40 protein-coding genes, 1 tRNA gene and 2 pseudogenes are annotated in these 44,189 nt (G+C 65.1%); 31 read left to right on the plus strand and 12 right to left on the minus strand.

Annotation, left to right across the window (positions count from 1 at the left end):
• Window positions 1-317: 317 nt before the first annotated feature.
• The 4 genes from VFB18_RS14805 to VFB18_RS14820 are packed head-to-tail and all read left to right on the plus strand — an operon-like array spanning window position 318 to window position 3,171.
• Complete coding sequence (locus VFB18_RS14805) at window positions 318-773, plus strand: GNAT family N-acetyltransferase (RefSeq protein ID WP_324976989.1); 456 nt, start codon at window positions 318-320, stop codon at window positions 771-773.
• Window positions 774-794: 21 nt separating this feature from the next.
• Entirely contained in the window at window positions 795-1,262 is a 468-nt protein-coding gene (gene bcp, locus VFB18_RS14810) for a thioredoxin-dependent thiol peroxidase (protein WP_324976991.1), read from the plus strand.
• A gap of 17 nt (window positions 1,263-1,279) precedes the next feature.
• Window positions 1,280-1,723, plus strand: coding sequence for a hypothetical protein (locus VFB18_RS14815; protein ID WP_324976993.1), 444 nt, complete (start codon window positions 1,280-1,282; stop codon window positions 1,721-1,723).
• Window positions 1,723-3,171 carry a serine hydrolase gene (locus VFB18_RS14820; protein WP_324976995.1) on the plus strand — a complete coding sequence of 483 codons (1,449 nt, stop codon included), beginning with the start codon at window positions 1,723-1,725 and terminating at the stop codon, window positions 3,169-3,171. The genes VFB18_RS14815 and VFB18_RS14820 overlap by 1 nt, the downstream gene beginning before the upstream one ends.
• 79 nt (window positions 3,172-3,250) lie before the next feature.
• Here VFB18_RS14820 and VFB18_RS14825 read toward each other — a convergent pair whose 3' ends face one another.
• The gene (locus VFB18_RS14825) at window positions 3,251-3,430 is read right to left on the minus strand and encodes a hypothetical protein (RefSeq protein WP_324976998.1); all 180 of its coding nucleotides are present in this window, start codon (window positions 3,428-3,430) and stop codon (window positions 3,251-3,253) included.
• A gap of 240 nt (window positions 3,431-3,670) precedes the next feature.
• Here VFB18_RS14825 and VFB18_RS14830 point away from each other — a divergent pair, with 240 nt between their 5' ends.
• The 6 genes and pseudogenes from VFB18_RS14830 to VFB18_RS14855 all read left to right on the plus strand — a co-directional run bounded on the left by VFB18_RS14830 (window position 3,671) and on the right by VFB18_RS14855 (window position 6,178).
• Window positions 3,671-3,994: a metalloregulator ArsR/SmtB family transcription factor gene (locus VFB18_RS14830; protein ID WP_324977001.1), complete on the plus strand. Its 324-nt coding sequence runs from the start codon at window positions 3,671-3,673 to the stop codon at window positions 3,992-3,994.
• Window positions 3,991-4,410: pseudogene (locus tag VFB18_RS14835) on the plus strand (SRPBCC family protein); the annotation flags it as partial. The gene VFB18_RS14830 and the pseudogene VFB18_RS14835, both read left to right, overlap by 4 nt.
• Before the next feature lie 58 nt (window positions 4,411-4,468).
• On the plus strand, window positions 4,469-4,696 hold the full coding sequence (locus VFB18_RS14840; protein ID WP_324977088.1) for a hypothetical protein: 228 nt from the start codon (window positions 4,469-4,471) through the stop codon (window positions 4,694-4,696).
• A gap of 5 nt (window positions 4,697-4,701) precedes the next feature.
• Window positions 4,702-5,172 carry a DUF1801 domain-containing protein gene (locus tag VFB18_RS14845; RefSeq protein WP_324977091.1) on the plus strand — a complete coding sequence of 157 codons (471 nt, stop codon included), beginning with the start codon at window positions 4,702-4,704 and terminating at the stop codon, window positions 5,170-5,172.
• A 120-nt stretch (window positions 5,173-5,292) separates the two neighbouring features.
• Complete coding sequence (locus VFB18_RS14850; RefSeq protein ID WP_324977004.1) at window positions 5,293-5,736, plus strand: SRPBCC family protein; 444 nt, start codon at window positions 5,293-5,295, stop codon at window positions 5,734-5,736.
• 13 nt (window positions 5,737-5,749) lie between these two features.
• Window positions 5,750-6,178, plus strand: a complete 429-nt coding sequence (locus VFB18_RS14855) for a DUF1801 domain-containing protein (protein ID WP_324977007.1) — start codon at window positions 5,750-5,752, stop codon at window positions 6,176-6,178.
• A 25-nt stretch (window positions 6,179-6,203) separates the two neighbouring features.
• Here the strand turns inward: VFB18_RS14855 and VFB18_RS14860 are convergent, their stop codons facing one another.
• The 3 genes from VFB18_RS14860 to VFB18_RS14870 form a co-directional block, all read right to left on the minus strand.
• Window positions 6,204-8,024 (minus strand): ABC-F family ATP-binding cassette domain-containing protein, encoded by a 1,821-nt coding sequence (locus VFB18_RS14860; RefSeq protein WP_324977010.1) that lies wholly within the window; start codon window positions 8,022-8,024, stop codon window positions 6,204-6,206.
• A 31-nt stretch (window positions 8,025-8,055) separates the two neighbouring features.
• Window positions 8,056-8,250 carry an SHOCT domain-containing protein gene (locus VFB18_RS14865; RefSeq protein ID WP_324977013.1) on the minus strand — a complete coding sequence of 65 codons (195 nt, stop codon included), beginning with the start codon at window positions 8,248-8,250 and terminating at the stop codon, window positions 8,056-8,058.
• Window positions 8,251-8,403: 153 nt separating this feature from the next.
• On the minus strand, window positions 8,404-8,877 hold the full coding sequence (locus VFB18_RS14870; protein WP_324977016.1) for a CreA family protein: 474 nt from the start codon (window positions 8,875-8,877) through the stop codon (window positions 8,404-8,406).
• Between the two features lie 168 nt (window positions 8,878-9,045).
• Between VFB18_RS14870 and VFB18_RS14875 the strand changes: the two are divergent.
• Window positions 9,046-9,339, plus strand: a pseudogene (locus VFB18_RS14875) (ArsR/SmtB family transcription factor); the annotation flags it as partial.
• 639 nt (window positions 9,340-9,978) lie between these two features.
• Here the strand turns inward: VFB18_RS14875 and VFB18_RS14880 are convergent.
• Entirely contained in the window at window positions 9,979-10,224 is a 246-nt protein-coding gene (locus VFB18_RS14880) for a hypothetical protein (RefSeq protein ID WP_324977018.1), read from the minus strand.
• Window positions 10,225-10,319: 95 nt separating this feature from the next.
• Window positions 10,320-10,396, minus strand: a tRNA-Arg gene (locus VFB18_RS14885).
• 213 nt (window positions 10,397-10,609) lie between these two features.
• Here VFB18_RS14885 and VFB18_RS14890 point away from each other — a divergent pair.
• The 5 genes from VFB18_RS14890 to VFB18_RS14910 all read left to right on the plus strand — a co-directional run bounded on the left by VFB18_RS14890 (window position 10,610) and on the right by VFB18_RS14910 (window position 17,646).
• Window positions 10,610-11,668 (plus strand): acyltransferase family protein, encoded by a 1,059-nt coding sequence (locus VFB18_RS14890; RefSeq protein WP_324977020.1) that lies wholly within the window; start codon window positions 10,610-10,612, stop codon window positions 11,666-11,668.
• A 192-nt stretch (window positions 11,669-11,860) separates the two neighbouring features.
• Complete coding sequence (locus VFB18_RS14895) at window positions 11,861-13,522, plus strand: FAD-dependent oxidoreductase (RefSeq protein WP_324977022.1); 1,662 nt, start codon at window positions 11,861-11,863, stop codon at window positions 13,520-13,522.
• A gap of 229 nt (window positions 13,523-13,751) precedes the next feature.
• Window positions 13,752-16,709, plus strand: a complete 2,958-nt coding sequence (gene polA, locus VFB18_RS14900) for a DNA polymerase I (protein WP_324977024.1) — start codon at window positions 13,752-13,754, stop codon at window positions 16,707-16,709.
• Between the two features lie 96 nt (window positions 16,710-16,805).
• Window positions 16,806-17,039, plus strand: a complete 234-nt coding sequence (locus VFB18_RS14905) for a hypothetical protein (RefSeq protein WP_324977026.1) — start codon at window positions 16,806-16,808, stop codon at window positions 17,037-17,039.
• Between the two features lie 115 nt (window positions 17,040-17,154).
• Window positions 17,155-17,646 (plus strand): hypothetical protein, encoded by a 492-nt coding sequence (locus tag VFB18_RS14910; RefSeq protein ID WP_324977028.1) that lies wholly within the window; start codon window positions 17,155-17,157, stop codon window positions 17,644-17,646.
• On the opposite strand, the gene VFB18_RS14915 is transcribed toward VFB18_RS14910, so the two are convergent.
• From VFB18_RS14915 to VFB18_RS14935, 5 genes are all read right to left on the minus strand, one after another.
• Window positions 17,643-18,338 (minus strand): glutamine amidotransferase, encoded by a 696-nt coding sequence (locus tag VFB18_RS14915; protein ID WP_324977031.1) that lies wholly within the window; start codon window positions 18,336-18,338, stop codon window positions 17,643-17,645. The genes VFB18_RS14910 and VFB18_RS14915 overlap by 4 nt on opposite strands.
• A 109-nt stretch (window positions 18,339-18,447) precedes the next feature.
• Complete coding sequence (locus VFB18_RS14920; protein WP_324977034.1) at window positions 18,448-19,971, minus strand: gamma-glutamyltransferase family protein; 1,524 nt, start codon at window positions 19,969-19,971, stop codon at window positions 18,448-18,450.
• A gap of 138 nt (window positions 19,972-20,109) precedes the next feature.
• Window positions 20,110-21,948, minus strand: a complete 1,839-nt coding sequence (locus tag VFB18_RS14925) for a phosphoenolpyruvate carboxykinase (GTP) (RefSeq protein ID WP_324977037.1) — start codon at window positions 21,946-21,948, stop codon at window positions 20,110-20,112.
• Window positions 21,949-22,062: 114 nt separating this feature from the next.
• Window positions 22,063-24,117 carry a M13 family metallopeptidase gene (locus VFB18_RS14930; protein ID WP_324977040.1) on the minus strand — a complete coding sequence of 685 codons (2,055 nt, stop codon included), beginning with the start codon at window positions 24,115-24,117 and terminating at the stop codon, window positions 22,063-22,065.
• A 4-nt stretch (window positions 24,118-24,121) separates the two neighbouring features.
• The gene (locus VFB18_RS14935; protein ID WP_324977043.1) at window positions 24,122-24,847 is read right to left on the minus strand and encodes a HugZ family protein; all 726 of its coding nucleotides are present in this window, start codon (window positions 24,845-24,847) and stop codon (window positions 24,122-24,124) included.
• Window positions 24,848-24,998: 151 nt separating this feature from the next.
• On the opposite strand from VFB18_RS14935, the gene VFB18_RS14940 reads away from it, so the two are divergent.
• From VFB18_RS14940 to VFB18_RS15815, 6 genes are all read left to right on the plus strand, one after another.
• A complete protein-coding gene (locus VFB18_RS14940; protein WP_324977046.1) occupies window positions 24,999-25,697 on the plus strand; it encodes a response regulator transcription factor in 699 nt (232 codons plus the stop codon).
• A 12-nt stretch (window positions 25,698-25,709) separates the two neighbouring features.
• Entirely contained in the window at window positions 25,710-27,527 is a 1,818-nt protein-coding gene (locus VFB18_RS14945) for a sensor histidine kinase (RefSeq protein ID WP_324977050.1), read from the plus strand.
• Window positions 27,528-27,530: 3 nt separating this feature from the next.
• Complete coding sequence (locus VFB18_RS14950; RefSeq protein ID WP_324977053.1) at window positions 27,531-27,995, plus strand: HPr kinase/phosphatase C-terminal domain-containing protein; 465 nt, start codon at window positions 27,531-27,533, stop codon at window positions 27,993-27,995.
• An 84-nt stretch (window positions 27,996-28,079) separates the two neighbouring features.
• Window positions 28,080-28,481, plus strand: a complete 402-nt coding sequence (locus tag VFB18_RS14955) for a PTS sugar transporter subunit IIA (protein ID WP_324977055.1) — start codon at window positions 28,080-28,082, stop codon at window positions 28,479-28,481.
• Between the two features lies 1 nt (window position 28,482).
• Window positions 28,483-28,794, plus strand: coding sequence for an HPr family phosphocarrier protein (locus tag VFB18_RS14960; protein ID WP_324977057.1), 312 nt, complete (start codon window positions 28,483-28,485; stop codon window positions 28,792-28,794).
• A 179-nt stretch (window positions 28,795-28,973) separates the two neighbouring features.
• On the plus strand, window positions 28,974-29,363 hold the full coding sequence (locus VFB18_RS15815) for a twin transmembrane helix small protein (protein ID WP_414675795.1): 390 nt from the start codon (window positions 28,974-28,976) through the stop codon (window positions 29,361-29,363).
• A 54-nt stretch (window positions 29,364-29,417) separates the two neighbouring features.
• On the opposite strand, the gene VFB18_RS14970 is transcribed toward VFB18_RS15815, so the two are convergent.
• The gene (locus tag VFB18_RS14970; protein ID WP_324977060.1) at window positions 29,418-29,996 is read right to left on the minus strand and encodes a cytochrome b/b6 domain-containing protein; all 579 of its coding nucleotides are present in this window, start codon (window positions 29,994-29,996) and stop codon (window positions 29,418-29,420) included.
• Window positions 29,997-30,186: 190 nt separating this feature from the next.
• Here VFB18_RS14970 and ahcY point away from each other — a divergent pair, with 190 nt between their 5' ends.
• The 9 genes from ahcY to VFB18_RS15015 all read left to right on the plus strand — a co-directional run.
• Window positions 30,187-31,578: an adenosylhomocysteinase gene (gene ahcY, locus VFB18_RS14975; RefSeq protein WP_324977062.1), complete on the plus strand. Its 1,392-nt coding sequence runs from the start codon at window positions 30,187-30,189 to the stop codon at window positions 31,576-31,578.
• 78 nt (window positions 31,579-31,656) lie between these two features.
• Window positions 31,657-32,109: a CopD family protein gene (locus tag VFB18_RS14980; RefSeq protein WP_324977064.1), complete on the plus strand. Its 453-nt coding sequence runs from the start codon at window positions 31,657-31,659 to the stop codon at window positions 32,107-32,109.
• A gap of 194 nt (window positions 32,110-32,303) precedes the next feature.
• Window positions 32,304-34,580, plus strand: coding sequence for a sensor histidine kinase (locus tag VFB18_RS14985; RefSeq protein WP_324977067.1), 2,277 nt, complete (start codon window positions 32,304-32,306; stop codon window positions 34,578-34,580).
• Complete coding sequence (gene tsaE, locus VFB18_RS14990; RefSeq protein ID WP_324977070.1) at window positions 34,577-36,100, plus strand: tRNA (adenosine(37)-N6)-threonylcarbamoyltransferase complex ATPase subunit type 1 TsaE; 1,524 nt, start codon at window positions 34,577-34,579, stop codon at window positions 36,098-36,100. The genes VFB18_RS14985 and tsaE overlap by 4 nt, the downstream gene beginning before the upstream one ends.
• A gap of 14 nt (window positions 36,101-36,114) precedes the next feature.
• Window positions 36,115-36,855: a nucleotidyltransferase family protein gene (locus VFB18_RS14995; protein ID WP_324977073.1), complete on the plus strand. Its 741-nt coding sequence runs from the start codon at window positions 36,115-36,117 to the stop codon at window positions 36,853-36,855.
• Window positions 36,848-39,937: a double-strand break repair protein AddB gene (gene addB / locus VFB18_RS15000; protein WP_324977076.1), complete on the plus strand. Its 3,090-nt coding sequence runs from the start codon at window positions 36,848-36,850 to the stop codon at window positions 39,935-39,937. Before VFB18_RS14995 ends, addB begins: the two co-directional genes overlap by 8 nt.
• Window positions 39,934-43,452: a double-strand break repair helicase AddA gene (gene addA / locus VFB18_RS15005; RefSeq protein WP_324977079.1), complete on the plus strand. Its 3,519-nt coding sequence runs from the start codon at window positions 39,934-39,936 to the stop codon at window positions 43,450-43,452. Before addB ends, addA begins: the two co-directional genes overlap by 4 nt.
• Before the next feature lie 84 nt (window positions 43,453-43,536).
• Window positions 43,537-43,863: a thioredoxin gene (gene trxA, locus VFB18_RS15010; RefSeq protein WP_324977082.1), complete on the plus strand. Its 327-nt coding sequence runs from the start codon at window positions 43,537-43,539 to the stop codon at window positions 43,861-43,863.
• 102 nt (window positions 43,864-43,965) lie between these two features.
• On the plus strand, window positions 43,966-44,189 hold a 224-nt coding region (locus VFB18_RS15015; protein ID WP_324977085.1), incomplete at its 3' end, for a hypothetical protein.

The raw sequence follows: 44,189 nt of genomic DNA on the forward strand, positions 1-44,189 counted from the left end.
CCTTGCGTTCCTCTGGGACAGAGGCGCACCGGGAATGCTTTTCTTCCGTTTGGGCGGTGCTTGAACCATGATCCAAGTCCATCCCCAATTGGAAGAGGGCGTCACTGGACATGGCGTCCTCCCTCCAACCAGCAGATGTGCAAGTACAAACGAGGCGCTATTTACACCCGCGTTCACGCGATGCAAGAGGTTTTTGCCTCTCTGAGGCAGAATGACACCGAAAAAGTTTCCAAGAGCCTTCCAGCGAATGCTCCGCGACGCGCCACATGCGCGAGCCGAGTGGCACTGAGCGACCGACGAGTGCCGAGCCAAGAAGCATGAGCGCAGACGAGCAGGACTTGATCAGGATCGTCGAGGCGCCTTACGGCTCGGACCTCTACCGGCAGTCGGTCCTCCTCCGCGAGGAGGTGCTCCGGATTCCGCTCGGGCTCACGCTGAGCGAGGAGGAGCTAAAGGACGATGTCCAACGCCGGCATTTCTGTGCGCTCTCCCACGGCGCCGTGGTGGGCTCGGTCTCGCTCAGGCCGCTCGACGCGAAGACCGTTCAGCTCCGCCAGATGGCGGTCGCCGAGGACCGGCGGCGGGAGAAGATCGGGGCCGAGCTGCTCAAGCGCGCCGAGGCGTTCGTGCGCAAGGAAGGCTTCAGGCGCATGGTGCTGAACGCGAGGCTCGGGGCCGAGGGCTTCTATGCGCGGTTCGGCTACGTTGCCTCCGGCGATCCCTTCGACGAAAAGACCATTCCCCATATCCGGATGAGCAAAGACTTGGCCTAGCGGCCGGGAAGGAGAGCGACGATGGACCTCAAGGTCGGAGACAAGGCGCCCGATTTCACGCTTCCGTCGGACGGAGGCGGAGATGTTTCCTTGCAGGCGCTCAGGGGAAAGACGGTCGTGCTCTACTTCTACCCCAAGGACGACACCTCAGGCTGTACGGCAGAGGCCTGCGCCTTCCGCGACGCCCTCCCCGACTTCGCCAAGGTCAAGGCGACGGTCATCGGCATCTCGCGCGATTCGGTCGCAAGTCATGACAGGTTCAAGACGAAGTACGGCCTTCCCTTCCCGCTCGCCTCCGACGAGGACGGCAAAGTGTGCGAGGCTTACGGCACCTGGGTGGAGAAGAGCATGTACGGCCGCAAATATATGGGGATCGAGCGGGCGACCTTCCTCATCGACGGCAATGGCGTCATCCGCGGCATCTGGCGCAAGGTGAAGGTGCCGGGACATGCGGCAGAGGTTCTGGAAGCGGCATCGGCCCTGGGCTAGCGCGGAGGAGGTCCACGATGAGAGGCATTGGGTTGGTCGTTGCGATCCTCGCAGGTCTCGTTGGGGCGCCGCTCGCGCTCGCCGAGGAGGGCTACGTGCCGGGGCTCGGCGACATCATGACCACGATCCAGATGCGCCACATCAAGCTCTGGTTTGCCGGGAAGTCCAAGAACTGGGAGCTTGCGAGCTACGAGCTCGAGCGGATCAGACAGAGCCTCGAGGACGCGGCCACCCTCTATTCGGGCATCCCCGCCGAATATGTCGGGGCGACCGTCGGCCCGATCCAGGACATCGACGCCGCGGTGAAGGACAAGAACGGCACGGAGTTCGTCAAGGCCTACGGCGCGCTCACCGGGGCCTGCAACGCCTGTCACCAAGCCATCGGCCGGGGCTTCATCGCCATCCAAACGCCAAGCGCTTCGCCCTTCACCGATCAGTCCTTCACGCCGCCGAAGCGGTGATGGACGGTCATCAAATCAGGGGAGGGCTTTTTGGGCTGTCGCGGGGCATTTGGTTCTGCCTCCTCCTCGTGCTTCTGACCACGATCGGAGCGGTCGGGGGCCCGCGCATCTACGCCACCGCGGTCGTCGGCTCGGGCTTCATGGCGCAGACCCTGTGCGAAGGGGTGTTCATATCGGGCCGTGAGCCGCAATCGCTGTTCGCCGAGGAGATGGCCGGCAAGGGCTACGAACTGCTCGTCTTCTTCCAGGCCGAGATCGACCGGGAGAAGAAGCAGGTCAGCGCCTCGGCGTTCGGCATCGGCGGTCAGACCGCGATCTTCCGTGAGGGCCTGGGCTGCACACTGCTCGATGGACGCTCGGAGTCCGATCTCGATGCGCAAGCCGCCGGACTTTTCCCTGCATCCGCCCCGGCGCATAGCGATGCCTCCTGGCCCGAGGGCGACAGGGTCGAGCTCGGCGCGCTGCCGGAGGGTATCGATGGGCAAGCGCTCAACCGGGCCATCGACGGCATCTTCGCCGAACCCGATCCTTCGCATCTGCGGCGCACGCGAGCCCTCGTTGTCGTGCATCGCAGTCGCATCGTGGCCGAGCGCTACGCGCCCGGCTTCACCGCCGCCATGCCGCTGATCGGTTGGTCGGTCGGCAAGGGGCTCACCAACGCACTGATCGGCCTTCGCGTGAAGGACGGCAGACTCGCGCTCTCCGACACCGGGCTGATGCCCGAGTGGCGCGGCAAGAACGACCCGCGCCGGGCCATCACCTTGGATCAGCTGATGCGGATGACGAGCGGACTCGCCTTCGACGAGAGCTACGGCGATACCGACAGCGACGTGGTGCGGATGCTGTTCGCGGAGGGCGACAAGGCGGCGTTCGCAGCGGACAAGCCGCTCCTCTTTCCGCCCGGCACGCATTTCGCCTATTCCAGCGGTACGACGACGATTCTGGCCGGCATCCTGCGCCAGACCTTTGCCGAAGAGACTGACTATCTCGCCTACCCGAGGCTCCGGCTATTCGACCCGCTCGGCATGAGAAGCGCGGTGCTCGAGCCCGATGCGTCAGGCACGTTTGCCGCGTCGTCCTTCTTCTTCGCCACGGCGCGGGACTTCGCGCGGCTCGGTCTCCTGTTCCTGCATGACGGCGTTTGGCAGGGCACGCGCATCCTGCCCGAGGGCTGGGTCGCATACAGCCTCACGCCCACTGCCATCTCGCCCGAGGCTGAGTACGGCGCGCATATGTGGCTGAAGCTTCCCGAATCGGCGGGAGGCGGAGAGCCGCCGATGCCGGGCGATGCTTATTACATGCTCGGTCACGACGAGCAGATCGTGGCCGTTGTGCCGTCGCGCGATCTCGTCATCGTGAGGATCGGGCTGACGCGCGAGGGCGGCGACTGGGACACGGCCCGGGAGCTTGCCCCGATCGTGGCCGCATTCCCGGCGGAAGGACCATGAACGAGGCGACCCCGGCCGCTTGGCGCAGGAAGGCGCGAAACGGCCGGGCCGGATTGCTAGGGCTGTTCGCCCTCAATGACTACTGTTGAGCCGGCGGCGGATTCTGGGCCGGCGGCGTCTCTGCGGGCGGCGTCTCAGGCGGCGTCGAGGGAGCGGCGGCCGGAGGCGTCGACTCCTCCTTTTTCTCGCCGCAGCTGTTGGCCGACAGGCCGACGAGCGCGATCGCGGCAATCGCTGTCGCGAAAAGAACTCTTCTCATGGTCATCTCCTCTTCTGGGCTCAGCTTCCGCCAGGCGCGAATGCGAGGCCTGCATCTTACGCGAAACTAAAGGCCTCTACCTCATCTACGAGGCTTGTGCACGCCCTTGATGACGATGTGCCGGGAACTATCCCCATGTGCATTAACTCTCCGCGGCGCAGTTTGGTTCGCTCACGCGACTTCGGCGTTGCTGCAAATGGGGTTTGACAGACGCATAACTATACGGTTATATGTTATGTTATGTCCTTGCAGCAAAACGATATTTTCTCGGCCCTGGCCGACCCGACACGGCGATCCCTGTTCGAGAGGCTGGCCCGCGAGGGCGAACTCACCGTCAGCGCGTTGACCGACAAGGCCGGCGTTTCGCAACCGGCCGTCTCGAAACATCTTGGCCAGCTCAAGCTCGCCGGCCTCGTCAAAGACCGGCGCGAGGGCAAGCAGACGCACTACCGCGTCGAGCCTAAGGGCCTCGCACCCCTGATCGACTGGATGAGCGTCTATGCCGCGTTCTGGCGCGACCGCTTCGACCAACTCGAAGATCTGCTGAAGAGGATGGAGCAATGAACGCAACGCAGGCCAAGGCGCTCTCGGTCGTTGTCGAACGCGAGCTTCCTCATCCGCCGGAGAAGGTCTGGCGCGCGCTCACTCAACCGCACCTGATCGAGGAATGGCTCATGAAGAACGACTTCGAACCGGCGGTGGGCCATCGCTTCAATCTGCGCGGAGACTGGGGCGGCACGGTGAACTGCGAGGTCCTCGAAGTCGTGCCCAACAGCACGCTGTCCTACACGTGGAATTTTGCGCATGAGGACGCGGCCTACAATTTGACGAGCGTGGTGACCTTCACGCTTACTCCCACGAGCGCGGGAACTTTGCTGCGCATGGAGCAGTCGGGGTTCAGGCCGGAGCAGAAGCAGGCCTATGGCGGCGCCAAGCAGGGATGGCGGCAGTTCTTTGCGAAGCTAGAACAGTTGTTGGCCGACCGGAGTGAGGGGCGCTGGCGCGGGCTGGGTTACCGTGTCTTGAGAGGGAGGTCCCATGAATTGGAACAACTGGGTTCGGCAGGTTCACCGCTGGCTGTCCGTCGCCTTTACGGCAACGGTAGCCGCCAACTTCGTCGCCATGGGACTGGGGGAGCCTCCCCTGTGGGTCGTCTACTCGCCGCTGCTCCCGCTGTTCCTGCTCATGTTCACCGGTCTGTACATGTTCGTGCTGCCTTACGCCGCCAAATGGCGTTGCATGCGAGGCGCAGTCGGACAGGGGTGAGCACAATGGCGACCAGACCCAAGACGGCCACGAGGGTTGCTAGGAAGAGCGCCTCGAAGGGGATCGCTGCGAAGCCCACCCTCCTCTCTGGCGGCAACCCGCAAATCCCGAAAGGCTCCGGCGACGGCCCCGTGCAGGCCTACATCGCGGCCATGCCGGGCTGGAAGCGCGAGCTCGGACGGCGCATCGATGAGATTATCGTCCGCTCAGTCCCCGGCGTGCGCAAGGCGGTCAAATGGAACTCGCCCTTCTACGGCGCCGGAGACGAAGGCCAAGGCTGGTTCCTGAGCTTTCATTGCTTCACGAACTACGTGAAGGTGGCCTTTTTCCGCGGAGCGTCGCTCAAACCTGTTCCACCCGGCGCATCCAAGCATAAGGACGTACGCTACCTGGACATCTACGAGGACAAACTCGACGAAGCGCAATTCGCGGATTGGGTGAAGCAGGCGAGCCAGTTGTCCGGGGAGAGAACGTGAGGGGACCCGTCTCGACCATTGAGCGCGGTTGGGGGGAAGCCGCCGACCACGAAATTGACACCAGGAGATCGATTACTGGCACGGTCGATGAGATGCGAAGCGTACCCAGAAGGACCAGCCATGCCCAATACCGTGCGACTGCACCGCGTTCTGGCCACGAAACCCGATAAAGTCTATCGCGCCTTCATCGAGGCCGACGCCTTGGCCAAATGGCTTCCGCCGAACGGCTTTACCTGCACGGTGCATCACCTCGATGCGAAGGCCGGCGGCAGCTTCAAGATGTCGTTCCGCAATTTCACCACGGGCCTAAGCCATTCGTTCGGCGGACAATATGTGGAGCTCGTGCCCGGCGAGCGCCTGCGCTACACGGATAAGTTCGACGATCCCAATTTGCCGGGCGAAATGCACGTGACAGTCGAACTCAAGCAGGTCTCCGTCGGCACCGAGATCAGCATCGTGCAGGACGGCATCCCCGACGCCATTCCCGTGGAAGCGTGCTACCTCGGCTGGCAGGAGTCGTTGCGAAATCTCGCGCGGCTGGTCGAGCCTGAGATCAATCAATAGAAGCGGCGTCGACATGAAGAAGAGTGGGACCGGCGCGAAGGAACGAACAGAACAAGACATTCCAGCTCGGCTGATCGATGCGAGAATCGAACAGCTCGGCGATTGGCGGGGCGAGACGCTTGCCCGGGTTCGAACTCTCATCAGAGAGGCCGATCCAGACGTGGTCGAAGACGTGAAATGGAGAAAGCCGTCGAACGCGATGCTGGGGGTTCCAGTTTGGGAGCACGACGGCATCATCTGCACCGGCGAGACCTACAAGGACAAGGTCAAGCTGACCTTCGCCAAGGGGGCCTCGCTCGAGGACCCTTCGCGCCTGTTCAACGCCAGCCTCGACGGCAACGTGCGGCGCGCTATCGATTTCCGTGAGGGCGACACAATCGACGAAAAGGCGTTGAAGGCGCTCGTTCGCGCCGCTGTGGCGCTGAACACTTCCAAGGCCTAAAGCTCTTCCATGGAGCGCCAGATCGCTAGGCTCCTTCGATCTCCTCGCGCAGAAGCTCGAGCCTGAGCCACTCCTCCTCGGCGGCGGCGAGTTCGGCTTGCGCCTTGGTCAGAGCGCTTCCGGCCGCGGTAAAGGCTTCGCGGTCGCGGCCATAGAGGTTCGGGTCGGCGAGCAGCTTCTCGAGCCTGGCAATCTCTGCCGCAAGGGCCGCGATCCGCGCCGACGACGTTTTCAAGACATGCTGCTCGGTGGGATTCAGGCGCTTTTTCGGCTGGGCCGTGCGCGGCTCGCGCAGCGGCGGTTTTGCGGCCCTTTTTGCCGCCTGCTTCTCGCGCTTCGGAGCGCCGAGGCCATGGCCGCGCTGCGCCACCATGTCGGAATAGCCTCCGGCATATTCGATCCACCGGCCGTCGCCTTCCGAGGCGATCACCGAGGTCACGGTGCGGTCGAGGAAATCGCGATCATGGCTTACGAGGATCAGCGTGCCTTGATATGACGCGAGCATCTCCTGCAACAGATCGAGCGTCTCGAGATCGAGATCATTGGTCGGCTCGTCGAGCACCATGAGGTTCGAGGGCTTGGCGAGCGCGCGGGCGAGCAGGAGCCGCCCGCGCTCGCCGCCGGAGAGCGACTTGACCGGGCTCTGCGCCTGCTCGGGCTTGAACAGGAAATCCTTCATGTAGCCGATGACGTGCCGCGGCTCGCCGTTGATGATGACTTGATCGCCGCGCCCGCCGGTCAGGGCGGCCGCGACCGAAGTTTCCGGATCGAGGCTCTCGCGCCGCTGGTCGAGGGTCGCAATCTCGAGATTGGTGCCGAGCTTGACCTGGCCTTCGTCGGGCGGAAGGGCGCCGATCAGCATGTTGACGAGAGTGGTCTTGCCCGCGCCGTTCGGGCCGACGATGCCGACCTTGTCGCCGCGCGCGATCTTGGTGCTGAAGTCGCGCACGACGCCCAAGCCGCCATAGTTCTTGGCGATGTGCCGCGCCTCGATCACCTTGCGGCCGGCCTCGCCGGCTTCTTGCAGAGTGAGCTTCACTTCCTGCGGCGTGGCCGCTGACTTCTCGCGCCGCCGTTGGTCGCGGAGCGCAGTCAGCGCATCGAGCCGGCGCACGTTGCGCTTCCGCCGCGCGCTCACCCCGTAGCGGAGCCAGTGCTCCTCCTGAACGATGCGCCGCTCGAGCTTGTGGCGCGCGGTCTCCTCTTCATCGAGGATCTGATCGCGCCACGGCTCGAAGGCGGCGAAACCCTTGTCGAGGCGCCGCGTCGCGCCGCGGTCGAGCCAGACCGTGGCTTGCGACAGGTTCTCGAGAAAGCGCCGGTCGTGGCTGATGATGACGATGGCCGAGCGCGAAGCCCTGAGCTGAGCTTCCAGGCTTTCGATGGCGGCGATATCGAGATGATTGGTGGGCTCATCGAGCAGGAGGATGTCCGGCTCGGGCGCAAGCACACGGGCGAGTGCTGCACGCCGGCTCTCGCCGCCAGAAAGTCGCGCGGGCTCCTCCTCGCCCGAGAGCCCGAGACTTTGCAGAAGATATCGCGCGCGGTTCGGATCGTCGCCGGGCGCAAGACCCGCGGCGACGAAGGCGCCGGTGGAGGCGAAGCCGGCAAAGTCAGGCTCCTGCGGCAGATAGCGGATGGTGGCCTGCGGCTGGACGAAGCGGCTGCCGCGGTCCGGCTCGACCAATCCTGCTGCGATCTTGAGCAGCGTCGACTTGCCCGAGCCGTTTCGCCCTACGAGGCAAAGCCGCTCGCCGGGCGAGATCGAAAGCTCGGCGCCGTCGAGCAGCGGCGCGCTGCCGAAGGTGAGATGGATGTCTTTGAGCAGGAGGAGAGGCGGGGCCATGGCTCGGTGATAGCGAGCCCGCGCCTGCGCCTCAACCGGCGATGTCGCGCTTCTTCTCGAGATACTCCTCGCGGCTGATTTCGCCGCGGGCATAGCGCTGCTCCAAGACGTCGAGGCCACCCGACCGGCGCTCACCGCCCGCAAGAGACTGCGACCGCGAAACCCACACCACAACGGCAATGATGACTGCGAGGATGAGGAGCCAGAAGATCAAGCCAAAGCCCATGCCTGCACCTCCCATCCCCCAACCGTGATCCCACATCGCTCGACTCCCGATAGGCTAACCCGCTTACCAGCATCAGAAGCCGAGGCGGCATGACCCCGCATTGATACGGGTCAAGCCGAGGCTCCCGGCAAGGCGCAAGCAGTCCCCCGCAGCTTATTTCGGCCACGGCATGATCGGCACCACGCTGATGGCGTTGGCCGGCGAGCCGTTGATCAGTTTCGAGCTGACGGCGAGATAGATGATCGTGTTCCGCTTCACGTCGGGGATGCGATAGATGCGCGTCCGCTTGAAGAAGATGCTGGTCTTCTCGGTGAAGGCCTCCTCCTTCGTGGGCAGCTTGGAAATGTCGGCGGTGATCGGGCCGAGCTGACGGCAGGACACTGAGAAGTTCGACGGATCCTCGTTGAGGCCGAAGGGCTGACCCCAGCCGCCCTTGCGCGCCTGCGAGATGAAGCAGGTGACGCCGGGCACTTCCGGATCGTCGAAGTCGCTGATGCAGACCTTGTCGTTCGGCGACAGCAGGTTGAAGGTCGTGCTGACGCAAGGGAAGTCGTCGGCCCGCGCCGCGCTCGAAGCCGCGCCCAGCACCGCAAGGAAGGCGCAAGCTGCCGCAACAATGGTCTTCATTCTTGTCTCCATGTCTTTCGCGCGGGCGCCAAGCCGCCGCGTTCGGTCAGCAAATATGGGGATTGCAACAAGGGAGTGGCGCACCGCCAGAGATGACTCCGACTGTTCAAAGCAGCGAAAAGCCAATTTGACTCCCTATACGCGTAAGGCTAGACTTACGTGTAAGTGATGACTTACGCAACGAATGCCTGGACGGCCCTGGCCGATCCGACCCGGCGGGCGATCTTTGAGCGGCTTGTCGAGCACCCAAGCGCGGTTGGCGAGCTGGCGCGCGAGCTGCCCGTCAGCCGGCCAGCGGTCTCGCAGCATCTGAAGGTGCTGAAGGATGCCGGTCTCGTCGTCGATAAACGAGCCGGCAAGCAGCGCATCTACCAGGTCGATCCCGACGGGCTGGCGGCGCTTCGGGCGGAACTCGACCGCTTCTGGACCAAGACGCTCACGGCCTACAAGACGGTCGTTGAGCAACCGACACAAGGAGAGCCGATGAGTATTCAAAGAGCAGAAACATCAGTGCGAAGGTCGATCGTCGTCGAGGCTCCGATCTCGCGCGCATTCAAGGTCTTCACCGAGGACTTCGGCAGCTTCAAGCCCGCCGAGCACAACTTGCTCAATGTCGAAATCGCCGAGACCGTGTTTGAGCCGAAGGTCGGCGGTTTTCTCTACGACCGCGGGGTCGACGGGAGCGTATGCCGCTGGGCGCGGGTGCTGGCCTATGAACCGCCCAACCGGGTGTTGCTGAGCTGGAACATCAGCCCGCAGTGGCAGATCGAGGACGACCCGCTGAAAACGAGCGAATGGGAGGTACGGTTCGTCCCCGAAACCCCGCAGCGCACGCGGGTCGAGATCGAGCACCGCCACCTCGACCGCCATGGCGAGGGCTGGCAAGGGGTCCGCGAGAGTGTGGGCTCCGATCAGGGTTGGCCGCTCTACCTGCAGCGCTACGCCGACCGTATAGCCAAGGATCGCTAAGGTCTCCACCTGTGGCCGGGGCGTTCGCACTATCGACGTCAACATCCGTCGAGCATCGCCCCGGCCATGGCGACATGTGCCCCTTTCCTGAGCGCGCCAGCGCCGGTTGACGCAATTCTCGATGCGACCCGGCTACTCGCCACCGCCCTGTCGCTTGGTGAGCGCGGGATTATTCTGAAAGCAGTAGGTCACGCCATTGATCGTCTTCTTGATCGGGCACTCGGCGTTACCAGTGTGCTTGCCCTGATCGGCATCGCTTGCGCCAGTTTGTGCATGATCGCCGGCCGAGGGCGTGGACTCTACTGCCGACACTGCTCCTGTCCACAGAGCGAACAGCACCACAAGAGTAAAAGTCCCCGCCGCAACCAGCATTCTCATCGGGCTCTCCATTGTTCGGAGCGGCCACCAAGCATTATTCGGAGCGGCCACCAAGCCGCCTTGCCTTGTGAGAATATAGTGATTGCAACAGGGATTGGCGCACCCGACAGGATTCGAACCTGTGACCTCTGCCTTCGGAGGGCAACGCTCTATCCAACTGAGCTACGGGTGCTTGCGCTTCCGGACCCTAAACTAAAGCCTCGCGATTAAGCAACGCTTCGGCGTTGGGCCGGAGGCAGAACTCAGAAATCAGAACCCAGAAATCAGAAGTCAATGGGCCTTCCCCCGGTTTCTGGCTTCCGATTTCTGGCTTCCGCCGACTGGCTTCCGACTTGCAACGCTCGCCTGAAGCGTCCCGCGGCGGGACGGCAGCAAGGGGCGGACCGTGCAGCTTAACCAAGATCGGGTGGCATTCGTCGATTACGGCAAGGGGTTCTGCATCGTCATGGTGGTGATGATGCATTCCGTGCTCGGCGTCGAACAGGCGGCAGGCGCGGCAAGCTTCATAGGGCCGGTCGTCGCGTTCGCCAAGCCGTTCCGCATGCCCGACTTCTTTATCATTTCGGGACTGTTTCTTGCGCGCGTGATCGACCGGAATTGGCGCGACTACCTCGACCGCAAGGTCATCCATTTCGCCTATTTCTATGCGCTTTGGGTCACCATCCAGTTCGCCTTCAAGGCTTATTCGTTCGCAGGCGAACTCGGCTGGGCCGGCGTGGCCAAAACCTACGCCTTCTCCTACATCGAGCCGTTCGGCACGCTGTGGTTCATCTACCTGCTGCCGATCTTCTTCGTAGTAACCAAGGCGCTCCGCAAGGTGCCGCCGGCCCCCATATGGGCGGCGGCGGCGCTGCTCCAGATCGCACAGATTCATACCGGCTCCACGGTGATCGACGAGTTCTCTGGCCGCTTCGTCTATTTCTATTCGGGTTATGTGCTCGCGCCTTACGTGTTCGCCTTCGCGGCGTGGGTCGAGGAGAGGAAGGCCGCCGCGATCCCTCTGCTCGTGCTTTGGGCGATCTTCGAAGGCGTGGTGGTGCTCAACGGCTATTCCGAACTCCCCATCGTCTCGCTCGGTCTCGGCTTTCTGGGCGCACTCGCCGTGGTGGCGCTTTCCGTGCTGCTCTCGACGACCGGCGCCGCCAAGCCGTTGCGCTATGCCGGGGAGCACTCGCTCATGGTCTACCTTGCCTTCTTCCTGCCGATGGCGGCGACGCGCACGGCACTTCTCAGATTCGCGCCCGATCTCGATCTTGGCATCGTCTCGCTCATCGTCACCGCGATCGCCGTGATTACGCCCCTTCTCTTTTTCGAGGCCGTGAAAGAGACAAAACTTGGCTTCCTGTTCCGACGCCCCGACTGGGCGCGGTTGCCGCCAGCGCAAACGCCTGTTGCGGGGCTCGGGCGTCAGGGTTCGCCTGCGCTCACGCTATCGAACTCATAGTCGGGCGATATTTCCGCCTCGAGGCCCACGCCGGCATCTTCAAGGCAGATGCTTTTGCCTCCCGCAATCCCCACATTGCTCGGGGTGAGACGGAGCGAAGCGTGCGCCAAGCCGCGGCTTGACGCTGGTTTGCATTGGCGTAGGTATGGGCCGAAAACGGCGTATCGGTGCGAGCGAGCCCGGAGAATGGTCATGGCCAAGAAAAAAATCATCGTGATCGGCGGCGGCTTCGGCGGCGTGTTCGCCGCCAAGGCGCTCGAGAAACGGGGCCGCGGCAAGCTCGACGTCGAGCTGGTCAACGCCAACAACTATTTCGTGTTCCAGCCGCTTCTGCCAGAGGTCGCGGCCTCGACCATCCACTCGGCCGACGCCGTCGTGCCCTTGCGGCAGCTGCTTCGCCGCGTGCAGATGCGTCAGGCGGAGGTGATGGGCATCGACTTCGCCGCCAAGAAGGTGATCGTGGTCCAGGGCACGCGGCGCATCCCGATCGACCTATATTACGACGAGCTCGTGATCGCGCTCGGCACCAGCGTCGACCTGAAGCGCTTTCCCGGCCTGCCGGAGCACGCGCTCACGATGAAAGACCTGGCCGACGCCCACCGACTCAGGACCCATGTCATCGGTTGCCTCGAGACGGCCGATGTGACCGACGATCCCGAGGTCAAGCAGCAGCTTCTCACCTTCATCACGGTGGGCGCGGGCTTCTCCGGCGTCGAGACCATCGCCGAGGTGCGCGAACTGGTCCGCCGCGCGCTCAAATACTACCCGAACATCAAGGAGGACGAGGTCCGCTTCTACCTCATCGAGTATGCGCCGCGCATCCTGCCGACGTTCCCGGCCGACCTCGCCGCTTACGCGACACGGCGGCTCGAAATGCACGGCATCCGGGTGCTCACCGGCGTCGGCACCAAATCGGCGACGGGTTCAGCGGTCGAGCTGACCGACGGGCGCATCCTCCCGACCTCGACCATCGTCGCCACCATCGGCAACGGCCCGCACCCTCTCGTCGCCTCGCTCGGCCTCGACATGAAGTGGGCGCGCATCAAGACCGACCGCTTCATGCGCGTGCCGGGCCAAGACGGCGTCTGGGCGCTCGGCGACGCGGCGCTCATACCGCTCGTCGACGACCCTGACGACGACCCGCTGCTCTATGCCACGCAGACCGCGCAATTCGCCGTGCGTGAGGGCCGGCAGCTTGCCGCCAACATCGTTGCCAAGCTCGACGGCAAGGAGCTCAAGCCGTTCGCCTACACCTCAAAGGGTTCGCTCGCCTCGCTCGGCATGAGCAAGGCGGTCGCCGACGTCTATGGCGTGAAGCTCTCGGGCACCCTCGCCTGGCTCCTCTGGCGCGGGTTCTACCTCTCCTTCCTGCCGGGCTTCACCGCCAAGCTGAGGGTCGGCCTCAATTGGCTGGTCAACAGCGTCATGCCGCCGAACATCGTGCAGATCCAGTCGACGCCGCCGGCCACCCGCTACATCCACTACCGCAAAGGCGATCGCGTGTTCGAGCCGGGCATGCTGATCGACGGCTTCTATACCGTGGTCAGAGGCTCCTTCCAGCTCACCATCGACAACCCCGAGACCGGCGAGCATTTCGCCAAGCTGTTCCGCCAGGGCGACCATTTCGGCGAGCGGGTGCTGCTCAAATCGGCGCTTCGGACCGGCCTCGTCGTGGCGCTCGAGGATTCCGTCGTGCTGTTCATCGCGCAGAAGGACTTCACGCGCTTCGCCCGGGCCTTCCCCATCCTCGACACCTATTTCAAGGACTATATCGAGAAGACCTTCGGCGGCCCGGAGAAGGCATTTGCCGCAGGCAGCGTCAACCACAAGCACGAACTCGAGACTTTGCCTTAGGCATTATTCCAGTCGTCATGGCCGGGCTTGTCCCGCCCGCGCGGGCCGAAGCTCAACAGGGGGCCGCGCCAGCCGCTGCTTCAGCGGGCGAAGGCCCGGCCATCCACGATTCTTGCCGGGTGTCCTAAGACGTGGCTGCCCGGCACACGGCCGGGCATGACGGGCTACGGTGGATGAGCGTCCGAAGCCACTCCCTTGCGAGCCGCGCAGTCCCTATATTGCGACCATCATGGCAACAGCAAAAGAGAACAGCCCCGCCGGCAAGCCGGTGGCGAAGGGCGACCATGTCTATCTGATCGACGGATCGGGCTACATCTTCCGCGCCTATCACGCGCTGCCCCCGCTGACGCGACCCTCCGATGGGCTCCCCGTCGGCGCAGTGCACGGCTTCTGCGCCATGCTGTGGAAGCTGTTGCGCGAGTCGGGCGAGCTTGCCCCGCCCACGCACATCGCCGTCGTGTTCGACTATGCGGCCAAGACCTTCCGCAGCGACCTGTTCGACGGCTACAAGGCCAACCGCCCGGAGCCTCCCGGCGACCTCATTCCGCAATTCCCGCTCGTGCGCGACGCCGTGCGCGCTTTCAACGTCGCCTGCGTCGAGCAGGAGGGCTACGAGGCCGACGACCTGATCGCGACCTATGCGCGGGAGGCGCTCGAAGCCGGCGCCGACGTGACCATCGTGTCGTCAGACAAGGATCTGATGCAGATCATCCAACCCGGCGTGATCATGTACGACACGATGAAGAACAAGGCCATCGGCGAGGCCGAAGTGATCGAGCGCTTCGGCGTGCCGCCGACGAAGGTGGTCGAAGTGCAGGCGCTGATCGGCGATTCGTCGGACAACGTGCCGGGCGTCCCCGGCATCGGTGTGAAGACGGCGGCACTCCTCATCAACGAGTTCGGCGATCTCGAGACGCTGCTTGCCCGCGCCTCCGAGATCAAGCAGGACAAGCGGCGCGAAAACCTCATCCAGTTCGCCGACCAGGCGCGCCTCTCCAAGGCCCTTGTCATCCTCGACGCGCATGTGCCGCTCGATGTGCCGCTCGCGGAGACCGCCGTGCGTCAGCCCGACGCCGAGGCGCTGACGAGCTTCATGCGCAAGCTCGAATTCACGCAGCTGCTCCGCCGCGTGGCCGAGGGACTCGGCGCGCCGCTGCCGGAGGGCATGACGCCGTCTCCTCCGCCGCAGCGCAAGAAGAAGAGCGACTACGACCATCCCTTGCGGCGGAGCCCGCGCGGCGATTTCGTCGCCGAGCGGCCGGCGGCCGAGCCGGCCAGGCCTGGAGCAAGCTCGCCGGCGCAGCTTGCCGTCATGCGGGCGGCGAAGCTCGAGACGATGCCCTTCGACCGCGCCAACTACGAGACCGTCACCCGGGCGCTTCGCCTTGCCGAGCTTCTGGCGGAGGCGCGCTATCTCGGCCGTTTCGCCTTCCGCGTTAAGGTCAATTCATCCGATCCGATGCGGGGCGAGCTCGCGGGCGTGGCGCTCGCCGTGCGGCCCGGCCACGCCGCCTACGTGCCGCTCGGCCACCGCGCCGGCGACGGCCTCGATCTTGCCGGCGATACGCTCACCCAGATCCCGATGCGCGAGGCGCTCGACCTGCTCAAGCCGATCCTTGAAGACGAAAGCGTGCTCAAGATCGTGCAGAACGCGAAGTTCGACATGGTGGCGCTTGCGCGCTACGGCATCGCGCTCGAGGCGGTCGACGATCCCTGCCTCATGTCCTACGCGCTCGATGCGGGCCGCGCCGAGCACCTGCCCGAGCAGCTCGCGGGGCGCCTGTTGAGCCACACCTGCCTCACCGAGAAGGAGGTCATGGGCACGGGCCGGAACTCGGTCGGCATGGACCGCGTGGCGATTGCCCGCGCCACCGAATTCGCCGGCGAAGAGACCGATATCGGGCTCAGGCTGTGGATGGTGCTCAAGCCCAGGCTTGCGGCAGAGTCGGTGACCACGGTGTACGAGACGCTCGAGCGGCCGCTTGCGCGCGTGCTCGCCGACATGGAGCGCGCCGGCGTCAAGGTCGAGCGGGCGACGCTCGCCTCGCTCTCGGGCTCCTTCGCCCAGACCATCGCGCGGCTGGAGGACGAGATCAGGGCGCTTGCCGGCGAGGACTTCAACATCGGCTCGCCGAAGCAGCTCGGCGAAATTCTGTTCGACAAGATGAGCCTGCCCGGCGGCCGCCGCACCAAGACCGGCGCCTGGAGCACGGACGCCGCGGCGCTCGAAGAGCTTGCGGCGGAGGGCCACGAGCTGCCGCGGAAGGTTCTCGACTGGCGGCTCCTTGCCAAGCTCAAGAGCACCTATACCGACGCGATTCCGGCCTATATCCATCCCGAGACGGGCCGCGTGCACACGACCTACGCGCTCGCCGCAAGCACCACGGGGCGGCTCGCTTCGATCGAGCCCAATCTCCAGAACATCCCCGTCCGCACGGCCGAGGGCCGCGCCATCCGCAAGGCCTTCGTGGCCGAGAAGGGCAAGAAGCTGATCTCGGCCGACTACAGCCAGATCGAGCTCAGAGTTCTCGCGCATATGGCCGAGACGCCAACGCTCAGACAGGCGTTCGCCGACGGGCTCGATATCCACGCCATGACCGCGAGCGAGATGTTCGGCGTGCCGATCGAGGGCATGGACCCGGCGATCCGCCGTCGCGCCAAGGCGATCAATTTCGGCATCGTGTACGGCATCTCCTCGGTGGGACTTGCGGCCCAGCTCGGCATCGGGCGGAGCGAGGCCGGCGCCTATATCAAGACCTATTTCGAGCGCTTCCCCGGCATTCGCGACTACATGGAGGCAATGAAGGCGGAGGCGCGCCGCCAGGGCTACGTCAAGACGCTGTTCGGGCGGAAGGTGCATTACCCCGAGATCAACACCAAGAACCCGAGCTTGCGCGGCAACTACGAGCGCGCGGCGATCAATGCCCCGATTCAGGGGAGCGCCGCCGACATCATCCGCCGCGCCATGATCAGGATGGTCCCTGCTTTGGAGGAGGCGGGACTATCGGCGCGCATGCTGCTCCAGGTGCACGACGAGCTGGTGTTCGAGGCGCCTGAGGAAGAGGTCGAGAAGACCATGGAGGTCGCGCGCCACGTCATGGAAAAGGCGCCCGAGCCCGCGCTGAAACTGAAAGTGCCGCTCAAGGTCGATGCGCGCTCAGGCGACAACTGGGAAGCCGCGCATTAGGCGGCCGCGACAGCCGCGGGCATGACCAAGAAATGGGGAACGAGTGTAGTTTCCCAGTTGTTGGGTTGGCGCGTGGAAGCGTCGAGGAGAACTGACATGGGCAAATGCGCGCAATGCGGCAATGACTATGACAAGAGTTTCGAGGTCACCATGGGCGGGCGCACCCTGACCTTCGACTCGTTCGAGTGCGCGATCCAGATGCTCGCGCCGGTCTGCCCGAACTGCGGCAACCGCATCATCGGCCACGGCGTGCAGCATGGCGATACGATCTTCTGCTGCGTCCATTGCGCCAAGCATGAAGGCGTGAAGGGCCTGGTCGACCGCGACTGAACCGCCACCAGTGCGGGCAGACGCTCCTGGCGGCGGAACATTACCAAAGGTTGGGTTGTCGCGGGCGGAAGCGGTGAAGCAGAATGGCGCTCCCTCATCTTGCAGCAGGTCTCCCATGCAACGCTTCCTCGCCTCGCTCGCCCTTTTTCTCATAGCTGTCTTGCCGATCGGTCCGGCGCTCGCCGTGCCGGCGCCGATGTCGGACGCCGACCTCCTCGCCAAGAGCGACCTCGTCGCACTGGTCAAGGTGATCTCCGTCACGTGCCTCTCCGTGTCGAAGGACGAGCGCACCGGCGAGCCCTTGCGCAACTACAGCGCCAACGTCGAGCTGATCGAGGTGATCAAGGGCGACGAGCCGAAGGGCACCGACGTCAATGTGACCTTCCACGACCTGCCCAAACAGATCGTGGGGCCGTGGAGCGTGTTCTACTATCCGGGCGAGATGGTGTGGACGCACCTCGTCAAAGACGGCGACGCCTATACCACGACGTGGTGGAACGGACGCGGCGAGGTCGTGCACAAAGCAGTCATCACCGACCTCCCTACCAAGCCCGGCGAAACGGTTGCGATCCCGCGCGTCCGCACCGAGCAGCCGTCTAACGACTAGGAAGCTGCGACCCCGTCGAGCCAGGCGTTGAATAGTTTGCGGCTCGCGTCGTTGGCAGCCGGCGCGTAGCGCGCGGTCTCGGCGCGGAGCTGCGCGAGATCGACCTTGGAGTTGGCAAGCTCGAGGGTGTGCCCGATCAGCCATTTCTCGAGGTCGCGTTGAGGCAGCTCGACATGGAACTGGAGCGCGAGCACATTGGGCCCGTAGGTGAAGGCCTGGTTCGGCGTGATCGCGGTCGAAGCAAGACGCGTCGCGCCTTGCGGCAGGTCGAAGGTGTCGCCATGCCAGTTCAGCACGGGCACGCCTTCGATGACGCCGAGCGGAGAGGCCTTGCCTTCCTTGGTCAACGTCATCTCGTCCCAGCCGAGTTCCTTCTGCTTCCCCGGATAGACACGCGCGGCGAGCACGGCGGCGAGCGCCTGGCAGCCGAGGCAAATGCCGATCACCGGTACGTTGTTCTTCACCGCGGCCTCGATGACGGCAAGCTCGCCCTTGATGAAGGGATAGCGGTCGATCTCGTAGATGCCGATCGGGCCGCCGAGCACGACGAGGAGATCGGCGTTCTTGGCGGGGCTCAGATCGTCGACGCCAGCCTCGAGATAGGCGAGGTCGATGCCGCGATTTTCGAGCACGCCCTCGAGCGTGCCGGCATCCTCGAAGGCCACGTGACGGATGGCGATGGCGTTCTTCATGCGCGCCCCCTTCAGTCTTCAGACAGGCCTCGATCATGCCCGCTCAAGCGGCGGCAAATTGACAATGAGCGACGCCCGATTGACGTTTTGCGACGCGTCTGAAGCAAGGTCAAACGACGAAAGCGACGCCTTGGCGGCGGGGATCGCCCGCGCCTTCCATTGCCCCCTTGGGACGGGCGCGCGCGGCGTGCACGCCGCCGAAGAAGAGATTCTTTTCCGGCCAGGCATGGGCGCGGTCGCCAAGCGCGAGCAGGCCCCGCGCCTCGCGTTCGGAAAAGCCGGGCTCGAAGCTCGTCTTGCCGTCGCGCTCGACGTGGAGGCGCGGCCGCTCGACCGCCTCCTCGAGGCTTAACCCGCGATCGAGCAGATTGACGGCGACCTGGAGGATCGCGCTCCTGATGCGGTTCGAGCCGCCGGTGCCGAGCGCGGTCACTGTGCCGTCCGTCTCGAGGATGATCGTCGGCGCCATCATCGAGGAGAGCCGGATGCCTTCGCGCCAGTCGCCGAGCTTGCCGCTCGTCAAATCCTCCTCGCCCAGCATGTTGTTCAGCATGAAGCCGAACTTGCCGAGGACGTGGCCGTTCCCCTCGCCGTTGGAGAGGCTGACGGCGGCGGCGTTCCCCTCCCCGTCGATCACGCTGATGTGCGTCGTGCCGCGATAGGCGGCGGGGTGGCGCGCGGCGTGCTCGAGCTCCTTGGCGAGATGACCCGCGGCGAGCCGCGAGGCAAGCGCCTCGCCATGCGCCGCGCGCGCCTCGTTGATTGCTTCCATGCAGGCGCAAAGGGCCTCGGCATCGATGGCGCGTCCGTGGCCCGCGAGCAACTCGAGAAAGCCGAGCCCAAAGGCGATCAGCGCTCCGCTTGCAGCCGGAGGCGGATTGAGGGCGACGGTCGCGCCGGCGTGATGCCAATAAAGCGGCTCCCGCCAGGAGACGCGGTAGCGCGCAAGGTCATCATGGGTGAGATAGCCGCCCTGGTCGCGCGATTGCGCGACGATGGCCTGACCCACGTCGCCGTCGACGAAGAGCCGCGCGCCGTCCTCGGCAAGCCATTCGAGCGTCTCGGCAAGCTGCTCGTTGCGGAAGGTGGCGCCGGCCTTCATCAGCTCACCGCCGGGCGCAAAGATCGCGGCCACGCCGGGACTCGCGGTCAGGATCGGGGCGATGACGGTGAAGAGATAGGCCTGGAACTCGGTGAGGGGAAAGCCGGCGCGTGCGACGCGGACCGCCGGCTCGACCAGCCGCTTCATCGGCAACTGGCACAGCGCCTCGTGCATTGCGAAGAGCCCGGGCACGACGCCCGGCGTCGCGCTCGCGCCGAGCCCGATGTGGAACTCCTGCCTGGCGGGACCGAAATCGGCGTGAATCGGATAGAAGGAGACTTCGCTTTCCGGGCGCCGCTTGAGCGGCGTCTCGGCGAAGAAGTCGAGCAAGTTGGCATCGTCGCGTCCTGCGCGGCGCGCCATGAGGAAGCCGCCGCCGCCCGGCGAGGCGAACACCGCCTCGGCGACGAAGGTCATGAAGGCTGCAGCGAGGCCTGCGTCGAAGGCGTTGCCGCCGTCCTCGAGAATTTCCGCGGCCGCGCGGGCGGTCAGCTCATGCCCGGCAGCGACGACGCCATTGCCCTTTGCCATAGGACTTAACTCTCCGCAGTCCTCGTCATGCCCGGCCTTCTGCCTGGCATCCACGATTTTTTCGTGGGGGCCGCAAAAACGTGAATGGCCGGGGCAAGCCCGGCCATGACGTAGGCGTTCAAGAAAAGGTTGGCCAGCTCAACCGAGGCGCTTTTCGAGAGCGGAGAGCTCGTCGCTCAGAGCTTTAGGGAGCTTGGCGCCGAAGGTGGCGAAATGCTCCTTGATGAGCGGCAGCTCGGCCTTCCAGCCATCCTTGTCGACGCTCGTCAACTCTTTGAGGTCGCCGGGCGCGATTTTCAATCCGCTGACATCGAGAGAACCGTTAGCCGGCAATCTGCCGATCTCGGTATCGACCGCTTTCGCCGTGCCGTCGCAGCGCTCGAAGATCCACTTCAGCACGCGGCTGTTCTCGCCATAGCCCGGCCACATGAACTTGCCGTCGCCGTTCTTGCGGAACCAGTTCACATAGAAGATCTTCGGCATCTTGGCGCCGCCCTTCTCGCCCATCTTCAGCCAGTGGGCGAAATAGTCGCCCATGTGGTAGCCGCAGAAGGGCAGCATGGCCATCGGGTCGCGGCGGAGATCGCCGATCTTGCCCGCGGCGGCGGCCGTCTTCTCGGATGCCATGATCGAACCCAGGAACGTGCCGTGCTGCCAGTTCAGCGCCTCGACGACGAGGGGAACGACGGTGGCGCGGCGTCCGCCGAACAGAATGGCGTCGATCGGCACGCCTTTCGGGTCTTCCCATTCCGGCGCAATCACCGGGCACTGCTTGGCGGGCGCGGTGAAGCGCGCATTCGGATGAGCGGCCGGACGACCGGACTTCGGAGTCCATGAGCGGCGCATCCAGTCGGTCGTGTGCTCGGGCGGTGTGCTCATCTGCTCCCACCACACGTCACCGTCGTCGGTCAGGGCGACGTTGGAGTAGATGCAGTTGGCGTAGAGCGTCTCCATGGCGTTGAAGTTCGACTCGGTCGAGGTGCCGGGCGCCACGCCGAAGAAGCCGGTCTCAGGGTTGATGGCGTAGAGCCTGCCGTCGGCGCCGAACTTCATCCAGCAAATGTCGTCGCCGATGGTCTCGGCCTTCCAGCCCGGCACGGTCGGCACCAGCATCGCGAGATTGGTCTTGCCGCAGGCCGACGGGAAGGCCGCCGCCATGTATTTCGACTTTCCTTGCGGATTGGTGAGCTTGAGGATGAGCATGTGCTCGGCCATCCAGCCCTCGTCGCGCGCCTTGACGCTCGCGATACGGAGCGCATGACACTTCTTGCCAAGCAGCGCATTGCCGCCATAGCCCGAACCGTAGGACCAGATCTCGCGCGTCTCGGGGAAATGGGAGATGTACTTCGTCTTGTTGCACGGCCAAGGCACGTCGGCGGTGGTCGGCGTCGGCAAGGGATAGCCGACGGTGTGCATGCCGCGCACGAAGTCTTCCGAGTTGCCGAGCGCCTTCCACACGGCATCGCCGACGCGGGTCATGATGTGCATGTTGGCGACGGCGTAAGCACTATCGGTCACCATCACGCCGATGCCCGCGATGGGCGAGCCGATCGGGCCCATCGAATAAGGCAGCACATACATGGTGCGGCCGGCCATGGCGCCGTCATAGAGCTTGCGAAGAGTCGTCTTCATCTCGTCCGGATCGAACCAGTTGTTGGTCGGTCCGGCGTCGTCCTTCGACTTCGAGCAGATGTAGGTCTGGTCCTCGACGCGGGCCACGTCGGCAGGGTCCGAGCGCACCAGGATCGAGTTCGGCCGCTTCTCCGGGTTGAGCCACATGGCCGTGCCGGCGTCCACCAGCGTCTTCAGGAGGTGCTGGTATTCGGTATGCGAACCGTCGCACCAATAAACCGCTTCCGGCTTGAACAGCGCCTTAGCCTCCTCGACGAATTCGAGGACCTTCTTGTTGGTCGTCTTTGGAGTGTCGTGCCTGCTGGTCGCGGCGGCTTCAGGCGTAATCTTCGGCTGTACGCTCATGCGGCATCATCCTCGGACGTAAAGGTTGGCTTGGCGGCTAGAAGGCCGCCCCTTGCTAGCACCGAAGCTGCAAAGCTTTCAAGGCACGGAGGCGGGCCCAAAGGCCAGCCCCGGCTACCAGACGCGGTTGATCTTGGCCGGAGCCATGGGCGTCCCGGCCTTGCAGGCGAAGGCTTGACGGAACGGCGGCATGTTCATCACCACGCCGTTGACCCGATACTTGCCCGGCGCGTGTTCGTCGGTCTTGGCGTCCTCCTTGGCCGACTCCTCCGTTTGGTTCTCGCACCAGCCTTGCGCGTAACTGAGGAAGAAGCGCTGGGCCGGCGAATAGCCCAAGCCATCCTTGCCGCCTTTCGCTGCGGGAGTGGCGAGGAAGGCCGCGTAAGCGAGCCAAAGACCGCCATTGTCGGCCACGTTCTCGCCGAGGGTGAGGTCGCCGTCGACCATCACGTCCTTGCCGCGGCGTGAGGGGTCTCTGACGGCGACGAAGCGGCCATATTCGCGGACGAAGCCCTGCGCGCGGGCCTCGAAGGCCTTTGCGTCCTTGGCGGTCCACCAATCCCTCAGGTTTCCATGCGTGTCGTAGTGCCGGCCCTCATCGTCGAAGGCATGCGTCAGCTCGTGGCCGATGAAGGAGCCGAGAGCCCCGTAGTTGACGGCGTCGTCGGCGGCAGGATCGAAGTTCGGCAGCTGAAGCGCTCCGGCGGGAAAGGTGATGTCGACAGCCTGGTCGTCATAGAAGGAATCGTTGGTGGGGACGGTCGTGGTCCACTCGGTGCGATCGAAGGGCTTGCCGATCTTCGCCATGTCGCGGCTGAAGGCGAACTCGGCGGCGCGCTCGGCATTGCCGAGGGCATCGCCGCGCACAATCTCGAGCGCCTTATATTCCGGCCAGACATCGGGATGGCCTATTTTCTCTGCCACGTTGGCGAGCTTCTCGAGAGCGCGCGCCTTGGTCGCGGCGCTCATCCAATCGAGCGACTCGATATCGGCGCGCATCGCTCGCTCGATGGCATGCACCATGGCGAGAACGCGCTTCTTCGTCGCATCGCTGAATTCGCGCTCGACATAGGCCTGCCCCAGCGCACCGCCAAGCTGATTGTCGACAGAATCGACACAGTGTTTCCAGCGCGCCGTCATTTGCGCCTGGCCGTCGAGCTTCTTGCCGAAGAACGCGAAATCTTCGTCGCGCAACGCCTTAGGCGCCATCGAGACGAACGCATCGATGTAGGACCAGCGCAGATAGGACTGCCAATCCTTCACGGGCAGCGATCTGAGCGGGCGTTCGATCCCCTTGAAAAAGCCGGGGTCGGCGACATCAACGAAGCGAATTGAGGGCGCGCCCGCTTCGCCGAAATAGGTCTTCCAGTCGAACGACGGTGCAAGGGCCATGAGGGCCTCGAGCCTCATCTTGTGATGCACGTCCCGAGGCTCGCGCCGGTCCACCGCACCCATCGCCACTCGCGCGAGCGCCGTCTCGATGCGCATCACGGCAGCCGCCTCGGCCTTGGCCTTGGAGGCGTTGTCGCCGAGCAGACGAAACATGCGGGTCAGGTGGACGCGATAGGCTGCACGCTCGCTTGTGAACGCATCAGTGAGATAATAGTCGCGATCGGGAAGAGAGAATCCGTCCTGATCGGCCATGGCGATTCTCATGCGCGTGTCGGTGTAGTCGGGCGTCGAGGCGAAGAAGAACAAGGGGCTTGCGCCGATGCGGTGAAGATGGGCGATGGCCGCGGCGAGATCCGACCTCGACTTGATCGCCGCGATTCGCGCAAGGTCCGGCGCAAACGGCTTGAGCCCCTTTGCCTCGATGGTCGCCTCGTCCATGCAAGCGGCGTAATAGTCGCCGAGCTTGCGGCGGGCGTTCGTCTTGGTGCCCTGGCCGGCGGCCGCCTCCTCGAGGATTAGGGCAAGCACCGCGGTAATGTGCTCATCGAGATCGCTGTAGCGCCACCAGCTCGATTGTTCGGGCGGGACCGGGTTCGCCTTGAGCCACGCGCCACACGCGTATCGGTAGAAATCGACGCACGGCTCGACGCCGCGGTCGATCGCCGACGGGTCGAAGGCCGGGGGAAGCTTCTTCTTCAGGATGTCTTCGAAGGTTTCGGCTTGAGAAGCGCCCGCGAGCAGCACCAAGCCTAACAGGAGGGTCAGACCTCGTCGCATGCGGCTACTGGCGTCCCGCGCGCGCTTCGATCGCCAGCCTCACGAGTTCCTTGCGCGCCTCGGCCGGAGTCATCACCGGCTCGGCGAACAGGATGCGCCGGGCCGCGCCGTCGAGCGCGATGTCCGCGCCCTCGGGGTCGATGCCGGTCATGCGCCAATGACCCGGCTCGCCTTCGGCGAGCGCGGTGGCGTAAAGCTCGATCGCGTCGGCATGCTCCTCGTTCATGTGCTCGATAATCTCTTGCTCGGCCTCGATCAGGCTTGCCGCCTGGTTGAGATCAAGCAGGAGTTCGCCGGGGGTGAGTTCGAAGATGCGGCCGAAGCCGCCTATGTAGTGGGCCCCCTCGACCGCAAGGCGGAAAAAGGCGAAGTCGGGGAATTCGGCGTAGAAGGCAGCCTCGGGGTGGCGGGCCAAGAACCGCCGCCTCACCCCCTCGTCGGCCGTTCGCTCGACCCTGCCGTAGATCGTGACCCTGGCGCCCTGGAGAGGGTCAGCGAGAGCCCCCGTCTCATCGACCATGATGGAGGCGCGGGGGTCCTTGGCGAGATTTCCGGTGTGCCGGGCGAGGTTCGAGATGAGGAGGGTAGGCGAGCCCGCGGCATCGGTCGCAAGGGTTACGAGCGAGGCGTAGGGAACGCCCGTTTTGGCGTCGAGGGTCGCCAGCGAGCCCTTGAAGGCCCGCCGAATCAGCGCCCTTGCCGCGCTCGCCACCTCTTCGCGCGAGGGCATTGGTTGAGACTTATTTGCTTGCGCCATAACGATATTTGTTGCATTGCGGTAAAAGACGGGTAGCGAGATGCGCCCCAATGCTGCCATAATTGACGCAGCCCCTGAACCCTTAACACCCCTAAACCATCAATCGCCGCAAGGGCCCCCCACAATGCCAACAATCGCACTTGTCGACGACGATCGTAACATTCTCACCTCCTTGCGCATGGTGCTCGAGGCGGAGGGCTATAAGACGCAGACCTATAACGACGGCGCAAGCGCGCTCGACGGCTTTGCCGAGAGCCCGCCCGACCTCGCCATCCTCGACATCAAGATGCCGCGCATGGACGGCATGGAGCTCCTAAGGAGGCTCCGCCAGCGAAGCGAGCTGCCGGTGATCTTCCTCACCTCCAAAGACGAGGAGATCGACGAACTGTTCGGCCTCAAGATGGGCGCCGACGACTTCATCCGCAAACCCTTCCCGCAGCGGCTTCTGGTCGAGCGCGTCAAGGCGGTGCTCAGGCGCGCCCAGCCTCGCGACGGCACGGCGCCGGTGGTCGAGGACAAGTCGAAGGTGCTCGAGCGCGGCAAGCTCAAGATGGACCCCGAGCGCCATACCTGCGTGTGGGACAACCGGCCGGTGACCCTGACTGTCACCGAGTTCCTCATCCTGCAAGCGCTTGCCTCCCGGCCCGGCGTGGTGAAAAGCCGCGACGCCTTGATGGACGCCGCCTATGATGATCAGGTCTATGTCGACGACCGCACCATCGACAGCCACATCAAACGTCTGCGCAAAAAGTTCAAAGCGGTCGATTCGAGCTTCGATGTGATCGAGACGCTCTATGGCGTGGGCTACCGGTTCAAAGAGTGACAGGTCTGACCGATGACCGCCGAGGCGGACAGGTCCTGGCAACGGCCTGACGTCGCCACGATCAAAGAACGGCTTCGGCGCGCTACGCGTTTTGCGCTTGCGCGCGGCCGCCGCGCGTCCCGCTGGCTTGGCGAACACCTGCCCTTCAGGCACGGCTTCTCCAGCCTGACGCGGCGCATCGTGGTGCTCAATCTCATCGGGCTTGCGATCCTGGTCTCGGGGATTCTCTATCTCAACCAATTCCGCGCCGGCCTGATCGACGCCAAGGTACAGAGCCTGCTCACGCAAGGCGAGATCATCGCCCGCGCGATCGCAGCTTCCGCCGGCGTCGATACCAACGAGGTGCAGCTCGATCCGGAGAAGCTGCTCGAGACCGAGCAAGGCCAAGCCGATGACGACGACGCGCTCAACGGCTCGCTCGAATTCACCATCGACCCCGAGCGCGCCGCGCCGATCTTGCGGCCTCTTGTCAAACCCACGGGAAGCCGGGCGCGCATCTATAACCGCGACGGCGCACTGATCCTCGATTCCGACACGTTCTATTCGCGCGGAGAGGTGCTGCGCTACGACCTGCCGCCGCCCGACGTCGAGAAGCCGGACGCCTTGACGCGGTTCTGGCAGGCGGTGAAGACGCGCTTCAATCAATACGACCTGCCGCTCTACACCGAGATCGGCGGCGCCAACGGCAAGGCCTATCCAGAGGTTGCCACCGCGCTGACCGGCACTTCGGTGCCGATCGTCCGCGTCAACGACAAGGGCGAGCTCGTGGTGTCGGTGGCGGTGCCGATCCAGCGCATGCGCGCCGTTCTCGGCGTGCTGCTGCTTTCGACGCGCGGCGGGGACATCGACAATATCGTGGCCGCCGAGCGCTGGGGCATCGTGCGCGTGTCGTTGTTCGCTGCGGCGGTCACCATCGTGCTGTCGGTGATCCTTGCCAACACCATCGCCGGCCCGGTGCAGAGGTTGGCATCGGCGGCGGAAAGCGTGCGCCACAGCGTCAAGGCGCGGGCCGAGATCCCGGATTTCACCGACCGCACCGACGAGATCGGCCATCTGTCGGGCGCGCTGCGCGACATGACCGAAGCGCTGTACAAGCGGATCGACGCGATCGAGAGCTTCGCGGCCGACGTGGCCCACGAGCTCAAGAACCCTCTCACCTCGTTGCGCAGCGCGACCGAGACTCTGCCGCTGGCGAAGACCGACGAGTCGCGCGAGCGCCTGATGGAGATCATCAAGCACGACGTCAAGCGGCTCGACCGGCTGATCAGCGACATTTCGGATGCGTCGCGTCTCGACGCCGAGCTTGCGCGCGAGGACGCCAGACCGGTCGACATGGCCGAGCTTTTGCGCACGACGGTGTCGCTGTTCAACGACATTCACCGCGGCGACACGCCCGACGTGGGATTCGACATCGCTTATGCGCCGGGGGCCCACCCCTACCGCGTCAACGGCCATGACAGCCGCCTGAGCCAGGTGATCGTCAACCTGCTCGACAACGCAATCTCCTTCTCGCCGCCCGCGGGCCGCGTCGCCGTGATCGCGCGGCGCATCGGCAACGAGATTCAGGTGGCGGTCGAAGATGAAGGTCCCGGCATCCCGCCGGAAAATCTCGAGCGCATCTTCGAGCGGTTCTATACCGACCGGCCGCAGGAAAATTTCGGACAGAACTCCGGGCTCGGGCTCAATATTTCGCGGCAGATCGTAGTCGCTCACGGCGGGCGGCTGTGGGCCGAGAACCGGCCGCCGGCCGGCGTCGGGCGCGGAAAGGGCGATCGCGGCGACAGGAAGAGCGGCGGCGCACGTTTCGTGATTCGCCTGCCGGCTGCCTAACCAGTGGGCATCACACGCGAGCTTGTACACGGCACCTGCGTTGCGCTCGGCAGACGCGCGGCGCTTCTGCGCGGGCCGTCGGGCGCGGGCAAATCCGACCTTGCCTTACGGTTCCTTGCGCTTTCGAGCGAGGGAGAGGACCGACCGATGCTCGTCGCCGACGATCAGGTGTTCGTCACGCCCAACGGCCACGGCGGGCTCATGGTCTCGGCGCCTGCTGCCATCGCGGGAAAGATCGAGGTGAGGGGGCTCGGAATCATGCAGGTGCCGTCCGTCGGAGAATCCGAGCTTACGCTCGTCTGCGACCTCGTCGGGCCCAAAGAGGTGCCAAGACTGCCGGAGCCGCTGGAACGGACCGTGATCGCAAGCGTGCCGTTGCCCTTGCTCAAACTCGAACCGTTCGAGGCCTCGGCTCCCTTGAAGTTGAAGATGGCGCTCTTGTGGGCGTCACACGATCTACCCAAGTAAAGTTCCAGGAACGCACTTGCGCTCGACCCCTCTCCCGACAAAGATAACGGCCTTCCGCCTGGGGGCTATTACTCAAGGACTCACATGATCGGCGTCGTCATCGTCACCCATGGCAAGCTCGCGCATGAATTTCGCGCGGCGCTCGAGCACGTGGTCGGGCCGCAAGAGCAGATCGAGACGATTTCAATCGGCCCCGACGACGATCTCGACGAGCGGCGAAGCGACATGTTGACAGCGCTCCAGCGCGTCGACAGCGGCGGGGGTGTCGTGGTGCTTACCGACATGTTCGGCGGCTCGCCCTCGAACCTCGCCATCTCGGCCATGGATCACGAGAACGTCGAGGTGATCGCCGGCGTCAATTTGCCGATGCTGGTGAAGCTCGCGAGCGTGCGGGGCGAATGCGGGCTCGATGAGGCTATCACCCAGGCGCAAGAAGCCGGACGCAAATATATCAGCGTCGCGAGCCAAATCCTCGCGGCTCACTAGAGTGAACAAGCTTCGCGACACAGAAATCGAGCCCCGCTCCGGCCTCCATTTCGCGGAGGTCGTCATCCCGAACAAGAAAGGGCTGCATGCCCGCGCCTCGGCGCAATTCGTGCGCTGCGCCTCGCGCTTCACTGCGGAAGTGCGGGTGACCCGCGAGGGCCATACCGTCGGCGGCACGTCGATCATGGGGTTGATGATGCTGGCCGCGGGGCAGGGTCACTCGATCCTCATCGAGACGGAAGGGGCCGAAGCGAGCGAGGCGCTCGAGGCGCTGATCGCTCTGGTCGAATCCGGCTTCGGGGAAGAGGATTAGGAAATCCCAAATCAGCAGCACGCCTGCGTCTGCGTGTTCACCGTTCCTGACGTGCCAATATCGTAGGGGATGCTGCGGATCGGTGATGAAAGAACAAAATCGCCGCCGTGCGCGTTATTCCACGGCCCCGATAATCCGTCCCTCGGCGCATCCGAACGTGAGTTAGTGAGGTGACGGCGATGGCAAAGACCGAAAAAAGCCGTCCGGTCGTCCTATCCGAAACGAACGCGAGAGCGGGCGTAACGGGACATAACGTGCGCTATGTGCTCGCCTTCGGGCTTGCCGGAAGCATCATCGCCTTCGTGGCAATCGGCCTCTACTACTATTATGCCAGGCTCGTAGAGACGCTCGGTCACGCCTCTGCCCGACTCGACTTCGCCAAGCTTGTATCTTTCGCAACTCCGCTCGCGCTCGGCGCGGTCGCCATCGTCCTGGCGCTCGGCCTATCGAATATGGTGGTCAGGCCGAGGCCAGACATCAGCCAAAAGCTGATGCGCTGGCGGGTTGCGTTGCAATTCACCGCTCTGTGTCTCGTCATGGCCGCTTTCTACCTGGCGGCCGGATCTTAGGGGGTGCTTAGAGCCTCGCAGGGTCTGTGGAGCGTCTTAGCTCGAGGCCACCGGTCAGAGCTCGCGCTTGTAGCCGGTGACCATGGCGCGCGGGAGATTCTCGCGGAACACGAAGCTTGCGAGGACCACGGCGGCGATATGGGCGATGACGAGCGCGAGCGTGATGTTGGCGATCAGCTCGTGCACCTCCTCGAACGACTCGCCGAAGTCCTTAGAGAACATGCCGGCAAGCGGGCCGGCCTGCTGGTCGCCGCCATAGACAATGAGGCCGGTGATGACGGTCGCGGCGAGGAAGATGAGCAGCGCGACGATCATGGCCCCGCCGCCTGGGCTGTGGCCGAGATGGCGCTCGGCCTTGAACAAGACGAGATCGCGCACATAGCGGAGCGATGCGCCGGGCGCATAGACGAAGTCGGAGAAGCGGGCGTGATCGGGCCCGACGAAGCCCCAGATCACGCGCGCCAAAACGAGAGCGCCGACGAGATAGCCCGCCCAGACATGGACCGTGAGCACATCCTCTTCGGTCAAGACGTAGGCGACGGTGAAGGCGACGACCAAGGTCCAATGGAAGACCCGAACGAACGGGTCCCAGACATAGACTTCACCTGCCGCGCTTCGATTCGTACCGGCCATGAGATTATTTACCCTGTAAGGTGCGCGCCCGTCTTGACCAGAATCAATGACCCGCCAGGAGAGCGGCACCCAGCTTACCCCGCGCTTACCGTCTCCCGCAGGTGCCGATGTCATCCCCGGCCAGACGTCCTGGACATCGCATAAAGACTTCCTTATATCTTTATCACCTTGAAGCGGAGCAGAGAGCGGCATGACCTATCACGTCAGGGACATCGGACTGGCCTCTTGGGGCCGCAAAGAGATCGACATCGCCGAGACCGAGATGCCCGGTCTCATGGCCGTGCGCGAGGAATACGCCGCCAAGCAGCCGCTCAAGGGCGCGCGGATCGCGGGCTCCCTGCACATGACGATCCAGACCGCCGTCCTGATCGAGACGCTTAAAGCGCTTGGCGCCGACATCCGCTGGGCGTCGTGCAACATCTATTCGACGCAAGACCACGCGGCCGCGGCGATCGCGGCCAAGGGCATCCCAGTGTTCGCCTACAAGGGGGAAAGCCTCGAGGAATATTGGGACTACACCAACCGCATCTTCGAGTGGTCGGATGGCGGCACGCCCAACATGATCCTCGACGACGGCGGCGACGCTACCTTGCTCGTGCATCTCGGCGTGCGCGCCGAAAAGGGCGACACCGCCTTCCTCGACAAGGCCACCAACGAGGAAGAGAAGGTCCTGTTCGCTTCGATCAAGACGCGGCTCAAGGAGAAGCCGGGCTGGTTCACCAAGATCGCCGCCAATATCCGCGGCGTGACCGAGGAGACCACGACCGGCGTGCACCGTCTCTACGAGATGCAGAAGAAGGGGACGCTCCTGTTCCCCGCCATCAACGTCAACGACAGCGTGACCAAGTCGAAATTCGACAATCTCTACGGCTGCCGCGAGAGCCTGGTCGACGGCATCAGACGCGGCACCGACGTGATGATGGCCGGAAAGGTGGCGATGGTCGCGGGCTTCGGCGACGTGGGCAAGGGATCGGCCGCGAGCTTGCGCAATGCCGGCTGCCGCGTGCTGGTCGCCGAGATCGATCCGATCTGCGCGCTTCAAGCCTCGATGGAGGGCTACGAAGTCACCACCATGGACGACGCGGCGCCGCGCGCCGATATCTTCGTGACCGCGACCGGCAACAAGGACGTCATCACCCTCGACCACATGCGCAGGATGAAGGACCGCGCCATCGTCTGCAATATCGGCCACTTCGATTCCGAGATCCAGGTCGCGAGCTTGCGCAATTTCAAATGGCACAATGTCAAGCCGCAGGTCGACGAGATCGAGTTCCCCGACGGCAAGCGCATCATCCTTCTGTCGGAGGGGCGGCTGGTCAATCTCGGCAACGCCATGGGCCACCCGAGCTTCGTTATGAGCGCGTCATTCACCAACCAGACGCTGGCCCAGATCGAGCTGTGGACCAATCCCGGCAAATACGAGAAGAAGGTCTATACGCTACCCAAGCAGCTCGACGAGAAGGTGGCGCGGCTCCATCTCGCCAAGGTCGGCGCCAGGCTGACCACGCTCAGCGCGGAGCAGGCCGAGTATATCGGCGTGCCGGTCGAAGGCCCCTACAAGCCCGAGGCCTACCGCTACTGATCATGCCTTCGCGACTTATCCGGCGGCGATCGATCCGCCGCACCTCGCGCGGAAGAGGCCCTGTGATAGGCTGATCCCGTGGCACTCCTGATCGCGCTCCATATCCTTGCCGCCGTCGTGTGGGTCGGCGGCATGTTCTTCGCCTATATGGTGCTACGCCCCGCAGCCGGGCCGCTCGACCCCGGCGCGCGGCTTCCCCTGTGGCACCGCGTACTCGGCCGGTTCTTCCTATGGGTGTGGGCGAGCATCGCCCTCCTGCTCGCGAGCGGGTTCGGCATGATCTTCGGCTATCTTGGAGGCTTCGCCGCAGCAGGGGTTCACGTGCATGTCATGGTGGGCATCGGCACCGTTATGATGCTCCTGTTCGTCTACCTCTATTTCGGCCCGTGGCGCCATTTTGCCGCCGCCGTCGCCGGAGGACTTTTGCCCGAGGCGGCGGCGCAGCTCAACCGGACGCGCATGATCGTGGCCGTCAATCTCGCGCTTGGGCTTGCGACCGTCGTGGTGGGCGCAAGCGGCCGCTTCTGGTGACGGCGCTGCGCGAGGTGTCACACAATCGCAGCACGAGTCGCGCAGCCCCTCCTCCATTAACCAAGACACCGAGCCCAGTGGGCAAGACTCGGCGATGCAGTTAATCTACGCCTGATTCGCCTTGGGTTCGCGTGGGGCAGAGGGAGCCCCGCGTTTTAGTCTGTGGCAGCGTTTTTGCGGCGCGAGGCGAGGCCATGGACGGCGGCGCGGAGCACTACACGACCATGCGGATGAGCGGGGGCAAGGTGGCACCCTCTTCGAGGTGGCCAAAGGTGCTGTTCCGCGTTTGCCTGCTCGTCGCTACGCTCATGCTTCCCGTCACCAGCGCGTTTGCCGCCAGCCTCGAAGCCACTTTCGACGCCCGCACTCTCCTCACCCTCGGCATCACCCTCGGCATCATCGCTTTTGCCGTCGGCACGGCGATCGCGTGCCTGCGCGCGACCGAACGCGCGCGCGCCGCGGCGGCGCGTGCGGCGGCGGAAGCCGATCGCTACCGGCAGAGCGAGGCGACGCTCGAGACGGTGCTCGCAGCCGAGCCGCAGGCGCTTCTGATCGTGGGCGAGAGCGGGGAACCCGAGCTCTTGGTCGCCAATCTGCCGGTCGGGCTTGGGGTGCCGCGCGAGGCGAACGCGCTGCTCAATTTCGAGAACTGGCTCGACGCGCCGTCGGCTTCTGCGCTCGAACTTGCCCTGCGCGCGCTGGTCGATAAGGGCGAAGCCTTCAACCTCATGCTCTCGACGCTGCGCGACCGCTTCGTCGAGGTGGACGGCCGCGTCGCCGGGCATACCCTCGTGCTCAAGGTCCGCGACCTGTTCGGGCGGCGGCTCGAACTTGCCGAACTTGCCGCCAAGCACCGCCAGCTCGAGGACCAGGTCACCTCGCTGCGGGCGTTGCTCGACACGCAGGCGAGCCTGGCGGAGCGCGCCCAGCCGGAGGCTAAGCCGTCGCGCGAGGCCCATTTCAGAAGTTTCGACCGGCTCGCAACCGCCTTCGCCGTGTTCGACGAAAGCCAGAGGCTGACCCATTTCAACCAGGCCTATGTCGATCTCTGGCAACTCGACCCCGCATGGCTTACGACCCATCCGCGCGACGGGGAGATCCTCGACCGCTTGCGCCAGGAGCGCCGCTTGCCCGAGAAGGCCGATTACCGCGAGTGGAAGAAAAGCTGGCTCGCTTCATACGGCTCGAATGCGCAGGTCGAAGACCTCTGGCACCTTCCCGACGGCCGCATCCTGCACGTGATCGCCGACAGCGAGGCGGGCGGCGTCACCTATCTCTACGAAAACGTCACCGAGCGCATCGCGCTCGAGAGCCGCTACAACGCGCTGATTCAGGTGCAGCGCGAGACGCTCGATACCTTGCGCGAGGGCGTCGCCGTGTTCGGCCCGAACGGAAGACTGAGGCTCTACAACCGGGCCTTCGCCAAGCTGTGGCGCCTCTTGCCGCACACGCTCGACAGCGAGCCGCATATCGACGAGATCATCGAGGAATGCCGCGCACTTTACGACGCGCCCGAGGAATGGGAGCGGACCAAGGCGGCGGTCACGGCGATCGTCGCCGAGCGGCGGCCCTATGAAAGCGAGATCGATCGTGCCGACGGCCGCGTGCTCGCATGCGCCGCATTGCCGCTGCCGGACGGCGGCACCTTGCTCACTTATAACGACGTATCGGACGCAAAGTACGTCGAGCGGGCGTTGATCGAGCGGGCCGAGGCTCTGGAGGAGGCTGACCGCGTCAAGTCGGCGTTCATCTCGCATGTCTCCTATGAGCTTCGCACTCCGCTCAACTCGATCCTCGGCTTTGCCCAGCTGCTGGCCAGCCCCGCCTTCGGCCCGCTCGGCGACAAGCAGCACGAATATGTCGGCGACATCCTCGCCTCGGGACTGACGCTGAGGGCCATCATCGACGACATTCTCGATCTCGCCACCATCGATGCCGGCACGCTCGAGCTCAATCTCGCCCCGGTCAGCGTGCGCGAGGTGATCGAGGCCGCCGAGAACGGCGTGCGCGAGCGGCTCAAACAGAACGACATGACGCTCGACGTCACGATCGAACCCGGCATCGACACCTTCGTCGCCGACGCCGCCCGGGTGACGCAAATCCTCTATAATCTCCTCTCCAACGCGATCGGCTTCTCGCCCGCCGGAGGGCGGATCGCGCTCAACTGCCGCCGCGAGAGTTCCATGGTCGCGTTCACCGTCGAGGATCAGGGGGTCGGCATCCCCGAGGATTATCAGAAGGCGGTGTTCGACCGCTTCGAGAGCCGGTCGCATGGCTCGCGCCATCGCGGCACCGGGCTCGGGTTGTCGCTCGTCAAGAGCCTTACCGAGCTGCATGGCGGCACCGTCTCCCTCGCCTCGACGCCGGGCAGGGGAACGCGCGTCACGGTGCGGTTGCCGGTCACCCAGGAGGCCAAGGGCGACGCGGCCGCGCGCGAGGAGCCGCGCTACAAATCAAGCCGCGCCGGATGACAAGCGTCTGGACGCTCGACGATGTCGACCTTCCCAGGCTCGACGTCATCGCGAGCCGGCTTGCGCTTGCGCTCAAGCCCGGCGACGTCGTTACGCTCGCGGGTCCGCTCGGCGCGGGCAAGACCACGCTGGCGCGGGCGCTGGTGAAACGGATCTGCGGCGAAGGCGAGGTGCCGAGCCCGACCTTCGCGCTGATGCAGCGCTACGAGACGCAGCGGCTCGTCATCACCCATTGCGACTTCTACCGGCTTGAGCCAGGCGAGCTTGGCGAGCTCGGGCTCGACGACGCGCTCGCCGAAGGCGTGCTCCTGATCGAGTGGCCGGAGCGTGCGGGCGACTGGCTGCCGCAGGAGCGGCTTGACATCGCCATCGACGAGACGGCGACGCCAAACGCGCGCCGGCTCGTTCTCTCCGGCCAGAGTCGTTGGGCCGAAAGGCTCGACCGCGTCCGCGAACTCTCCGCCTTTCTCGACAAGACCCCGTACGCCGAGGCCGGCGCCGAATATCTGCAGGGCGACGCTTCGACGCGCTCCTATGCGCGGCTCGTTCTGCCAGACAGGACCGCGATCCTCATGAATTCGCCGCGCCAGCCCGATGGGCCTCCGATCCGCGACGGCAAGCCCTATTCGCAGCTCGTGCATCTTGCCGAGGATGTGACGCCTTTCGTCGCAGTTGCTCAAGCGCTCCGCGAGCGCGCCCTTTCGGCGCCCGCCATCTATGCCTTCGACCTCGACCGCGGGTTCCTCATCCTCGAAGACCTCGGGGATCGCGTGTTCGGGGCCGAGGTCGCGAAGGGACACGACATGGCGGATCTGTGGGGAGCCGCGGTCGATGTCCTGCTCGCTCTCGCCGGGGAACCGCCACCCGAGCGCCTTGCCATCGAGGGACACGCCCCCTACCGGCTGCCCGATTTCGATGCCGAGGCCATGCTGACCGAGGCCTCACTCCTGATCGACTGGCTCTGGCCGGTGCTGCACGGAAAGCCCATGCCGTCGGCCTTACGCGAGGAGTTTGCCGCTCTGTGGCGCCCCCTGCTCGCAGAGGCGGCAAAGGCCGATCTTGGCTGGGTGTTGCGCGATTACCACTCTCCGAACCTAATGTGGCTGCCGAGGCGAAAAGGGGTTAAGCGGGTCGGGCTCCTGGATTTCCAGGATGCGCTTAGAGGCCCGCTCGCCTACGACCTCGTGTCCTTGCTCCAGGACGCCCGGCTCGACGTTCCCGAGGCGCTTGAACGGGATGAACTCGCTCGCTACTGTGCCGCACGAAGCGCGAGCCCGCATTTCTCGAGCGACCAGTTCCACGTGCTCTATGCAACGCTCGGCGCCCAACGCAACTCGAAGATCCTGGGCATCTTTTCCAGACTGGCAAAACGTGACGGCAAGCGCGGTTATCTCGCTCATCTCCCGCGGGTCGCACGCTACCTCGAGCGCGACCTCGCCCATCCTGCGCTCGAACGCTTGCGCGCGTTCTACGAGCGCCAGTTCCCGCCTGCCGGCAAGCTTCCGCCTTTGGCTCTCTGACCTGGACCAATTCCATGAGTGAGTCGCGCGCCACCGAGGCGAAGACGGCGATGGTGCTGGCCGCGGGGTTCGGCGAGCGCATGCGTCCCTTGACCTTGACCATGCCGAAGCCCCTCGTGCCGCTCGCAGGCCGGCCTCTCATCGACCACGTGCTCGACCGTCTCGCGCTGGCGGGCGTCAGAACCGCGGTCGTCAATGTGCATTACCTGCCCGACCTGCTCGAAGCGCATCTCGCCACGCGCAAGGGCCATGCGCCGGAGATCCGTATTTCCGACGAGCGCGGCCTTCTGCTCGACACCGGCGGCGGCGCGAAGAAGGCGCTTCCCCTCTTGGGACGCGGGCCGTTCTTCATCCATAATGCCGACTCGGTGTGGAGCGAGGGCGCCGCGCCCGCGCTTCCACGCATGCTGAAGCTGTGGAACCCAACAATCATGGATTGCCTCCTTCTGCTTGCACCCGCCGCGACCAGCATCGGCTACAACGCCAGAGGCGATTTTTCCATGGCGCCGGACGGCAAGCTCGCCCGCCGCGGCGAGCGGCAGGTCGTGCCCTTCGCCTTCGCCGGGGTTTCGCTGTGCGACGAGCGGCTCTTCAAGGACGCGCCGGAGGGCCGTTTCTCCCTGAACCTATTGTGGGACCGCGCTCTCGCCGAAGGCAGGCTTTATGGGATGCGGCTCGACGGGACCTGGATGCATGTCGGCACCCCGGAAGCTCTGGCGGAAGCCGAAACGCTGTTCGAGCGCGAAGGTGCGTGAGGGACTGAAAACGGGCCCGAGGCTCTACACCATCCCGCCTTCGGCGCCATTTCTTACCACCTTGGCAAGAGCCATTCTTGCCGGCGACCTGCCGGTTCCAGGCGGACCGAAGCCTGATCCGCTCATCCTACCGTTCACCACGATCTACCTCCCCACACGCCGCGCGGCACGGGCTCTGCGCGAGGCCTTCCTGGCCGAGGCCCCGAGCGAGGCGCTGCTCCTCCCGCGCGTCAAGGCGCTCGGCGATCCCGACGAGGAGGCGGCGCTCATTCTTGGGGAAGGCGACGATGAGGGCGGCGCGGATAAACCTGCCATCGGCGAGTTGCAGCGTCACATGGCACTGATGCGGCTCGTGCTCGCGTTTGCCCGCACCCTTCCCCCAGCGCTCGGCGAAGGGGCGCGCCTCGAACCGATTACGCCGGCGCAAGCCTCTTCCCTCGCCTTGGATCTCGCCAAACTGATGGACGAGGTCGAGCGCGAGGAGATCGACCTTTCCAGGCTCGTCGCAATCGTGCCGGAGGAATTCGCCGACCATTGGCGGCTCACGGTCGAATTCCTGAAGATCGTGACCGAGCATTGGCCGGCTCATCTTGCGGAGAACGGTCTCGCCTCTCCGGTCGCACGCCGGAGCGCATTGATGACGATCGAAACTGAGCGGTTGGCGAAGGGATCTTCTTATCCCGTCATCGCCGCCGGCTCGACCGGAACGGTGCCCGCGACCGCCCGCCTGCTCGAGACAATCGCCTCGCTGCCGAACGGCGCGGTCGTCTTGCCGGGACTCGACCGCTTCCTCGACGACTGGACGAGCCTGGCCGATCATCCGGAGCATCCGCAGGCCGGCATGGCCAAGCTTCTGAAGAAGCTCGGCGCGACGCGCCAGCAGGTCGCCGACGTGCCGGGCAGCGCGCCAAATCCGGTGCAGCGCGCGCGACTCGAGCTGATCAGCGAGGCGCTCCGACCGGCGGGAAGCACCGAGCGATGGCAACGATTTCTCGCCGGCGGGGATCTCCTGTCCGAGGGACGCGCCAGCTTCGCCAACGGCGTTGCCGGACTCCGCTACGTCGTCGCGCCCACTGCGCACGACGAAGCCGAGGCGATCGCGCTCATCCTCAAGTGGTGCATCGAAACGGAAGGCAAGACCGCGGCGCTCGTCACCCCGGATCGCGTTCTCGCGCGGCGCGTGGCCGCGCGGCTCAAACGCTACGGCCTCGCCATCGACGATTCGGCCGGAATGCCCGTGATGCGCAGCGTGCCGGGCGCCTTCCTCGACCTCGTGCTCGGCGCGGTCGAGACGAGCTTCGCGCCGACCCCGCTGATGGCGCTGCTCAAGCATCCGCTGACCCTGCTCGGCCGGAGTGCATTCGAGATGCGCGTCGCGGCGCGGGCGATCGAGCGCGGCGCTTTTCGCGATGTCTATGTGGGCGAAGGTCTTGCCGGCGTCCGCGAGGCGCTTAGCGCCGAGTACGACGGACCGCGGCCGAGGCCCGCGCGGATCAGCGACCAGGAGAGGGAAAAGGCGCTCGGCCTTGTCGCCGACCTCGAAACGGCATTCGCTCCCCTGGCCAAGCTCTTCGCCGAAGGCGCCGATCAGCCGGCCGCCCGGCTCGGCGAAGCCCATGTCGCAGTGGCGGAGGCGCTTGCGCGCGATCAAGCCGGCTCCGCATCGCGGCTGTGGCGTGACGACGCCGGGGAAGCGCTGACCACGCTTCTGGCCGAGGTGATCGAAGCCGGCACCAACCTTGCCATCGAACCAAGGGCCTACCCGCCCTTCTACCGGAGCCTCGTCGCCCGCGAGGTGGTGCGTCCACCCTACCCCGCCCATCCGCGCCTCTTCATCTGGGGTCCGCTCGAGGCGCGGCTGCAGCAGCCCGATGTCGTGATCCTCGGCAGCCTGAACGAGGGCGTCTGGCCCCGGCCGCAGGAGGCAGGGCCTTGGCTCAACCGCCCGATGCGCGAGGCGCTCGGGTTGCCTCCGCCTGACGAGATCACCGGCCGCTCGGCGCACGACTTCGCCCAATGCCTCGGCGCGCGGCATGTCTATCTCACCCGCGCATTGAAGGTCGAGGGCGTACCGACCGTGCCGTCGCGCTGGCTGCAGCGACTGCTCGCGCTGATCGATGCGGCGAAGCTCGCCGACCGCATCGCGCCAGAACTGCCATTTGCCGAATGGGCGCGCGAGCGCGACCATGCGCCGCGCTTCGAGCCGGTCAAGCCGCCGCGCCCCTGCCCTCCGGTCGCGGCGCGCCCGCGCGAGCTGAGCGTCACCCGCATCGAGCGGTGGATTGCCAATCCTTACGAAATTTACGCCCGCTACGTGCTCGAGCTCGAGAAACTCGAGCCGCTCGGCAGCGACCCGGATCAGGCCTTGCGCGGACAGATCGTTCACAAGGTGTTGCACGAATTCGCGCGCGACCATCCGCGCGAGTTGCCGGCCGACATCTATGGCGAGCTGATGGCCCGCGCCGATGAGCAATTCGCGAGGCTCGGCGGGTCGCCTCTCGTCGAGGCGTTCTGGCGGCCGAGCTTCGCCCGCTTCGCGCGCTGGTTCGCCGCGACCGAGCCGGTGCGCCGCGCGCTTCCCGTCACGACCTTCGCCGAATTAAAAGGCAAGCTCGAGATTGCCGACCGATTTACGCTGACGGCGCGCGCCGACCGCATCGATCTTGGCGAAGACGGGAGCGTTGCCATTTACGACTACAAGACGGGGAAGCCTCCCGAGGTGAAGCACGTTGACGGACTGTCCGCTCCGCAGCTTCCGCTCGAAGCGGTGATCGCCGAAGGCGGCGGCTTCGAAGGGCTCGGCGCGCGCCCCGTCAATGCCCTCGTCTATATCGGCGCCTCTGGCCGCGCCGAAGGCGGGAACGAGCGTCCAGCCGGAGAGAGGCCCGTTTCCGATCTTGCCCACGATGCACGCGAAAGGCTCGTCAAGCTCGTGCGCCGCTACAACGACCCCGCCATGCCCTACGAGGTCAAGCGCAGGCGCGGCGCGCCGTTCACCCACGCCTACGACTATGACGACTACGCCCAGCTTGCCCGCATCCAGGAATGGATGACGCAGGAGCCCGACGAGGACGACCGATGAGCGATCGCGCCGCCCTTCCCGAGGAAGCCGACCGCAACCAGGCCCGCGCCTCGGACCCGTCGGCGTCGGCCTGGGTCTCGGCCAGCGCCGGCACGGGCAAGACCGCAGTGCTGGTCAAACGCGTGCAGAGGCTCCTCCTTGCAGGCTTCAAGCCCGAATCGATCCTCTGTCTCACCTACACCAAGACCGCCGCGGCGGAGATGCAGAACCGCCTGCTTAAGGAGCTCGCCGCCTGGGCGACGATTTCTGAGGATGACCTTCGCGAAAGGTTGCAGGAGTTGACGAAGCGCACGCCAGAGGCGGGGGAGCTCCGCGAGGCGCGGCGTCTCTTTGCGCGCACGCTCGAAGCCAAAGGCGGGCTCAAGATCTATACCATCCACGGCTTCTGCGAGCGGCTGTTGCAGCGCTTCCCGCTCGAGGCGCGGGTCACGCCGCATTTCTCGGTGCTCGACGAACCGGAGCAGGCCCTGCTGCGGCGGCGCGCCTTCGACGCCGTGTTCGCGCGCGCCGCCGAGGACCGTGAGGGAGCGCTCGGCCAGGCGCTCGCGCACGTGATCACGCTCACGAGCGAGAGCCACTTCCGCAAGGTGATCGACGCCGTCCTCGCCATGCGCGGCGAGATGGCGCGCATTGCGGCCTATCACGGCGGCCGAAGCGATTGGGCGGAAAGGGAAGCCGCGGCGTTGAAGCGGCTGCTCGGCGTTCACGAGGTGAAAGAGGAGGACTTGATCGCCGAAATGGCCGGCATCCTGTCCGATGCCGAGATCGGTGAGCTGCTCGATGCTCTTGAAGCACACGGCGCGACCAAGGACGACGCGCGCATGAAGGCGAGCCTGATCAACGCCAAGGATGCGCTCGGCGAATCGCGCGCCGCGGCGCTAAAGCCCATCTTCTGCACGGTGGATCACGAGCCGCGCCAGCGCCTGTGTAGCAAGGCTCTGAAGGACGCAGTTCCTCGACTTTGCGTTATGCTTGAGCGCGCACGCGACCGTTTCGTGCCGCTCGACGCCACGCTCGCCAAGCTGCGCATCGCCGAGGCAAGCGGCTCGGTGCTGATCCTCGCCGATGCCGTGATGGGCGACTACGAGCGGCGGAAGCGGGCCGAGGCCGCGCTCGATTACGACGATCTGATCGTCAAGACGCTCAACCTTCTCCTTCGCGAGCGCGCGGCGGCATGGGTCCTGTACAAGATCGACGGCGGCATCGACCACATCCTGGTCGACGAGGCGCAGGACACGAATCCCGCGCAGTGGGACATCATCGAACGGCTGGCCGAGGAGTTCTTCGCCGGCGCCGGAGCGAGCGAGCGCACGCGCACGATCTTCGCCGTGGGCGACGAGAAGCAGTCGATCTACTCGTTCCAGGGCGCCGATCCCAGGCGCTTCGGAGAGATCGGTCGGATCTTCCAGCGCCGCGCCGAGGCTGTTGGCCTTCCTTTCCACCAGGTCCCACTCAACCTGTCGTTCCGCTCGACGGAGCCGGTGCTCCGGGCGGTCGATGCGGTGTTCGCCAACCGCAAGGCTGCAAGCGGGCTTGTCCTCTCCGAGACGGCGGTCATCCAGCATCACGCCGTCCGCAAGGGCGAGGCGGGGCTGGTCGAGCTGTGGCTGCCCGAAGCCGAGGCGAAGCCCGAGCCCGCCGATCCCTTTGCGCCGTGGGAGGACGCATCGAGCGGCGCGCGATCCGTCGATGCGCTTTGCCAGAACATCGCCCGCCTGATCAGGCGGTGGATCGAGGAGGGCGAGCCGCTGCTATCGGCCGGACGTCCGGTCAAGCCCGGCGACATCTTGATCCTCGTCCGCCGCCGCGACCCGTTCACGACGCCGATGATCCGGGCCCTCAAGCGCGAACGCGTGCCGGTCGCGGGCGCCGACCGCATGAAGCTGATGGACCAGCTTGCGGTGCAGGACCTCGTTGCGCTTGCCGACGTGTTGCTGCTGCCGGAGGACGACCTTGCGCTCGCCGTGGTGCTGAAGAGTCCCTTGTTCGGACTCTCCGACGACGACCTCTTCGACCTCGCTCACGGGAGGGGGGCGCGCTCGCTCTGGTCGATGCTCAAGGATAAGGCCGAGACCGATCGGCGCTTTGCCGAAGCCCGTGCCACGCTTAAGGCTTGGCTCGCGCGCACCGATTTCCTGCCGCCGTACGAGTTCTTCGCCGATGTGCTCGGCGCCGACGGCCAGAAGATGCGCGAACGCATGTTGATCAGGCTCGGACCCGAGGCGGCGGAAGCGATCGACGAATTTCTCGATCATGCGCTTGCCTACGACCGCGATGCCGCGCCGTCTCTCCAGGGTTTCATCGATCAGCTCAGAAAGGGCGACATCGAGATCAAGCGCGACATGGATCAGGACCGCGACGAGGTGCGCATCATGACGGTGCACGGCGCCAAGGGTCTGCAAGCGCCGATTGTGTTCCTGCCCGACACCTGCATGAACCCGCGCGCGCAAGGCGTGCGGCTCTATCCCCTGCCCCGGCCAGGCGAGCCGCAGGAGGAGGTCGCCCACATTGTCTGGGCGGTCGGCGGGCGGACCGACCTCGAAGAGATCGAGGGGCCGAAGGAGGCGCTCAAAAGGGCCGAGCACGAAGAACATCACCGCCTCCTCTATGTGGCGATGACGCGGGCGCAGGACCGCCTCTATGTGTGCGGCTGGCAGGGACAGAAGGACAAGCCGGAAGGCGACTCCTGGTACGAACTTATCAAGGACGGGCTCGGAGGCCTTCTCGCCGAGGTGACAAATTCAGACGGCACTTCTGTGCGCAGGATGGATTGTGCGCAAGTGAAGCCCGTCAAGAAGGATGAGGTCGAGGGCGTGAAAGGCGTGAAGACACCGCTTCCCGCCTGGGCCCTGCGGGCGGCGACGCCGGAACGCGCGCCTCGGCGGCTCACGCCGTCGCGGCTGCCGCGATCTCCGGTCGAGGGGACGGAGGCGCCCTTCGCTTTTCAGCCTCCGCTCGGCCCTCTTGCGCTCGCCAAGAACCACCGCTTCGCACGGGGACGCCTCGTGCATGCGCTGCTCCAGTATCTTCCCGAAGTCGCGCCGGAGGATCAGGAGCGCGCGGCGCGTACTTTCATTGCCGCGAGGGGCCGGGACCTTGCCGGCGCATTGCAGGACGAGATCCTCGCCGAGGCGGTCGCCATCGTGCGCGATCCGCGCTTCGCGCCGCTGTTTCGGCCGGGCAGCCTCGCCGAGGTGCCGGTGATCGCCAAAATCGGCGATGGAAAGCACGGCTGCGAGCTGGAGGGGCAGATCGACCGGCTCGCCATCCTCGCGGAGGAGCTTCTGATCCTCGACTACAAGACCAACCGTCCGCCGCCCAAAGTGGTCGAGGACGTGGCGCCGGCCTATATCGATCAGCTTGCGGCGTATCGGATTGCACTCAAACGCATGTTCCCTGGAAAGATTTTGCGCGCGGCACTGTTGTGGACCGACGGTCCGAACCTCATGGAGATTCCATCAACTTCTCTTGATCTTGCCGAGGCCCGCATCCTCGGGCTTGGCGCCAAGCCTTGACGCCATCGGGGTGCATACCTAGTTTCGTGTCCCTAAAGGCGAGTCCGGCCATTCGCGGCGGCCGCTTGCGATCAGGAGAAGCAAATGGCGACTGAGAAAGTATCGGACGACAATTTCGAGGCCGAGGTGCTCAAGTCCTCGACGCCAGTGGTCGTGGACTTCTGGGCGGAATGGTGCGGCCCGTGCCGGCAGATCGCCCCTGCTCTCGAAGAGATCGCCAAGGAGATGGGCGGCAAGGTGCGTATCACCAAGCTGAACATCGACGAAAACCCGCGCACGCCCTCCTTCTATAACGTGCGGGCGATCCCCACGCTGATTCTGTTCAAGGACGGAGAGGTCGCCGGCACGCTCAAGGGCGCCTACCCGAAGAGCCAACTCACCGCCTGGATCAACGGCACGGTCGGCGCGTAGTCCGACTCGGGGAAAGAGGCCGTCCCTCTCCGGGACGTAGGGCACTTGCGAATTCGGCGAGCTTTCCTCGTGCTCTGCCTTTGCCTCTGCGCCTCCGCACGCTTGGACGCGAGCGCGTTCCTCGACGAGCAACAGGCTCGCGCCAAAGCGATCAAGATCCTCATGGGCGATCCTTACGGAACCACGATGGAAGACGTATCCAAGGCCATCGTCGGCGGGGAGCTGCTCAAGGACGGCAAGACGCGAGCGTGCGGCGACGTGAAGAAGCCGGTCTGGCAGTTCCATATCCATGTCGAGGCGCCGGTCAACAAGCCCGAGAGTCCGAT

Origin of the sequence: Methyloceanibacter sp. (assembly GCF_035650995.1) — a bacterium.
Classification (GTDB): Bacteria; Pseudomonadota; Alphaproteobacteria; order Rhizobiales; family Methyloligellaceae; genus Methyloceanibacter.

Excerpts from the sequence above, each read along its gene's own strand:
- VFB18_RS14820 (WP_324976995.1), top strand. The coding sequence starts at position 1,723 with ATGGACGGTCATCAAATCAGGGGAGGGCTTTTTGGGCTGTCGCGGGGC.
- VFB18_RS14970 (WP_324977060.1), bottom strand. The coding sequence starts at position 29,996 with ATGGCCGGTACGAATCGAAGCGCGGCAGGTGAAGTCTATGTCTGGGAC.
- addA (WP_324977079.1), top strand. The coding sequence starts at position 39,934 with ATGAGCGATCGCGCCGCCCTTCCCGAGGAAGCCGACCGCAACCAGGCC.
- VFB18_RS14915 (WP_324977031.1), bottom strand. The coding sequence starts at position 18,338 with ATGAAGAACGCCATCGCCATCCGTCACGTGGCCTTCGAGGATGCCGGC.
- VFB18_RS14955 (WP_324977055.1), top strand. The coding sequence starts at position 28,080 with ATGATCGGCGTCGTCATCGTCACCCATGGCAAGCTCGCGCATGAATTT.
- tsaE (WP_324977070.1), top strand. The coding sequence starts at position 34,577 with ATGACAAGCGTCTGGACGCTCGACGATGTCGACCTTCCCAGGCTCGAC.
- VFB18_RS14815 (WP_324976993.1), top strand. The coding sequence starts at position 1,280 with ATGAGAGGCATTGGGTTGGTCGTTGCGATCCTCGCAGGTCTCGTTGGG.
- VFB18_RS14940 (WP_324977046.1), top strand. The coding sequence starts at position 24,999 with ATGCCAACAATCGCACTTGTCGACGACGATCGTAACATTCTCACCTCC.
- VFB18_RS14860 (WP_324977010.1), bottom strand. The coding sequence starts at position 8,024 with ATGGCCCCGCCTCTCCTCCTGCTCAAAGACATCCATCTCACCTTCGGC.
- VFB18_RS14935 (WP_324977043.1), bottom strand. The coding sequence starts at position 24,847 with ATGCCCTCGCGCGAAGAGGTGGCGAGCGCGGCAAGGGCGCTGATTCGG.
- VFB18_RS14870 (WP_324977016.1), bottom strand. The coding sequence starts at position 8,877 with ATGAAGACCATTGTTGCGGCAGCTTGCGCCTTCCTTGCGGTGCTGGGC.
- VFB18_RS14825 (WP_324976998.1), bottom strand. The coding sequence starts at position 3,430 with ATGAGAAGAGTTCTTTTCGCGACAGCGATTGCCGCGATCGCGCTCGTC.
- VFB18_RS14995 (WP_324977073.1), top strand. The coding sequence starts at position 36,115 with ATGAGTGAGTCGCGCGCCACCGAGGCGAAGACGGCGATGGTGCTGGCC.
- VFB18_RS14805 (WP_324976989.1), top strand. The coding sequence starts at position 318 with ATGAGCGCAGACGAGCAGGACTTGATCAGGATCGTCGAGGCGCCTTAC.
- VFB18_RS14930 (WP_324977040.1), bottom strand. The coding sequence starts at position 24,117 with ATGCGACGAGGTCTGACCCTCCTGTTAGGCTTGGTGCTGCTCGCGGGC.
- VFB18_RS14880 (WP_324977018.1), bottom strand. The coding sequence starts at position 10,224 with ATGAGAATGCTGGTTGCGGCGGGGACTTTTACTCTTGTGGTGCTGTTC.
- trxA (WP_324977082.1), top strand. The coding sequence starts at position 43,537 with ATGGCGACTGAGAAAGTATCGGACGACAATTTCGAGGCCGAGGTGCTC.
- VFB18_RS14850 (WP_324977004.1), top strand. The coding sequence starts at position 5,293 with ATGCCCAATACCGTGCGACTGCACCGCGTTCTGGCCACGAAACCCGAT.
- bcp (WP_324976991.1), top strand. The coding sequence starts at position 795 with ATGGACCTCAAGGTCGGAGACAAGGCGCCCGATTTCACGCTTCCGTCG.
- ahcY (WP_324977062.1), top strand. The coding sequence starts at position 30,187 with ATGACCTATCACGTCAGGGACATCGGACTGGCCTCTTGGGGCCGCAAA.
- VFB18_RS14920 (WP_324977034.1), bottom strand. The coding sequence starts at position 19,971 with ATGGCAAAGGGCAATGGCGTCGTCGCTGCCGGGCATGAGCTGACCGCC.
- VFB18_RS15815 (WP_414675795.1), top strand. The coding sequence starts at position 28,974 with ATGGCAAAGACCGAAAAAAGCCGTCCGGTCGTCCTATCCGAAACGAAC.
- VFB18_RS14985 (WP_324977067.1), top strand. The coding sequence starts at position 32,304 with ATGGACGGCGGCGCGGAGCACTACACGACCATGCGGATGAGCGGGGGC.
- VFB18_RS14840 (WP_324977088.1), top strand. The coding sequence starts at position 4,469 with ATGAATTGGAACAACTGGGTTCGGCAGGTTCACCGCTGGCTGTCCGTC.
- VFB18_RS14910 (WP_324977028.1), top strand. The coding sequence starts at position 17,155 with ATGCAACGCTTCCTCGCCTCGCTCGCCCTTTTTCTCATAGCTGTCTTG.
- VFB18_RS14925 (WP_324977037.1), bottom strand. The coding sequence starts at position 21,948 with ATGAGCGTACAGCCGAAGATTACGCCTGAAGCCGCCGCGACCAGCAGG.
- VFB18_RS14845 (WP_324977091.1), top strand. The coding sequence starts at position 4,702 with ATGGCGACCAGACCCAAGACGGCCACGAGGGTTGCTAGGAAGAGCGCC.
- VFB18_RS14905 (WP_324977026.1), top strand. The coding sequence starts at position 16,806 with ATGGGCAAATGCGCGCAATGCGGCAATGACTATGACAAGAGTTTCGAG.
- VFB18_RS14945 (WP_324977050.1), top strand. The coding sequence starts at position 25,710 with ATGACCGCCGAGGCGGACAGGTCCTGGCAACGGCCTGACGTCGCCACG.
- VFB18_RS14830 (WP_324977001.1), top strand. The coding sequence starts at position 3,671 with ATGTCCTTGCAGCAAAACGATATTTTCTCGGCCCTGGCCGACCCGACA.
- VFB18_RS14895 (WP_324977022.1), top strand. The coding sequence starts at position 11,861 with ATGGCCAAGAAAAAAATCATCGTGATCGGCGGCGGCTTCGGCGGCGTG.
- VFB18_RS14865 (WP_324977013.1), bottom strand. The coding sequence starts at position 8,250 with ATGGGCTTTGGCTTGATCTTCTGGCTCCTCATCCTCGCAGTCATCATT.
- VFB18_RS14855 (WP_324977007.1), top strand. The coding sequence starts at position 5,750 with ATGAAGAAGAGTGGGACCGGCGCGAAGGAACGAACAGAACAAGACATT.
- polA (WP_324977024.1), top strand. The coding sequence starts at position 13,752 with ATGGCAACAGCAAAAGAGAACAGCCCCGCCGGCAAGCCGGTGGCGAAG.